Source organism: Geodermatophilus sp. SYSU D00691 (assembly GCF_054050275.1).
Genome location: NZ_JBJGYZ010000028.1, coordinates 1 through 57671, shown reverse-complemented (window position 1 = coordinate 57671; position 57671 = coordinate 1). Strand labels below are relative to the sequence as shown.

Annotated in this window: 50 protein-coding genes, 1 tRNA gene, 2 pseudogenes and 1 other annotated feature (1 of these 54 running past the window's edge); of the genes and pseudogenes, 23 read left to right on the top strand and 30 right to left on the bottom strand. The window is 70.0% G+C overall.

Going from position 1 to position 57671, the window contains the following annotated elements; genetic code table 11:
- A protein-coding gene (locus tag ACI797_RS19265; protein ID WP_456860424.1) for a hypothetical protein crosses the window boundary here: on the top strand, positions 1-803 show its 3' portion. 262 nt of this gene lie to the left of the window's left edge; the window shows 803 of its 1065 coding nt (coding positions 263-1065); its start codon lies beyond the left edge, outside the window; its stop codon occupies positions 801-803.
- A 19-nt stretch (positions 804-822) separates the two neighbouring features.
- Here ACI797_RS19265 and ACI797_RS19260 read toward each other — a convergent pair whose 3' ends face one another.
- The 4 genes from ACI797_RS19260 to ACI797_RS19245 are packed head-to-tail and all read right to left on the bottom strand — an operon-like array spanning position 823 to position 5085.
- A complete protein-coding gene (locus ACI797_RS19260; RefSeq protein WP_456860422.1) occupies positions 823-1629 on the bottom strand; it encodes a phosphocholine cytidylyltransferase family protein in 807 nt (268 codons plus the stop codon).
- A gap of 2 nt (positions 1630-1631) precedes the next feature.
- Complete coding sequence (locus tag ACI797_RS19255) at positions 1632-2747, bottom strand: CDP-glycerol glycerophosphotransferase family protein (RefSeq protein ID WP_456860421.1); 1116 nt, start codon at positions 2745-2747, stop codon at positions 1632-1634.
- Positions 2744-3508, bottom strand: coding sequence for an HAD family hydrolase (locus tag ACI797_RS19250; protein ID WP_456860419.1), 765 nt, complete (start codon positions 3506-3508; stop codon positions 2744-2746). Before ACI797_RS19250 ends, ACI797_RS19255 begins: the two co-directional genes overlap by 4 nt.
- A complete protein-coding gene (locus ACI797_RS19245; RefSeq protein ID WP_456860418.1) occupies positions 3505-5085 on the bottom strand; it encodes a mannitol dehydrogenase family protein in 1581 nt (526 codons plus the stop codon). Before ACI797_RS19245 ends, ACI797_RS19250 begins: the two co-directional genes overlap by 4 nt.
- Before the next feature lie 382 nt (positions 5086-5467).
- On the opposite strand from ACI797_RS19245, the gene ACI797_RS19240 reads away from it, so the two are divergent.
- The 4 genes from ACI797_RS19240 to ACI797_RS19225 all read left to right on the top strand — a co-directional run bounded on the left by ACI797_RS19240 (position 5468) and on the right by ACI797_RS19225 (position 7248).
- The gene (locus ACI797_RS19240; RefSeq protein WP_456860416.1) at positions 5468-6235 is read left to right on the top strand and encodes a M23 family metallopeptidase; all 768 of its coding nucleotides are present in this window, start codon (positions 5468-5470) and stop codon (positions 6233-6235) included.
- A 13-nt stretch (positions 6236-6248) separates the two neighbouring features.
- Positions 6249-6653, top strand: a complete 405-nt coding sequence (locus ACI797_RS19235) for a helix-turn-helix domain-containing protein (protein WP_456542882.1) — start codon at positions 6249-6251, stop codon at positions 6651-6653.
- Positions 6654-6682: 29 nt separating this feature from the next.
- Positions 6683-7090 carry a VOC family protein gene (locus ACI797_RS19230; RefSeq protein ID WP_456860414.1) on the top strand — a complete coding sequence of 136 codons (408 nt, stop codon included), beginning with the start codon at positions 6683-6685 and terminating at the stop codon, positions 7088-7090.
- An 85-nt stretch (positions 7091-7175) separates the two neighbouring features.
- Positions 7176-7248: transfer RNA gene (locus ACI797_RS19225), tRNA-Ala, on the top strand.
- 197 nt (positions 7249-7445) lie between these two features.
- On the opposite strand, the pseudogene ACI797_RS19220 reads toward ACI797_RS19225, so the two are convergent.
- The 4 genes and pseudogenes from ACI797_RS19220 to ACI797_RS19205 form a co-directional block, all read right to left on the bottom strand.
- Positions 7446-8471 (bottom strand): annotated as a pseudogene (locus ACI797_RS19220) (tyrosine-type recombinase/integrase); the annotation flags it as partial.
- 74 nt (positions 8472-8545) lie between these two features.
- A complete protein-coding gene (locus tag ACI797_RS19215; protein WP_456860412.1) occupies positions 8546-8788 on the bottom strand; it encodes a helix-turn-helix domain-containing protein in 243 nt (80 codons plus the stop codon).
- 172 nt (positions 8789-8960) lie between these two features.
- On the bottom strand, positions 8961-9170 hold the full coding sequence (locus ACI797_RS19210) for a hypothetical protein (protein WP_456860410.1): 210 nt from the start codon (positions 9168-9170) through the stop codon (positions 8961-8963).
- Positions 9158-10426 (bottom strand): ArdC family protein, encoded by a 1269-nt coding sequence (locus ACI797_RS19205; RefSeq protein WP_456860479.1) that lies wholly within the window; start codon positions 10424-10426, stop codon positions 9158-9160. The genes ACI797_RS19210 and ACI797_RS19205 overlap by 13 nt, the downstream gene beginning before the upstream one ends.
- A 285-nt stretch (positions 10427-10711) precedes the next feature.
- Between ACI797_RS19205 and ACI797_RS19200 the strand changes: the two genes are divergently transcribed.
- A complete protein-coding gene (locus tag ACI797_RS19200) occupies positions 10712-11572 on the top strand; it encodes a hypothetical protein (RefSeq protein WP_456860408.1) in 861 nt (286 codons plus the stop codon).
- Complete coding sequence (locus tag ACI797_RS19195) at positions 11569-12129, top strand: hypothetical protein (RefSeq protein WP_456860406.1); 561 nt, start codon at positions 11569-11571, stop codon at positions 12127-12129. Before ACI797_RS19200 ends, ACI797_RS19195 begins: the two co-directional genes overlap by 4 nt.
- Positions 12130-12185: 56 nt before the next feature.
- On the opposite strand, the gene ACI797_RS19190 is transcribed toward ACI797_RS19195, so the two are convergent.
- Positions 12186-12542, bottom strand: coding sequence for a hypothetical protein (locus ACI797_RS19190; protein ID WP_456860404.1), 357 nt, complete (start codon positions 12540-12542; stop codon positions 12186-12188).
- Positions 12490-13908 (bottom strand): hypothetical protein, encoded by a 1419-nt coding sequence (locus ACI797_RS19185; RefSeq protein WP_456860402.1) that lies wholly within the window; start codon positions 13906-13908, stop codon positions 12490-12492. The genes ACI797_RS19190 and ACI797_RS19185 overlap by 53 nt, the downstream gene beginning before the upstream one ends.
- A gap of 751 nt (positions 13909-14659) precedes the next feature.
- Here ACI797_RS19185 and ACI797_RS19180 point away from each other — a divergent pair.
- Positions 14660-15490: a TIGR02391 family protein gene (locus ACI797_RS19180; RefSeq protein ID WP_456860400.1), complete on the top strand. Its 831-nt coding sequence runs from the start codon at positions 14660-14662 to the stop codon at positions 15488-15490.
- A gap of 21 nt (positions 15491-15511) precedes the next feature.
- On the opposite strand, the gene ACI797_RS19175 is transcribed toward ACI797_RS19180, so the two are convergent.
- The 4 genes from ACI797_RS19175 to ACI797_RS19160 all read right to left on the bottom strand — a co-directional run bounded on the left by ACI797_RS19175 (position 15512) and on the right by ACI797_RS19160 (position 19648).
- Positions 15512-15772: a hypothetical protein gene (locus ACI797_RS19175; protein WP_456860398.1), complete on the bottom strand. Its 261-nt coding sequence runs from the start codon at positions 15770-15772 to the stop codon at positions 15512-15514.
- 880 nt (positions 15773-16652) lie between these two features.
- Complete coding sequence (locus ACI797_RS19170) at positions 16653-18311, bottom strand: hypothetical protein (protein ID WP_456860396.1); 1659 nt, start codon at positions 18309-18311, stop codon at positions 16653-16655.
- Between the two features lie 45 nt (positions 18312-18356).
- Entirely contained in the window at positions 18357-18509 is a 153-nt protein-coding gene (locus ACI797_RS19165; RefSeq protein ID WP_456860394.1) for a hypothetical protein, read from the bottom strand.
- 374 nt (positions 18510-18883) lie between these two features.
- Positions 18884-19648 carry an LAGLIDADG family homing endonuclease gene (locus tag ACI797_RS19160; protein WP_456860392.1) on the bottom strand — a complete coding sequence of 255 codons (765 nt, stop codon included), beginning with the start codon at positions 19646-19648 and terminating at the stop codon, positions 18884-18886.
- A 289-nt stretch (positions 19649-19937) separates the two neighbouring features.
- Between ACI797_RS19160 and ACI797_RS19155 the strand changes: the two genes are divergently transcribed.
- The gene (locus ACI797_RS19155) at positions 19938-20885 is read left to right on the top strand and encodes an IS481 family transposase (protein ID WP_456860390.1); all 948 of its coding nucleotides are present in this window, start codon (positions 19938-19940) and stop codon (positions 20883-20885) included.
- 6 nt (positions 20886-20891) lie between these two features.
- Here ACI797_RS19155 and ACI797_RS19150 read toward each other — a convergent pair whose 3' ends face one another.
- The gene (locus ACI797_RS19150) at positions 20892-22352 is read right to left on the bottom strand and encodes a hypothetical protein (protein ID WP_456860388.1); all 1461 of its coding nucleotides are present in this window, start codon (positions 22350-22352) and stop codon (positions 20892-20894) included.
- A gap of 782 nt (positions 22353-23134) precedes the next feature.
- Between ACI797_RS19150 and ACI797_RS19145 the strand changes: the two genes are divergently transcribed.
- From ACI797_RS19145 to ACI797_RS19135, 3 genes are all read left to right on the top strand, one after another.
- Positions 23135-23941: a phospholipid scramblase-related protein gene (locus ACI797_RS19145; protein WP_456860386.1), complete on the top strand. Its 807-nt coding sequence runs from the start codon at positions 23135-23137 to the stop codon at positions 23939-23941.
- A 364-nt stretch (positions 23942-24305) separates the two neighbouring features.
- Positions 24306-24632 carry a transposase gene (locus ACI797_RS19140; protein WP_456860384.1) on the top strand — a complete coding sequence of 109 codons (327 nt, stop codon included), beginning with the start codon at positions 24306-24308 and terminating at the stop codon, positions 24630-24632.
- Positions 24590-24718 (top strand) — a sequence feature (AL1L pseudoknot). It overlaps the preceding gene by 43 nt.
- Positions 24719-24728: 10 nt before the next feature.
- A complete protein-coding gene (locus ACI797_RS19135; RefSeq protein ID WP_456860382.1) occupies positions 24729-25241 on the top strand; it encodes a hypothetical protein in 513 nt (170 codons plus the stop codon).
- 7 nt (positions 25242-25248) lie between these two features.
- On the opposite strand, the gene ACI797_RS19130 is transcribed toward ACI797_RS19135, so the two are convergent.
- Positions 25249-25416, bottom strand: a complete 168-nt coding sequence (locus ACI797_RS19130; protein ID WP_456860380.1) for an Lsr2 family DNA-binding protein — start codon at positions 25414-25416, stop codon at positions 25249-25251.
- Positions 25417-26477: 1061 nt separating this feature from the next.
- Between ACI797_RS19130 and ACI797_RS19125 the strand changes: the two genes are divergently transcribed.
- Both ACI797_RS19125 and istB read left to right on the top strand, forming a co-directional pair.
- The gene (locus ACI797_RS19125) at positions 26478-27857 is read left to right on the top strand and encodes a Mu transposase domain-containing protein (RefSeq protein WP_456860378.1); all 1380 of its coding nucleotides are present in this window, start codon (positions 26478-26480) and stop codon (positions 27855-27857) included.
- The gene (gene istB / locus ACI797_RS19120; RefSeq protein ID WP_456860376.1) at positions 27854-28699 is read left to right on the top strand and encodes an IS21-like element helper ATPase IstB; all 846 of its coding nucleotides are present in this window, start codon (positions 27854-27856) and stop codon (positions 28697-28699) included. Before ACI797_RS19125 ends, istB begins: the two co-directional genes overlap by 4 nt.
- Positions 28700-28827: 128 nt before the next feature.
- Here istB and ACI797_RS19115 read toward each other — a convergent pair whose 3' ends face one another.
- The 4 genes and pseudogenes from ACI797_RS19115 to ACI797_RS19100 form a co-directional block, all read right to left on the bottom strand.
- On the bottom strand, positions 28828-29193 hold the full coding sequence (locus ACI797_RS19115; protein ID WP_456860374.1) for a histone-like nucleoid-structuring protein Lsr2: 366 nt from the start codon (positions 29191-29193) through the stop codon (positions 28828-28830).
- An 825-nt stretch (positions 29194-30018) separates the two neighbouring features.
- Positions 30019-30318, bottom strand: a complete 300-nt coding sequence (locus ACI797_RS19110; protein WP_456860372.1) for a hypothetical protein — start codon at positions 30316-30318, stop codon at positions 30019-30021.
- A 769-nt stretch (positions 30319-31087) separates the two neighbouring features.
- A pseudogene (locus tag ACI797_RS19105) lies at positions 31088-31561 on the bottom strand (transposase); the annotation flags it as partial.
- A 310-nt stretch (positions 31562-31871) separates the two neighbouring features.
- Positions 31872-32459 (bottom strand): DUF6642 family protein, encoded by a 588-nt coding sequence (locus ACI797_RS19100; RefSeq protein ID WP_456860370.1) that lies wholly within the window; start codon positions 32457-32459, stop codon positions 31872-31874.
- Between the two features lie 334 nt (positions 32460-32793).
- Here ACI797_RS19100 and ACI797_RS19095 point away from each other — a divergent pair, with 334 nt between their 5' ends.
- Entirely contained in the window at positions 32794-33822 is a 1029-nt protein-coding gene (locus tag ACI797_RS19095) for a hypothetical protein (protein ID WP_456860368.1), read from the top strand.
- Between the two features lie 470 nt (positions 33823-34292).
- Here the strand turns inward: ACI797_RS19095 and ACI797_RS19090 are convergent, their stop codons facing one another.
- Complete coding sequence (locus tag ACI797_RS19090) at positions 34293-35657, bottom strand: endonuclease domain-containing protein (RefSeq protein WP_456860366.1); 1365 nt, start codon at positions 35655-35657, stop codon at positions 34293-34295.
- Between the two features lie 779 nt (positions 35658-36436).
- Here ACI797_RS19090 and ACI797_RS19085 point away from each other — a divergent pair.
- Entirely contained in the window at positions 36437-37726 is a 1290-nt protein-coding gene (locus ACI797_RS19085; RefSeq protein WP_456860477.1) for a phosphoribosyltransferase-like protein, read from the top strand.
- A 185-nt stretch (positions 37727-37911) separates the two neighbouring features.
- On the top strand, positions 37912-39033 hold the full coding sequence (locus ACI797_RS19080) for a reverse transcriptase family protein (protein ID WP_456860364.1): 1122 nt from the start codon (positions 37912-37914) through the stop codon (positions 39031-39033).
- A 605-nt stretch (positions 39034-39638) separates the two neighbouring features.
- On the opposite strand, the gene ACI797_RS19075 is transcribed toward ACI797_RS19080, so the two are convergent.
- The 3 genes from ACI797_RS19075 to ACI797_RS19065 all read right to left on the bottom strand — a co-directional run bounded on the left by ACI797_RS19075 (position 39639) and on the right by ACI797_RS19065 (position 43246).
- Positions 39639-40961 (bottom strand): DUF2254 domain-containing protein, encoded by a 1323-nt coding sequence (locus ACI797_RS19075; protein WP_456860362.1) that lies wholly within the window; start codon positions 40959-40961, stop codon positions 39639-39641.
- A 177-nt stretch (positions 40962-41138) separates the two neighbouring features.
- Entirely contained in the window at positions 41139-42158 is a 1020-nt protein-coding gene (locus tag ACI797_RS19070) for a response regulator transcription factor (protein ID WP_456860360.1), read from the bottom strand.
- Between the two features lie 209 nt (positions 42159-42367).
- Positions 42368-43246 (bottom strand): type 1 glutamine amidotransferase domain-containing protein, encoded by an 879-nt coding sequence (locus ACI797_RS19065; protein WP_456860358.1) that lies wholly within the window; start codon positions 43244-43246, stop codon positions 42368-42370.
- 455 nt (positions 43247-43701) lie between these two features.
- Between ACI797_RS19065 and ACI797_RS19060 the strand changes: the two genes are divergently transcribed.
- The 4 genes from ACI797_RS19060 (at position 43702) to ACI797_RS19045 (ending at position 48150) form a co-directional block, all read left to right on the top strand.
- Positions 43702-44547 carry a glycerophosphodiester phosphodiesterase gene (locus ACI797_RS19060; RefSeq protein WP_456860356.1) on the top strand — a complete coding sequence of 282 codons (846 nt, stop codon included), beginning with the start codon at positions 43702-43704 and terminating at the stop codon, positions 44545-44547.
- Between the two features lie 936 nt (positions 44548-45483).
- Positions 45484-46593 carry a zinc-dependent alcohol dehydrogenase gene (locus ACI797_RS19055; protein WP_456860355.1) on the top strand — a complete coding sequence of 370 codons (1110 nt, stop codon included), beginning with the start codon at positions 45484-45486 and terminating at the stop codon, positions 46591-46593.
- A gap of 16 nt (positions 46594-46609) precedes the next feature.
- On the top strand, positions 46610-47212 hold the full coding sequence (locus tag ACI797_RS19050) for a hypothetical protein (protein WP_456860353.1): 603 nt from the start codon (positions 46610-46612) through the stop codon (positions 47210-47212).
- A gap of 89 nt (positions 47213-47301) precedes the next feature.
- Positions 47302-48150 carry an aldo/keto reductase gene (locus tag ACI797_RS19045; RefSeq protein WP_456860351.1) on the top strand — a complete coding sequence of 283 codons (849 nt, stop codon included), beginning with the start codon at positions 47302-47304 and terminating at the stop codon, positions 48148-48150.
- Positions 48151-48288: 138 nt separating this feature from the next.
- Here the strand turns inward: ACI797_RS19045 and ACI797_RS19040 are convergent, their stop codons facing one another.
- A complete protein-coding gene (locus tag ACI797_RS19040) occupies positions 48289-48573 on the bottom strand; it encodes a DUF2795 domain-containing protein (protein WP_456860349.1) in 285 nt (94 codons plus the stop codon).
- Positions 48574-48621: 48 nt separating this feature from the next.
- The gene (locus ACI797_RS19035) at positions 48622-49338 is read right to left on the bottom strand and encodes a 4a-hydroxytetrahydrobiopterin dehydratase (protein ID WP_456860347.1); all 717 of its coding nucleotides are present in this window, start codon (positions 49336-49338) and stop codon (positions 48622-48624) included.
- A 1091-nt stretch (positions 49339-50429) separates the two neighbouring features.
- Between ACI797_RS19035 and ACI797_RS19030 the strand changes: the two genes are divergently transcribed.
- The gene (locus ACI797_RS19030; protein ID WP_456860345.1) at positions 50430-51389 is read left to right on the top strand and encodes a LysR family transcriptional regulator; all 960 of its coding nucleotides are present in this window, start codon (positions 50430-50432) and stop codon (positions 51387-51389) included.
- Here the strand turns inward: ACI797_RS19030 and ACI797_RS19025 are convergent.
- The 4 genes from ACI797_RS19025 to ACI797_RS19010 all read right to left on the bottom strand — a co-directional run bounded on the left by ACI797_RS19025 (position 51379) and on the right by ACI797_RS19010 (position 54640).
- Positions 51379-52554, bottom strand: coding sequence for a zinc-dependent alcohol dehydrogenase (locus ACI797_RS19025; protein ID WP_456860343.1), 1176 nt, complete (start codon positions 52552-52554; stop codon positions 51379-51381). The genes ACI797_RS19030 and ACI797_RS19025 overlap by 11 nt on opposite strands.
- Positions 52551-53090: an SRPBCC family protein gene (locus ACI797_RS19020; RefSeq protein WP_456860341.1), complete on the bottom strand. Its 540-nt coding sequence runs from the start codon at positions 53088-53090 to the stop codon at positions 52551-52553. Before ACI797_RS19020 ends, ACI797_RS19025 begins: the two co-directional genes overlap by 4 nt.
- Positions 53091-53253: 163 nt before the next feature.
- Entirely contained in the window at positions 53254-54255 is a 1002-nt protein-coding gene (locus ACI797_RS19015) for a helix-turn-helix transcriptional regulator (RefSeq protein ID WP_456860339.1), read from the bottom strand.
- A gap of 118 nt (positions 54256-54373) precedes the next feature.
- Positions 54374-54640, bottom strand: coding sequence for an ANTAR domain-containing protein (locus tag ACI797_RS19010; protein ID WP_456860337.1), 267 nt, complete (start codon positions 54638-54640; stop codon positions 54374-54376).
- Between the two features lie 345 nt (positions 54641-54985).
- Here ACI797_RS19010 and ACI797_RS19005 point away from each other — a divergent pair, with 345 nt between their 5' ends.
- Positions 54986-57508, top strand: a complete 2523-nt coding sequence (locus ACI797_RS19005) for an ATP-dependent Clp protease ATP-binding subunit (RefSeq protein WP_456860335.1) — start codon at positions 54986-54988, stop codon at positions 57506-57508.
- Positions 57509-57671: the final 163 nt, after the last annotated feature.

The following is a 57671-nucleotide window of genomic DNA, read 5'->3' as shown; positions in this document are numbered from 1 at the left end:
GGCGCAACGCCAACAGCCCGGCGACCTACATCAACCTGGACCGCTTCGGGCGCGTGACGCTGCCGCGGAACGCCGACCCGTCGGCCGAGCCGGACTGGGAGCAGGTGTCGACGCAGCCGGAGTACGTCTGGCACGACCACCGCACCCACTGGATGAGCGAGGGGCAGCTGCCGCCGGCGGTCGCGGCCGACCCCACGCGCACGCACAGGGTGTTCCAGTGGGAGATCCCGATGGTCCACGGCGGCGACGAGGTCACCGTCGCCGGGGAGCTCACCTGGAGCCCGCCGCCCTCGCCGGCGGTGATCTGGCCGGTCTACGCGCTGCTCGCGCTGGCCGGGGTGCTCGCCGGGGCCCTGGGCCGTTCCCCGCGGCCGCTGGGCGGGCTGCTCGTCGTCGGGGCGGCCGCCGCGCTGTGGCACGCGGCGGCGACCCCCGCGCCGCCGGCGTCGCTGGGGACGCACACCGGGGCGGTCGTCTCCGCGCTGCTGCCGGTGGTCTTCGTGCTGGCGGTCGCCGTGCTCGGTGCGCGGGCGGCGCTGCGCGGCCACGGCGTCATGACCGGGCTCATGGCCGTGCTCATGGGCTGGCTGCTGCTCATCCAGGGCCTGCCGGACGTGGATGTCCTCTGGACGGCCAACGTTCTGTCGAACGGGCCGCAGTGGCTCGCCCGGTCCGCCGTGGCCGTCCTCGTCGCGCTCGGCGCCGGCCTCGTGGTGGGCGGTGTGGTCGCGGCCCGGCGCTACCGCGACCCGGCCCGCACCGACCCGCTGCCCGACGGCGCGGGTCCGCTGCCGGTCGGCTGACCGGCAGCGGCGGCGTCGGTCAGCCGGCGACGGCCGCGCCGTCGCCGGCCAGCGCGCGGGAGACGACGAGGGCGTTGGCCCGCTCGAGGTCGGTCTCGAAGTCGACCTCCACCGCGGGGGTGGCCGAGATGTCCAGCGGCCGGAACCGCAGGCCGCGCTCGGCGATCGCCGTCTCGATGCCCCGCTCGAAGTAGTCGTTCGCGGCGCAGGCGTCGAGGTGCTCGAGCAGGACGGGCTTGTCGTCGGCCGACACGTAGTTGATGCCCACGGCCTCGCCGAGGCCGCCGACGACGGTCTTCGACAGCTCGGCGATCGCGCCGTCCTCGTCGAGGGTGTACTTGACCTCCTCGTCCCCGACGACGGCGGTGTCGACGCAGACGAAGCTCTGGTCGGCCCGCAGGTGGTCCATCGCCTGCTCGAGGACGGCGGGCTCGAACACCACGTCCCCGTTCAGCCAGAGCACCCCGCCCTCGCGGGTGCGGGCGAGGCCGGTGAGCAGGCTCTTGGAGGTGTTGGTCTGCTCGAAGTCGGGGTTGTAGGCGAACCGGAGGTCGGGCGCGGCGGCCATGACGGTGGCGCACTCGTAGCCGACGACGACGGTGATGTCGGCGTCCCGGCCGAGCACCGCGCGCAGGTTGTCCACCTGGCGCTGCAGGATCGTCCGCCCGTCGTGCAGCGGGGTGAGCGGCTTGGGCGTCGAGCGCCCGAGGCGGGTGCCCATGCCGGCGGCCAGGATGACGACCTGGACCTGCGGCACGGTGGTGTTCGCCGGCGTCGGCTCGGCCGCCCGGGGGAGCGGGGTGAGGCGGCGGTCGGAGGTCCGCATGGTCATCTCCTGTCCTGTGCGGGCGCGGCGTGTGCGCGCGAGGGGTCGAGGGCGGGGGCGAGCAGGTCGAGGACGCGGTCGGTGGCGTGGCCGTCCTCGAGCAGGGAGAAGGTCTCCCGGAACCGGGCGTAGCGCTCGGCCGAGGCCGCGCGGACGGCGTCCAGGTCGGCGAGGGCGTCGACCAGCTCCGCGCTGGTGTGCACCAGGGGACCGGGCGCGACCTCCTCGAGGTCGAAGTAGAAGCCGCGCAGCTGGTCGCGGTAGCGGTCCAGGTCGTAGGTGAAGAACAGCATCGGCTTGCCGGTGATGGCGAAGTCGAACATGGTCGACGAGTAGTCGGTGACCATGACGTCGGCGGCCAGGTACAGGTCGGCGATGTCGGGGTGGCTGCACGCGTCGCGGACGGCGGAGCCCTCCACGACCTCCAGCCGGTCCATCACCATGTTGTGCAGCCGCAGCAGCAGCACGTGGTCGCGGCCGAGGCGTTCGGTGAAGGCGTCGATGTCGATCGGGAACTCGAAGTCCCGGTCGCCGGCCTTCTCGAACACCAGGTCGTCCCGCCAGGTGGGGGTGTAGAGCACCGCCGTCTGCCCGTCGGCGATGCCGAGGTCGGCCCGCACCTTCGCCCGGACCTCGTCCCGCCGCGGGCTGCTGAGCAGGTCGTTGCGGGGGTAGCCGGTCTCGTGCACCGGGCCGCGGTAGCCGAAGGCGCCGCGCAGCCGGGGGGTGCTGGCCGGGTTGGGCGAGAGCAGGTGGTCCCAGCGGGCGATGTCCTGGTCGAGGTAGGCCAGCCGGCCCTCCGGCGCCCAGAACACGTCGTTGTGGATCCGCTTGAGCGGGGTGCCGTGCCAGGTCTGCAGGTAGGTCGCCCCGGGCCGCTTCTCCCAGTCCAGCGGGATGTGGTCGTTGGAGACCACGAGGTCGGCGGCCTCCAGCGCGGCGATGCACTCGGGGCTGCCGAACTCCACGGTGCGGACGCCGTCGGGGAAGGTGCTCCGCGTGTGCGGCGCGGACAGCCAGGTGTGCGTGGCATCGGTGCCCCGCTCGAGGAGCGCCTCGTAGATCGCCCGGGGGCTGTCGGAGAAGTGGCCGCGGAAGGCGACGTGGACGATGTTCACCGGGCGGCTCCCAGCAGCTCGGGCTCGTCGGCGGCGGCCGGCAGCACCAGGGCCACGACCTCCGCCCACGAGCCGACGACGGCGAGCGCGCCGGCGTCGCGCAGGGCGGCGGCGCGCGCGGCCCGCTCGTCGGCCGGCACGAACAGCAGGTTGCCGACGACGGGGCAGCCGGCGGCGACCGCGGACCGCACGCCGGCCACCGAGTCCTCGACGGCCAGGCCGGCCTCGGGGGCGATGCCGAGGGCCTGGCAGGCGTGCACGTAGACGGCCGGGTCGGGCTTGCTGGTCGGGGTGGGCAGCGAGTCCTCGGCGCTGAATCGCACCGACGGCGGCAGGAGGTCGTCCAGCCCGGTGGCGGTGAAGCAGGCGTCGAGGCGGGACAGCGCGCTGGAGCTGACGACGGCCAGCCGCAGCCGGCCGGCCAGCGCCTGCAGCGCCGCGGTGGTGGCGGCGTGCGGGCGCAACGTCCGCGCGAGGTGGTCGGTGACCGCGCGCTTCTCCTCGGCGACCCACGGGGACAGGTCGACGTCCGCGCCCACCTCGGCGACCAGCCGGGCCGCCGTGGCCCGGAACGTCATGCCCGTGAACGCCCGCCGCAGCTCCTCCCCGGTGAAGCGCCGGGGGTCGCCGAGGTCGGCGAGCAGCCGGTTGGTCACCTCGGCCGAGGCGTCGAACGCCGGTTCCTCGGAGGGGAACAGGTTGCCGTCGGCGTCGCAGAGCACCACCTCGACGGGGTCGAGGCCGGGCGGGCGGGTGGTCACAGGGTGGTCTCCCCTCGATCGGTGGGCAGCAGGGCGGCGAGCGTCGCGCGGGCGCCGTCCCGCTGCAAACGGGTCAGCGCACCGGCGAGGTCCCGCACGAAGGCGGGCCGGTCGCCGAGGTCGCCGAAGACGCCCCGCTCGGACAACAGCGGCCGGGGATCGGCGCCGCCCGCGCGGGCCAGGTGCTGCAGCCGCTCGGCCATCGCGTCGTCGACGACCACCGGGCGCCCGTCGTCGTCCCGCCCCTGCAGGTAGCGGAACCAGGCGGCGACCGCCAGCGTGAGCAGCTCGGTCGGCCGCTCCTGGTCCAGCGCCTCGCGCAGCGAGGGCAGCAGGTGGTGCGGCATCTTCGTCGATCCCCGGCGGCAGAGCCGGGGGAGCCCGTCGGCGATCGCCGGGTTGGCGAAGCGGCGGCGCAGGGCGCGCTTGTAGTCGGTCAGGTCGATGCCGTCCGGCTGCGGCAGCAGCGGGGTGATCTCCCGGTCGAGCAGCCGCTCCAGGTAACGGCGGAAGAGCCGCTCGGCCATCAGCTCGTCCAGCCGGGTGTGGCCGGCCAGGGTGCCGAGATAGCCGAGCGCGCAGTGCCCGGCGTTGAGCAGCCGCGTCTTCATCAGCTCGTAGCTCGACACGTCCGCGACGAAGCGGACGCCGACCTCGTCCAGCGGGGGCCGGCCGTTGCAGAAGGTGTCCTCGATGACCCACTGGGAGAACGGCTCGGTGATCACCGGCCAGCGGTCGTCGACGCCGTACCGCTGCGCGACCGCGGCCCGCTCCTCCGGCGACGTGTGCGGCGTGATCCGGTCCACCATGCTGCTCGGGAAGGCGACGCGGTCGCCGATCCAGCGGGCGAGCACCTCGTCGCGCATCCGGGCGAAGCCGGTGATCATGGCCCGGGCGGCCTCGCCGTTGCGGTGCACGTTGTCGCAGGAGACGACGGTGAACGGCTCGGTGCCGGCACGGCGCCGGCGGTCGAGGGCCTCGACGAGGAAGCCCACGACCGTGCGCGGGCTCCCCGGCGTGCGCAGGTCGCCGAGGACGTCGGCGTCGTCGACGTCGAAGGCACCGGTCGAGGGGTCGAGCCGGTAGCCGGCGCCGGTGATGGTCATGCTCACCATGCGCGTGCGCGGATCGGTCAGCCGGCGCAGCACGCGCTCGGGGTCGTCGGGGGCGAACAGGTAGTCGGTCATGACGCCGACCACCCGGGCGCGCTCGCCGTCGGGGCTGCGCTCCACGACGGTGTAGAGGAAGTCCTGGGGGGCGAGCGCGTCGTGCATGCGGCGGTGGTGCAGCCCGACGCCGGTGACCCCCCACCCGGTGCTGATGCGCTGCTCGGCGAGCTCGTCGAAGTACAGCAGCTGGTGGGCGCGGTGGAACCCTCCGACGCTGATGTGCACGACGGAGGGCACGAGGGAGGAGCGGTCGTAGGTCGGCACCTGCAGACGGCCGTCGAACCGCCCGAGACCCTCCTCGGTCAGCGGTAGCGCCGTGGAGACGACGTTCCGGGGGGCGACGTCAGGGGAGGTCGTGACATCGGCGGAGGCTGGGGTGGGATCGAGCATGCGTCCGGCATGCGTCACGGCAACCTCCTCGAGCTCGGGTCGGCCCTGGGGAGGCGGCAGCTGCGACCGGTCGTGCCGGGGAGGCACGCCCGGCCGACGGCCATCCGCGATCAGGCCCGACACGGTGGTCCTGCATAGGTGGACCGGCAGGCGGCGCGGACGACTTCACGCCGGACGGCCTCTGTGCCCACCCTAGGGGCAGGGGAAACGGCAGGTGAACGGCAGGGGCTCGCCGAGAAATGCCATCGGTGGGATTCGTGAGACCGTTCACACGGCGTGTTCGGCTCGACACGCCGCACGGGGGGTTACGGATTGGTCACACGGTGTTTGTATGTGCACCGACCGAATCGGGCCCGTCACGGGCCGCTTCCTCCGAGACGGGGCAGGTGCACGGGCAGGCATGGGCACTCGGACCTTCGACGCCGACCTCCTCGAGAGGCCGGCCCGGACCTCGTCCCACCGCGTGCCCGCCGCCCCTCACCGCCGCCCGGGAGGGCGCCTGCCGCGCCGCCCGGTGCTGCTGCTCGCCGCGCTGATCGCCGGCGGCGTGGGCGCGGGCGTCGTCACCTTCCAGGGCTTCACGCCGGCCTCCGCCGACGCGACCTCGGTGGTGGATGCCCAGCAGGCGCTGCTGGCGACCGGCGAGGAGGACCTCGAGGTCATGCCGATGGCCTCGATCACCGAGGCCGAGGCGCAAGCGCGGCTGCAGGAGGTCGCCGCCTCGCGCGCCGCGCGCGCCGAGGCCGAGGCCGCCGCGATCGAGGCCGCCCGGCCCAAGGCGGTGCTGCCGGTCGACGGCGCCCGTCTCACCAGCGGGTTCGGCTCCCGGTGGGGGACCTTCCACTACGGCATCGACCTGGCCGCGCCCATGCGCACCCCCGAGTACGCGGCGATGGACGGCGTCGTGCTGCGGGCCGGCTCGGCCAGCGGGTTCGGGCTCGCCGTCTACATCCTCCACGAGAACGGCGACGTCACCGTCTACGGCCACATGGACTCGATCTCGGTCTCGGTCGGTGACTACGTGGAGGCCGGCCAGGAGATCGCCAAGCTGGGCAACCGCGGCCAGTCCACCGGCCCGCACCTGCACTTCGAGGTGCACCAGGGCGGCATCGAGGGCGAGCGGATCGACCCGATCGACTGGCTGGCCGAGCGCGGCGTCCACGTCTGATCGAATACCGCCCGTGAGCAGGGCGGCCGAGGAGCAGAACCGCCGGCTGCTGCGCGCCCGCGACGCCATGGACCGGGCGTACGCCGAGCCGCTCGACGTCCCCACGCTGGCGCGCATCGCGTGCGTCTCCGAGGCGCACTTCATCCGTACGTTCCGGGCCACGTTCGGCGAGACGCCGAACCGCTACCTGCAGCGCCGGAGGGTGGAGCGGGCCATGTGGCTGCTGCGCGCCACCGACAGGAGCGTCACCGACATCTGCATGGACGTCGGCTTCTCCAGCCTCGGCACGTTCAGCCGGGTGTTCCGCGACGTCGTGGGGGAGCCGCCGAGCGCGTACCGGGCGCGCGGGCCGCTGCCGCCGGTGCCGTCCTGCTTCGCGATGGCGTGGACCAGACCGAGCAGTTTTGGAGAAGCCTGAGGTCAGCCGCCGGTCCTAGCGTTCTGCGCATGTTGAACTCCCTCGGCACCTCGCAGATCTACGTCACCGACCAGGACAAGGCGCTGGACTTTTACGTCGGCAAGCTCGGCTTGGAGGTCCGGGAGGACGTCGACCTGGGCTTCATGCGCTGGCTCACCGTCCAGGTGCCCGGCGACGACCGCGGCATCCTGCTCGAGATCCCCGGCCCGCCCTCGATGAGCCAGGAGACCGCGGCGCAGGTGCGCGACCTCCTCAGCAAGGGCAGCACCGGCGGCCACCTCTTCTTCCGCTGCGACGACGCGCACAAGACCTACGCCGACCTCAAGGAGAAGGGCGTGGACGTCGCCGAGGAGCCGGTCGAGCAGCCCTACGGCATCGACTTCGGCCTGCGCGACCCGTTCGGCAACCACATCCGCATCGCGCAGATGAAGGGCTGACACCCGCTCGCCACCCCTGCGCCGGCCGGCCGACGCCGCCCTGTACAGTTGTCGACGGCCCGGAACGTACCGGACCGGGCCGTGCGGGGCTGTGGCGCAGCTGGTAGCGCACCACACTGGCAGTGTGGGGGTCAGGGGTTCGAGTCCCCTCAGCTCCACCCCTCCGACCAGGCCGTTCTCCCTCGGGAGGACGGCCTGAGTCGTCTCTGGTTGCAGTCGTGGTTGCAGTTGACGCCGGCCTCATGAGCGGGACGGAGCCCATGCGGTCGGCGGCCTTGCGGGCAAGGGCTGGCATGACGTGGCTGTAGATGTCCATCGTGGTGCGCATCTGGCTGTGGCCGAGCAGCTCCATGACGACCCGGGGGTGCACGTTCTCGCTCAGCAGCAGGGTGGCGGCGGTGTGCCGCCCGTCGTGCAGCCGGACGTGGCGGACGCCGGCCTGGTGCAGCAGACGCGTCCAGTCGTCGTAGTCGGTCTTCTTGTCGATCGGCCGGCCGTTGGGCTGGGCGAAGACCAGGTCCTCGTCGTGCCACTCGGAGCCGGCCAGCAACCGCTCGCCGAGCTGGGCGGCCTTGTGCCGGTGTAGCTCGGCGACCAGGGGGAGGGGCAGGGCGAGGGTCCGGTGGCTGCGCTTGCTCTTGGGCTGCTCGTAGATGAGCCCGCCGCCGCGGACGCGGTGGATGCTGCGCCGCACCGTGAGGGTGTTGGCGAGCAGGTCGACGTCCTTCCACTGCAGCGCCAGGGCCTCAGACTGGCGCAGGCCGAGGGCGAGGGCGACGGTCCAGCGGGCGGAGTTCCGGACGCGGGCTGCGGCTTCGAGGACGGCGCGGGCCTCGTCGATGTTCAGCGCGGTGGCGAGGTCGCTCGGGCGCTGGGCGGGTGGGTCGACGAGCGCAGCGACGTTGCGCGGGACGTGCCCGCGTTGAACGGCGACGGTGAGTGCCCGCGAGAGGATGCGGTGGTAGCGCAGGACGGAGGCGGGGGAGTAGCCGGCGTCGAGCAGGGCCGTGTACAGCTGGTCGAGGTGCTCGGGCCGCAGCCGGTCGATGCGGTGGCGCCCGATGCCGGGGATCAGGTGCCTCCGGATCGCGGACTCGTAGCTCTCGAGGGTGCGCTGACGCACGCGGCGCGGGGCAATGGTCGTCAGCCAGTGCTCCAGCCACTCGGCGACGGTCGGGGTCGACGTCTCGCCGACCGTCCCGGAGTCGCGCTTGCGCTCGAGCTCCCGGACCTTCGCGACCACGACTCCGCGGCTCTTGCTGCTGACGTGCCGGCGGTCGAGCCTGCCGTCGAGCGTGAACCCGACGGAGACATAGCCGTGCCAGCGCCCGTCGGCGCCCTTGTAGATCGTCGACTCGCCGTTCGACGCCCGTCCCGCCATCGGCTACCCCTCGGCGCTCATCCGAAGGGACAGTCTCGCGGAGCAGCCACGTAACGGGCAGGCGCGCTGTGGACTCACGCGGCGTCCGGCGAAGGATGTGGACGGGACGGGGAAGCCTCGAGCCGGCGGACGTAGCGGTCGAGTTCTGCCTGGGAGATCCGGCAGCTGCGGCCGATGTGCACGGGCCGCAGATCCCCGCACTTCATGAGCGCGTACACCGTCGTGCGACCGATGCGGAGGACCTCCGCCGCCTCCTCGGGCGTGAGGAGAAGCCGACCGGCGGCCATGACGTCGCGGAGCGGCTGCGGATCACCCATGTCGAGATCTCCTGGATCAATTACTGCCTATGGAGGTTGCAGTACGACGGTGGTGGAGCTGCCTGCCGAACGTCCCCAGTCCGTCTCCAGCCGAGGATGCGGCCGTTGCCGTGCGCGACTGGAGACTTGAGCGCGGCCTCGTGCCAACTGAAGAACTTCTGGAGCCTCAAGCTCAGCGGACGTCGAGGACGCCGGTGAGGTGGGCGCGTCTCCGGTATGCCTCCAGTACCGGCTGAAGTGCCCGCGCCAGGGCGGGCAGGTCCCGGTCGTAGACCCGCCCGTCGTTCAGCTGGTCGGCGAGCTCGACCAGCAGCCTGGGCCAGTCGCGGCGGGTGGGCGCCAGCGGCACCTGGACTTCGACGCGCCGCTCTACGAGCTCCACTGCAGACAGACCGGAGGCAGCGGCCCTGGCCTGCTCCCAAGCCCGGTGCCGGCAGGTTGCGGAGCACCACTTGGGGATCGGCCCCCGGCTGCGCGGAGTGACCGGCTCACCGCACCACCCGCAGGCCGTCGCCGCCGTCCGGCGGTCTCGTCCTTCGACGCCGGAGCTGGGCTCCGGCAATTGGGCCTTCTTCGTTGCCGTGCGCTGTGCCTGCTGGCGCCGTCGCTGCTCCCGCTTCTGGCGCCGAGCCCGGTACGGGCTTCCGCTGTTTCCCATGACGACGACCGTGCACAGCAGCCTGCAGTAACCCGCCACAACGAGTCCCGAGACCCGAGGTGCAAGAGGTGTGATCGGTTGCGATCTTGATAGGGCTGCGGGCGATGAGAACGGAGCGGACACTCCTGCTGCCGGGCGGCGGCGTCTTGACACATTCGTGTGTGAAGTCGATGGAGCTGTACGGCGCGGGGTCCTCGCGCGCTGGACTGTCGTTGCGAGCACGTGGGCCTGTCTCCGGTCCGAAGGCCCTTCGGTCGGGGCTCGACCTCACACCGGCCGCGGCAGGTGACGTACGAGAGCACATCGTCGACGTGGCCGAGCTCGGTGTGGGCGAGCTCGTGGGGCTGGGTCTTGAGGGCTTGCCTGTCACGGAGGTCCAACCGGACGGTCACCGTCCTCGTCTTCGGATCGGTCTCGCCGTTCGCCGCGGCGTTCGTGCGCCGCCCTCGCTTCAGCTCGTAGCCGGCCGCCCGCACCCGCTCACCCGTCGCCTCCCAGAGGCGGCTCACACCATGGCCCTCCAGAAAGACCGGCCGCACGTCCGGCAGCGGCTCGCCGTCGGTCTGGCTGACATCCCACACGTGCTCGACGGTGAAGCTGCGAACTTGGCGGCGTCGGTCGTCGGTCTCCGGCGTCGCCTCGCCGCGTTTCTCGTCGCCGCGGACGCCGTAGGTGACCGGTGCGAGGATCTGGATCCCTCGCTCTCCCCTCCTCACCTGCCGGCCGAACGCCTGCCAGGTCCGGTACCCGGCGACACGGGTCGCGTCCGGCCGCTGGGCGTGGATCAAGAGCACGTTGCGGAAGCTGTAGCGGTGGAAGCGGGCGGCCACCTCGAGCATCGCCCGCCACTGGTCTCCCTCGGTGAGCTCGGCGAGCTGTGCTGTGAACCGCTCGTGCAGGGCCGCGAGCCGTTCCCGCTTCGCCTCGCGACGCTGTCTGGTCTCGTCCTCGGTGAGCGGCCTCCGGCTCCTCGTCGTCATTGCCATGGTGGGCGTCCCTTCGGTCCCCGGTGGTGGCGGCGGGCCTCTCTGGCCCTGCCGCCTACGGGCGCGCCGGCCACCGCCGCGGAGGCTCGGGGTCCATGCCGTCGGGGCGGTGATGGTTCGCAGTGGAGCGGCCCGGAGGGAGCGAACGATCATCCGGGGGAGAGGGCTTGACGCCGAGGGCGGCGGTCCCAGCGTTCGGGGACCGGCCTGCGACGATGACGGCTCCCCATTGCAAGGAGGCGCTTCTGGATGACCGCGAGGACTACGCCCGGACCGCGTGTGTTCGTCTCCGCGCCCTACGACACCTCGCTCGGGCCGCTGTTGGACGGTTTGCGGCGGGCGGGCGTCGACGCGTACGTGACATCCGACACCGCGGTCCTCGGCGCCGACCTCATCGAGACCGTGCGGTCGGCGATTGATGCTGCGGACCTCGTGCTCGTCGTGCTGACGAGCCGGGCGTCCCTAACCCCCGTCTTTGAGGCCGGCATGGCGACAGCGCTCGGCAAGCAGGTGCTGATGGTCGCGGACCCTGACGTGGCCCTGCCCGTGGACCTTGGCAGCGTCGTCGTCGTCCAGACGCGGCTCGACGATCCGGAGCCCGTCGTCGCGGCTGTTCAGGAGGTGGCTCGACGCGAGCCACGCGGCGTTCACCCACGGCCGCCCGCGACAGGACGCGCGCTCGATGCGGGCACCGCCGAGCGCCTCGTCCACCGACTCGAATCAGAAGACCTGAGCGGGCGCGGCGCAGTGGAACTGCTCCTGGAGGCCATCAACGGCACGGGTGCAGTCGCTGTGGAAGCCGACTTGCATGACAGGGGCTGGGACATTGGCGTGTGGTCCGACGACCTGGCGTCGATCGGCGCGAACCCTCTGGTCGTCGAGATCAAACCCGGACTGGTCCAAGACGCCGTCCGCCAACTCCACGCCGCGCTCGCGGCCCAGCACAGTGCGCGTCTCGGACTGCTCGTCTACCTCACCGAGTCGTCGGCCGACGCCCTGCGAGGGGACACCGCAGCAGAGTGGTTTCCCGTCCTTGCGATTTCGCTTCGAGACCTGCTTGAGCAGTTGCAGTCCACGAGCTTCGCCGGCGTCATCCAACACTTGCGCAATCGTGCGGTCCACGGGTTGCCGGCTCGATGACGGCCATCGATCGCGGGCACGTCGCGGCCCTTCTCGCTGCGGGGGATGCGGCGACGACAACGACCGAGCGCGGCCGGGCGCTTGAAGAAGTCATCGTGCATGTCTTCGGCTCGGTGCCCGGTGTCGTCCTGTCGGCGCGCAACGTCCTCAATGCATTCCACTCGGAGGAGATCGACGTCGCCTTCTGGAACGACTGCGATCCGGCGGGCCTACGACTCTTCGATCACATCCTCCTCGTCGAGTGCAAGAACTGGCGCACCGCAGTCGGCAGCGACGAGCTCATGGTGTTCGACCGCAAGCTCATCAGCCGGGGACGTCCCATGGGGATCTTCGTAGCGGCGGCCGGGATCACGGGCGACCCGGAGAAGCGCCTCAATGCTCACCGCGTCCTTGCTGAGGCACTTGCGCAGAACCGGGAGATCATTGTCGTCACCCGTCGCGAGATCGAAGGTCTCGTCGACACCGACGAACTGGTGCTGTTGCTCAAAAGGAAGCGAGCTCAGCTTGTCGCCTCGCAGACCATATTCGAGGTGTCCGCGGAGGCCGGACGCGTGTAGCGGCTGGGGCACTGCGCGCGTAAGCGGGTGTGGACCTGCGGTCGTCCGTCCGCGCGTTACGCGCGCGCGCTCTCGTAGTCGCCCCTGGCGATCATGATCTGATCATCGATCCGGAACGCCTCGTCGAGGAGGTCTTCTCGGTCGGGAGGACGGCTGACATCCGCCACGTCGAGAAGCGTGTCGAGGACCTCGAGCACCTCTGCCGAATCCGGGCCGAAACGGTGACGCGTTTCCTCGAGCAACTGGCGCGTCCGTCGTTCCGCCTCAACTACTTTCCCGACCGTCACCTGAGCCTTGGCCCAGTTGAGGTGTGCTCTGAACCAGCCGTGCGCCCATGGCCGCAGCGACGAGCACGCCCGGCTAAAGAAACTCCTCAGCTTGCTCTGCGTAACCGCGATCAGGTACGCGTTCATGCTGGTCGCGGAGGAACATCGCGTAGTCGTTCATCACTTCGGCGTGAACCTGCTCGATTTCGCGGACGAGCCAGTCGAACTTCGCCTCAGCCTCGTCCCACTGGCCGTCTCGTTCCAGTGCATTCGCCTCGGCGAGGTGCGTTCCGATGAGAACCGGATCATCGCGGGCAAGCGTTCGCTTCCGTTCCTCGAGTGCGGCCGCGGTTAGTTCGACACGTTCAGCAGGACTCGCCACCGCCGACAAGTTGACGAGCGTCGCAGAGTACGTCTCCGGATCGGGGATATCCGCGAGTTGCAGCAGTCTCACCGCTCGACGTCCGAGGCGCGTTGATAGGTCCGAGTCCATCACCTTGAACCGCGCATACACGCTCGCGAGATTCGCAAGTTGTCCGATGGGGTCGAAATGCTTCTTGGGCCGTTCCTCCAGCTCGGCATCGTTGACGAGCGCGATGACGTGGGGAAGCAGCCAGGCCCACGTTCCCCACTCGGCCGGGTCCTCTGGCGACTCCGGCGCGACCCGCAGCAGCCAGCGCAGGCCTGAGAATCGTGACTGCGCGAGCTCCGTTGGGGCGAACAGGCTGTTCGCGAGAAGACGGACAGGCCCTCTCAGCTTCACGGTCCGCTCGTCGTAGTCGCGCCGCGTTTCGAGCATCCCCAGGGATTCGAGCGCGCGGGAGGCCTGCAGGATGGGTCTCCCGGTCTGGCGCACTGCCGCCCGCACGTCCGCCAGCAAGGGACCTCGGGTCTCCAGTGCCTCGAAGGCCGCCACCGGTACCGGCTCATCGGGCAGGCCGATCAGCTGCAGGAGGAGAGTCCGCTCGAGTGTGGGCTTCTGGAGCAGCGGACGCGCCCGCGCGAACGTGCTGGCAGCGGCGATGGCGGGGTCGTCAAGGTCGACCGTCGACGAGGCCGTCACGGCGGCGACGAGTGCTTCCACCGCGGCGTACGACGCGTGCGCCGGCGACACCTTGTACAAGCCCATGCGGTAGCGGATCTCGTCGATCGTGTCACCCCGGTCTTGGCGTCCGCTCGCGATAGGGACGTCGCGAAGCTTCGTACCGGTTGCCACGTAGGTCACCCAGTCATCGAGGGCGTCCTGCGAGGCCGGGTCCGTCGTCCGTGCCCTCACCTCCGCCACCGTCGCGACGAGCCAGTCGCGGACGGCTCGGCCCCGCTCCTCACCGGCGCGGCGCGTCGACATCGCGAGGAAGGCGGGTTCCTCAGCCAACTGCATCAGTGCTGCCCGGGCGGAGGGTCCCCGGCCTGTTGCCTTGTGGGCGGCGATGAGCGAGGGCTTGACGAGCCGGATCCAGTACTCCTCAACGGCGTGCGCGTCGCCCAGCTCATGCGTAACGGTCGCGGCCACATTCCCGCTGTACCCACTGCCATTCCCACTACTCGGCTGGTCGGCTGGGCGCAGCGTCGAGATGAGGGGACGGAGTCCATGGTCAAGGGAGCGGGTATGGCCGGACGAGGCTGCGTGCTCGTCGCGCTGGTAGCCAGCCTCCGCGAGTTGCCGACTGCGTTGGCCGTGGCCGGGCTTGCCGTGGTCTTGGTCGCCATCACGCTCAACGCTGTGGTGGCTTTCGCGCGTACGCCGGGCGGACGCTCGGTTTTCAAGGCGGTGGGGCGGCGCATCGCGCCGCCGCCGGCTGCCCGAGCCAGTGTGCGCCGCCGCACGAGGGCGTCTCGGCGACAGCGTCAGACCAACCGCTCCGCCCGGTAACCCGACACGGGGAGGTGACGGCCGAGACGACGACCGACGGCCTTGAGGGGAGCGGCCTCGACGGCGCCGCAGGCGTGTTCTGGATCGACGGGGGCCCCAGGGTGTGCCGAAGGCGCATCCCGGCAGGAACGCGGCAGCGCCCTTCCGGCGATCCGCTGCAGTCGACGCGCTGTTGCCGCCGGGATCGACACCACGACGAGGCGCGGTTGTCGGTCGCGGGGAGACTTGTAGCTGGCGCCGCTCTCCTCGGCGTCGCGTCGGTTCTTCGTCCAGGCCGATAAGTCGCGTCGATGCGGAGCTGTCGACGCCGCGAGCCGGTGGAGTCCCACCGGTTGGGGCGGCGCGTGAATGTCGCATCGGCCACCACGGCGGCCGTCCTTACGCTGGCGGGGTGGAGGCAGAACGGGACCCAAACTATCTGAAGGCTTTGGCCGAGGCGGTGACGGACTTCCGGGACGCGCTGTCCGACCTACTCGAGCTGTACACCGAGTTCGGCACGAGGACGGCCCGCGGCGTCGCGCCCTCCGTGGTCCCGCGGGAGGCATCCGACCCACAGGAGATCAAGCGGCGAAAGTCTCGCGTCTCGCGTGCCGCGGGCCGCGCCAGCGAGGCAACGAAGCTGACCAACGCGTTCATCCACGCCCACGGACACGGCCTGATCGACCCCATTGCGGCATGGCTGAACATGACGCAGCCGAAGCCGCTCCTGGAGCCCGACGACGTCTTTACTGCCTGCGATTCCATTCTGGGTCGGCTCGACGCGATGATGCTCCGCGCTCAGTCAGAAGCTCCGCCCCGCACTGGTCCTGCCGGGATGCACCCGTTGGTCTGGGGAGCTGCACGACGGCTGTGGCTCGACGGCCACATCCGTCAGGCCGTCACCGGCGCGTGCGAGGCGTTGATTGGCCAGGTGAAGGTGGTGACCGGTCGGAACGACGTGGCGGAGACGTCGCTATGGCAGCAGGTCTTCTCGAAAGACGCTCCCGAGCCCGGGAAGCCGCGCCTGCGCTGGCCAGGGCCGCCGACGGATCAGACCGTGAAGACGATGAACGACGGCCTGCGGCAGTACGCACCCGGCGTGCAGCTGTTGATTCGCAACCCGGCGGTCCACACGACCGTCGAGATGACCGAGCAGGAAGGGCTGGAGCAGTTGGCGGCACTCAGCCTGCTGGCCCGGTGGATGGAGAACTGCACACTGGACGAGGCGCCGGCATCAACTTGACTGTCGAATCGCCTCACACAGTCACGTCGATTGGGCGTCGACGCGGTCGAGTAGGGGCTGAACGTCGTCGTGTGTCACGGCGATGAACTCGGCAATGTGGTCCCAGCAGTGCAGGAACGAGACCAGGGCCAGATACGCCAGCCGGGCCGGGTATGTCGCGTCCCCAATCTCGAAGCGAGGGGCACCGGTCGCCGTGACCTCAGTCAGTTCCGCCAGCGCAGACGGAGTAGGGTGGCTGGCGTTGCTCAACCAATCGTGTGCGCCGCCGGCCTTCCAATGCACGCCGAAGGTCCTCTCATACGCAAGGGCCTGCTCGGAGGCCGGGGAGCCGCTGGCCGACGAACACCAACTCTCCGTTAGGAAGCTCCTCGATTTCGCTCGGGTAGAACTTGGCGGGCAGGGTGACTCGCGCAGCGTCCTAAGAGCGGCGCCCCACTTAGGGGCACTGTCGTAACCGAGGCTGAGTGACACGGGCTTCGTCCGAGTTACGTCCTCCACTTGCACCGCGCAACGCGCGCTGCCCGGATACGAACCGGCAACATTGCTTCTCGCCGGACGGTCGCTGGTGGCAGCGGCTCGAGCACCTAGGCGATACGGCAGCACGCCTCGAAGGAGGCGCGCACCAGCGGCGCCAACGGCGCGATGACGTGCCGGCTCAACAAGAGTCCCCGAACGCCTCCCAGGTACTGCGCGGCCAAACTTAGGAAGGGGCTCGAAATCGCGAGAGCCCTTGTCGCATCGCTTCCGTCCCATGGGCCTCCTGGCCCGTACCGGCGGCTCAGGAGTCGTTTCTCGTACTCGTACGGCGATCGCTCGGCCGGCCGCCAGCGGGTGTCCTCCATCCAAGACCAGAACGCATTCAAAGCGTCGTCAATAAGCTGCGCGTATGCATCTAGGACAGCGGCATCTCCAGGGTCCACATGGGGACCGGAGCGGGGACTGGCCATAGGAGATATGAGACCAGGGTGGGTGTACGTCTTCGGCCGCTGGACATAGTTCGCCGGACGGGACGGCGGCGCTGCCGGCGTTCGGAAGTTGCTCACGTCGAGTCTTGCGTCGGTGCCAATCGCTGCGTGAACCGTCACGCGTTGCTCGCGCCAATCGTTGTGTCTGCCGGAAGTTGCTCGTGCCACAGCAATGCCGTGGTGCAAGGGGTCGGGGATCAGCCCACGTCGAGGATGCGGTACTGCGGGCCGGGATCCTCGACCGCGCGGATCAGGAAAATGCCGGCGTCCTCCTGGCTGGCGAAGGTGGCGACCACCGCGGCGCCACCGTGAGCGGCGGCCTCGATCTCCGCGCGGTTGGTGAGGACGACGTTCGGCGCCCAGATGGCCAGCCCGGGGACGTCGTAGCGGACGCCGTCGAGCGTGACGGCGACAGCGTTCTCCGTGCCGTACAGGACGCCGGGCTGATCCGGGACCGAGCCGAGGAAGTCGCGGATGGCCCCGGGCTGGAGCTCGACGGCGAGCCCCGTGTACCGGAGTCGGGCGCGCTCCCCGGTGAGTGCTCGGGCGACGTCGATCAGGTCGCGGAACTCGTCGTCCGACAGGGGCTCGGCCGGGACGGGCACGAGGGTTCCTAGGTGGTCCTGCATGAGCTCGAGCGCGGCGACGATGTGGTGCAGGTACGCCATGCCCTCGGGTCCCCCTCCGTCGACGGTGAACGTCGCACGGGTGACCGGGCCGACGCGGAAGTGCAGGTTGTCTCCGGCCTGAAGGGTCCCGAGGAGCCGAACTGCGGGCAGCACCTCGTGAGGGTGCGCCCCGGCCGTCGGCTTGAGGTTCAGCGTGAGTCGGCCGCTGACATCGTCCTCGTTGGCCTCCATCTCGAACTGGCCTTCGAGGAGCCCGCTTGAGTCGACGCCGGTCAAGGTCTGGCCGTGCGACCCGCCGACGCGTGCGGTGAAGGTGAACGGCACGGACGGGCCGCCGTCCCGACCGGGTCGCTCGAGGACCAGGGAGCCGCGCATCGGCAGGCCGGAGGTGTCCGGGATGCTGATCAGCCGCAGGCGCGACACCTGCTGCACGGGCTCGCCGAGCAGACGCTGCGTAGCCTCGGAGGCGGCGGCGACCCGCACTGCCTCGATGAACCGCCCGGGTACCTCCACATCGCCGCCGAGCCGCAGAACTCGGTCGAGATGCTCGGACGTGCGCTGCGCGTCGGGGTCATCAGCCGGGAAGGAGAAGAGCGGCGTGAACTCCACCGGGTCCTCGCTGGCCGCCTCGGGCCGCTGCGGAGTGAGGATCTGGCCCGGTCCCCACGGGGTATCGCCGAAGTGCCACTTCCAGTACGGCGAGATGTCCTCCCCGAGCCGCAGCAGCCGGTCCATCCGCTGTGTCAGGTCGGCACCGGAGGTGAGCGCGGAGCGCTCCATCTCGTGGTGTCGTGCGCGACGGAGGAGCTTGTACTCGGGTCCCTCGACGTAGCCGATCAAGCTCTCCCGGCCGGCGACCTGCCCGTCGAGCCAGTCGCGGCCGTACCACTCCAGCTCGACGCCGGGGAACTTCCCGCGGAGACCCTCGAACCATGCGTACTCGGCCGGCGTGGGGTTGCGCGGGATGACGAGCACCCACTTTCGCGGGTTGTGCAGGTCCACGGCGCGCTGGCAGGACTGGGTGATCTGGCGCTTCTGGCTGCTGGTCAGCGGCTTGGTGAAGGACTTGACCTCGAAAATGGTCAGCCCCTCGGGGCTGTCGCGGCGCAGGTCCTGGGCGAGGTCACCGCCGCTGCCGTCGATGCTGGTCGCACCGCACGCGTCGCGCACGAGGATCTGCGCGACGCGCTCGACCTTGCCGGGATCCAGCCCCTCCCAATCCAGCACGTACCCAGTATCCGGGGGGGCGGTGACGACTCCGTCGTCAGGCGGTCACCACAGAAGCAGGGTGCCGTCGGCCTCCGACGGGCTGGCGGAGCCGATCGTCGCCACGAAGTTGTCCTCGACCCGCAGCGCGACGCACGCAGGCGGCAGCGCCGGGACGTCCCCTGTCGTCGGCGTCGCCAGCTCGCTGTCGCTCGGCACCGGGGCGTCGAGCGGGACCGGCAGGTCGCCGGACCATGCCGCGGGCTCTGGTCGCGTCCCGCCCGCACAACCTCTTCCCGGACGGGACCGGTGACCTCGACGTGGATCCCCCGCGTGCGCGCCCAGGCGCGCACCAGGGCCGGTGACGGCGTGGAGAATGCCCGCGCGTCGCACAACGGAACCAGGCCCCGCCCGGCGAGGAACTGGCCGTCGGCGTCGGCGAGCACGATCTCGCGCGTCGTCACCGGCCCGATCGCCTCCCCGCGGTGGACAAACTCGAGCCTGGAGCGGCGGCTGCGGTGCAGCCGCTGCCGGTCGTGCTTGCGGACGAGTCGGAACACGGGGGTCTGTGGCGGCGCCCAGAAGGACACCTTTCAGCAGGGTCCGTGGTCGACCCCGTTCAGCCGAGCGCGGGACGTGTGCATCCGGGCCTTCAGGCCGAGTGCCCGGGCCAGCTCGAGCGCGGCGTCGGCCAACGGCCGCAGCGTGGAGGCGAACATGGCCTGGCCCTCTCGGCTGATCGTGCCGTCGGTGTCCATCAGGCCCTGGAAGAGCGCGAGCCGCTGCTGGTGCGATCCGCGGAGATAGGCGGCCGGGACGCGCTTGTTGCCGAACAGGCCGTTCTCACGGAGCGGCCGGTGGAGGCCGTTCACGCCCCAGCGGTTGCCGCGCGGGTCCTTGCGCATCACCGTGGCGAACCCGGCCGCGTGGAACTGGCCGCGGATGAACTCGCGGTCATCGTCGCCGCTGGTCATGCCAGCCTGGCCGATGTCCCCGTCCCCGAGCCAGGCGCCGAGCACGTACGGCTCGATCGGCAGGTCCGCGTCCGGCAGCTGCAGCGGCTCGGTGATCGGCACGCAGTAGATCGGGCGCTCGTCGGCGCCCTCGGTGACCCTGCGGGCGAGAAACTCCGTGGTGAGCCGGCCGCCACGGCGGTCACCGCGTGCCCCCGTCGGCCACCACTGCCCGCGTCCCACGTCGAAGTGCTCGCCGGAGGCAAGGGTCACCAGGAAGCCTTCCACGTCGAACGGGGCAGACACGGCCGCCATGGTGACCGGCCGCCCGGTGGGGGTCAGCGGAGCGTCGCCGGCGCGCAGGTCGCCGAGGGTCGTCCAGCCCGTCGGGGTCGGCAGCAGCACGTCGGCAGCGAAGCACTCCCCACAGACAGCTCGCGCTCGTCAGCAGCCGGCTGCTACGGCACGGCAGCTTGGAGACGGACTGCGCCGGTAGCCGAGCGGCTCATCACGCGCGGGGGCTGTACCTCGGTTGCCTGCACTGACCCGGTACGAACAGGCTGCTCCCCAACAACGGACGCATGGGCTAGGTGTACTGACCACGGACGTTGGTGACGGCGTCCGGTGACATGAGGAAGACCTCCGGGTGAGGTGTGGAGCTGTCTAGGAACCGCTCCTCAGCCCGGAGGTCTTCGTGTCCCACGCTAATGCCACCCTGACCCCGCGTGGCCGGCTTCTGCTGGCCCGCTGCGTCGTCGAGCAGGGCTGGACCCTCCGGCGGGCAGCCGAGCGGTTCCAAGCCTCGGCGACCACCGCCGCGCGCTGGGCGGGTCGGTACCGCCAGGACGGGGCGGCGGGGATGCGCGACCGATCGAGCCGGCCGCACCGCACTCCGCGGCGCACGCCGACCCGGCTGGAACGGCGGATCATCAAGGTCAGGGTGATCCGGCGGTGGGGTCCCGCGCGCATCGGCTTCCTGCTCGGGGTGCACCCCTCGACGGTGTACCGGGTGCTCTCCCGCTACGGCCTGGCCCGGCTGACCTGGTTGGACCGGGCAACCGGGCGGGTGGTGCGCCGCTATGAGCACCCCCGGCCCGGGGACCTGGTGCACGTCGACGTCAAGAAGCTCGGCCGCATCCCTGACGGTGGCGGCTGGCACGTCCACGGCCGTGCTGCCCGCCCCGGTCGCAAGCGCGGGCAGGGCTACTCCTACCTGCACACCGCCATCGACGATCACTCCCGGCTGGCCTACTCCGAACTGCTGACCGACGAGCGCAAGGACACCGCCGCAGCCTTCTGGACCCGGGCCCACGCCTACTTCGCCAGTTGCGGCATCACCGTCCGCCGCGTCCTGACCGACAACGGCAGCTGCTACCGATCGAGCGCCTTCGCCGCAGCGCTGGGCGACATCGGGCACAAGCGCACCCGCCCCTACCGGCCGGCCACCAACGGCAAGGTCGAACGCTTCCACCGGACGCTGCTCGAGGAATGGGCCTACGCGCGGCCCTACGTGAGCAACTCACAACGCGAAGCGGCCTACCCCGAATGGCTGCACCGCTATAACCATCACCGCGGCCACACCGCACTCGGAGGCCAACCCCCAGCCAGCCGCGTCACCAACCTGACAGGGCAGTACAGCTAGGCCGCCTCACCTGTGTCGACGCCACCAGCGGGGCGTGCGGTCTACCGATTGCGTCGCAGGGGTGATCGGTTCGCCATCCGGTGTGTCACCAAGGGGAGGATCTTCACTGAAGATCGCGTTGCGAATTGCGTCGTAGTCACCCTGGCGCCAGGCATGAAATAGGTCAAGCGTTGTCAGCACCGGGATGGAAAGAGTCCTAACGAACTCCGAGCGTGAGTAGGCCGAAGTGGACCGGTCGAGCGGATGAGTGCTTGTTTGGTGGTTGATGACGAGCAGAATCCCGTCCACAACGATATCCGGTCTCAAAGCAGGCCAAGTGGCGAGGTGCTTCTTCGCCGAATCCACCAATCGTTCTGAAGGATTCCCACCAGCGCTCTTCACTTCGATCATGCGGACGCGGTTGGCGTAGGCGACCAGTAGGTCGGCACTTGCTGGGCGGCCAAGCACCTCATCGAGCGAAGATACGCTAATCCCAGCGTCTGCAAGGGCCCGCGATACGGCAGCCTCGAGTTGCTTCCCCGAGCCGAACAACAGGTCGTGTCGCAGGGCGTCGGCCGATGCGCGGGCCTCACGCAGATCATTCTCAAGCTCTCCGCGCCGAGCCTTGTATTCCTCGTCCAACTGGATTAGCGCAGCGTGCGCTGATGCTTCTGCCACGGTTTGCAGATCAGGTTCATCGCCGATCCTGGCGTGGAGGCGTCGCGAAGCGGAGGGAATGAACTCGGGGATCGCCCGCTTGGCAAGCCAGTCCAAGACTGGGATCCAGGCAGGAAGCCACGGAATGATGTAGTGGCGGACAGTCTGGTCCGGTGATGTCCAGACGGCGGCGACAATCTCGCCAGCTGCACTTACCAAGAGTGGTCGCAACGACCCGGTCGGGCTAACAATCTGGCTAGCCGCTCGACCGCCATAATGAACCTCGTTACCGCGGAGATGTAGCGACCACCATGGCAGGGAAGGGTCGCGGATACTCCCTAGCCGAAGGGCCAGGTCGCGGTCGGCTGGCCCCAAATCCTCGGCGGGTGCGGGGGCTACCGCAAGAGCAAGACGAGGACCGCCCACACTGATAAGGCTCATAGCGGCCGCTGGCAAAGAGATGGACGCTGACGGTCCAAAGGGGGAAATGACCTGAGGTTCCTCTGGCGTCCCTATCATCGAGAGCGCCAGCGCGACCTCACCACGCTTCGCTGCTCCTGCGGTGAAACGGTGCCACTCCTCGGCTCCGCGGTTCGCGAACAGGCCTGGCTCGATTGCAGCTATTGCGCCGCTGCTGTCTTCTCCGATCCACCGAGGGGTCAGCTCCAACGACTCCCACGAGATGGTCTCGGACGTGATGGGCGGCCTCTGCTCATGGCCGCCGACGACGCGGCGCGCATGCTCGCCCAGTTGATCCAGCTCGTCCCATCGGTGAGGTGGCAGGTGGCCGATGTGCACGTCCCACGACGACACGCCTGCCGCACTGCCCATACGCGAAGGATAGTGAGCTGCTGTCGCGGATGACGCGAGTCACCTTCGTGCACGAACCGTCATGCCCGGCCGGCGGCGTGGATAGTTACAGCCGTTGCAGTCGGGTCTCGGGTAATCATCACCCGGATACGCCGTCCTTCTCCGCCGTCGTGATCTACAGCAGGGCAGCAGCCGAACGCCTCGGCGTTCCGCACGAGAAGATCGTTAGGCGGATCGCCGCGCGGCATCACCTTTGATACCCCGACCGAAGACGGACCGCGGTGACCAGCACGGTGAAGTGGCAGCGTGACCTATCCGTAGTCACGGTCGGCGCGACGGGGGCCCGTTCAGCGCCCCTGACCTAGGCCGACCCACGCTCATGGTGTGACCTATTCATGACCTATCCATCGGAAAACAGGGGTCATGAGGGGTCAGAATCGGGGCTTTCAGAGAGTCCTCCAGGACTCCTCCAGTATGCCTAACAGGCCGTCCGACCTGGGGCTTTGCATGGAGCGGGTGACCGGGATCGAACCGGCATGGCCAGCTTGGAAGGCTTGGGCGCGCAGCCTCCATAATCGCTGGTCACAGACGAGTTGGCTCGGCGCCGTGCCTTGAGCGTGCCTTTCCCGAGCAATTTCTTGCCGCGCGTAGGAAGGCGGTGCCGTGGCGGCGCATTCTGCTCGGCCCGACGGTCCGACCACCACGCGCCCGAAAGGCAGCGCCCGATGCGTCGATCGAGCTTGCCGGAGTCTGTGCGTCAGCGCTGTTAGCCTCCCGCGGATGACTGGGCAGCCTACGGCCACTTGGTACCCGACCCGTCGGGCCGCCATGAACTCCGTTTCTGGGACGGCGGCCAGTGGACTCAGCACGTCACATCCCAGGGACATCCGGGCATCGACCTACTGGTCAGCGGCCCGGCGGTGCCCACCGCCGACAAGACGAGCAAGAAGGTCCTGCGAGAGGTGCGCAGAGCCGGTGTCGCCGCCGGTGGTCAGATAGGTGGCGGGACTCTGTTCACCGAACCGGTCCTAGTCGTCAGCCAAAAGGCGAAGCTCCTCGAAATCAATGCCGAGTACGCCGTCTACGACCAGCGCGGCCGGCAGATCGGCGCCGTGAGGGAGGTCGGCCAGAGCTTCATGAAGAAGGCACTCGCCGTCCGACCTGAAGGACAGAGGACGCACCGTCTGCAGGTGGTCGACATGGACGGCCGCGTCGTCATCGCCCTCACCCGGCCAGCGAGGATCGTCAGATCCAAGGTGATCGTCCGCGACGGCGAGGGTGTCCAGATCGGTGAGATTGCGCAGAAGAGCTTCGGCATCATGGGCAAGATCCGCTTCGTCCTGGAAGCCGGGGGCCGAACGGTGGGCTCGATCAATGCCGAGAGCTCGAAGGCGTGGGACTTCAACATCGAGGACACGGCTGGGGACGAAATCGCCAGGATCACCAAGACCTGGGCAGGGCTGGCAAAGGAAATGTTCACCAGGGGCGACAACTACGTCGTGCAGATCCACCGACCTCTGGATGAGCCGCTGCGCTCCCTCGTCATCTCGGCCGCGCTCGCCGTCGACACCGTGCTCGAGCAGGGCGGCGCTCGGCACGGCCGGCTCTGACCGTGACCAGGCGGGAGGGCACCACTTCTCACCAAGTGACCACGACACCTGCTCGGTGGCCCGCGAAGGCGTTTCATGAGCTGGAAATCCAGACATGCCCGAACTGACCTACCTCCCCTGTCGCGGCGGCTTCGAGGTCCGACTGGATGTCGGGCACTACGAGCTCATCGCGCGCGGGACCGGCCCCGACGACGCACATCCGGAGGTGCTCGGCACTCAGGAAACTGGCGAACAACGTCACCCTGGTGGCGCTGGTGCTCGGATACGCCGCAAACGAACTCGGCTTCCGGCGGTCACGGTCCCCCGAGAAGAGTGAACCGCCCCGGGATTGATGGAGGCTTCCAACCCCCGAAGGATGGAAGTCATGGCGGCACCGAGGAAGTACCCCGAGGAGCTGCGTGGGCGGGCGATCCGCTTCGCGGTGGATCTGGTGGAGGGACCGGAGAAGCTGAGCGTCAACGCCGCGTGCAAGCGGGTCGGTGAGCAGCTGGGGATCGTGCCGGACTCGCTGCGGAACTGGGTGCAGCAGGCGCGGATCGACGCCGGCACCGTGCCGGGCCTGAGCACCGATGAGCGGGCGCGGCTGGCCGAGCTGGAACGGGAGAACCGTGAGCTGCGCCGGGCGAACGCGATCCTGAAGAGCGCGTCGGCTTTCTTCGCGGCCGAGCTCGACCGGCCATCCCCGCGCTGATCGGCTACATCGACCAGTATCGCCAGGAGTTCGGAGTCGAGCCGATCTGCCGCGCGCTCACCGAAGCGGGCGCGAAGATCGCTCCGAGCCCCGGCCGTGATCGGCAAGGGTGAGCAGGACCGGCCGCGGCGTCGCCGTCGGCGGGCCACCTACAAGCGACCGCACGGAGTGCGGCACCTGCTCGCCGGCTACGACCTGTCCACCGATCGGCTCTACGGCCACGTCAAGACCCGCAAGGGCCGCACCGAGTTCCTCGCCTTCTGCCACTACCTGCGCTCGCTGTACCCGGCCGAGGTGCGGATCGCGATCGTGCTGGACAACTTCAGTCCGCACCTGTCGACCCAGACCGACGCCCGGGTCGGCGTGGGCGGCGGCGAACAACGTCGAGCTGGCTATGTGCCGTTCTACGGCTCCTGGCTCAACCGGATCGAGGCCCAGTTCACCGCGCTGCGTTACTTCGCTCTCGACGGCACCGACCACGAATCCCACCGCGAGCAGGCCAGCATGATCCGCCGCTACATCGCCTGGCGGAACCGGCACGTCACCGACCCCTGCCTCCGAAAGGTCATACGCCGAGCCGAGACCATCAAGAGGGCGAAGGTTGCCTGACCCGGCACTAGTTCCCTGCTGCGCGAAACAGGTCGACGACGCTCTGAGGAATGCGGCCACGCGGGGAGAGCTCGATCTTCTTAGACTTCGCCCACTCACGGACGGCACGCGGGTCGACATCCGTCTTCGTCCGCGACCGCGAACGGCTGCGCGTCGAGGACTGCCGGGCCGACATGGGGCTGTAGGCAGTCAGGCTTCGACTGCGTTCAGCGGGAACTTGAGTCGATGCTATGCCGAATCATTGCACCGACGTCGTCGGCGATAGAAGTTCCGAAATCGACTGGCTTCAACTCTGTGTAGTGCATCTTTCGACGCGACGTCGCAATGTCGAGCATCCGTTGACTCGTGAAGTAGCCCACCGACTCTTTCGGGTTGTCAGTGGCTAGCATGCCATCCGGCCACAAGTAGAGATTCCGCGACTCCGTAGCCAGTCCGCCGTCGCGGTTGTTGACGCTGACCAAGTAAGAGCCGATTATGAAGGCGGGGATTCCATACGTGACGTCGTACTCTCCGGCCTTCCACCATTGCCCGCGGCCCAGTGACTGAGAGCTGACTAGGGCGCAGCCTCGATGCCGATGCTGAGGACATGGTGCCCCGACCGGCGGCGTACCGCGATGGTTCATCCGGACGACGTGGGACTTGTGCGCAGCCGGCTTCTTGGTCCGCAGAACATGCTCAACATGGTCAAGGGCTTTCGCGAACGACGACTTCTCTTTCTGAGCCCTGTTATGAGTTTCTAGCATCGCGCAGTTTGTGCAGCGCCCCGTCTGCTGTTCGAACTGGGGACCGCTAACCATCTCCATGTGGGTGTAGCACATGGGCTTCTTGCACTCAGAACACTTCCAGTCAGTTCGGTTGGTGCATTGAGCGCAGACGTAGTCGGTTACCTCTGCAGGAACGTCGGCGAAGCAGCCGGGACAGACTATTTCGTTGGCCTCCTTCTGGTGTGACCTACAGATCGGACGCTCGCACGTAGCGCACCGGCGCTCCGCGATCACAGCGCATGGCGCTCCCTGGACTTCGACTGTGCACTCGGCCGGCATGGGCCGCAGTATGTCCGAGCCCCCACGCTCGTCGTAGTACTTGCCGTGCGCGTGCCTGATGGCGCTCAGCTGAACTTCCCCAGACCTGCTCACTGAAAGTCCCCACCCGTGGAGCTCCGCCAGAGACGGCGGGGGCCCCTTCGAGGATGGCGGTCTCTGACCACCGCACCACCTCGAAGGAGCCCTGCCTCTCATGCTCACACGGGGGGACGACATCGACGTACCCGCGCTACGTCGCCAGGGCTGGACGATCTCGGCGATCGCCCGGCACCTGGGCCATGACCGCAAGACCATCCGCGCCTACCTGGGCGGCCGCCAGGCCGGCGTCCGGGCCCCGGCCGGCCCGGACGGGTTCGCCCCGTTCGTCGACTACTGCCGCGCCCGGCTGACCGAGGACCCGCACCTGTGGGTGATGACCCTGTTCGACGAGGTCACCGCGCTGGGCTACGACCGCGCCTACTCCACCTTCACCCGCCAGCTGCGGGCCCGGAACCTGCGCCCGGGGTGCGAGCCGTGCGCCCCGGCCAGAGGCCGCCCGGTCGGGGTGATCGAGCACCCGGCCGGTGAGGAGACCCAGTTCGACTGGATCGAGCTGCCCGACCCGCCGCCCGGCTGGGCCGCGGCCGGCTACGGCGCCAAGGCGTTCCTGCTGGTCGGGGCGCTGGCCCACTCCGGCCGCTGGCGCGGTGTGCTCTGCTCCAGCATGGAGCAGTCGGTTCTGATCGACGCCCTCCACCGGGTCTGCGCCGCCCTGGGCGGGCTGACCTGGGTCTGGCGGTTCGACCGGATGCCCACGGTCTACCATCCCGCCTCTGGGCGGGTGACCGCGTCGTTCGCCGCGGTCGCCAAGCACTACGGCGTGCAGCTGGCGATCTGCCCGCCGCGGCGCGGTAACCGCAAGGGCGTGGTGGAGAAGGCCAACCACACCGCCGCCCAGCGGTGGTGGCGCACCCTGCCCGACGAGATCACGCCCGAGGCCGCGCAGGCCGCCCTCGACGAGTTCTGCGCCACCCGCGGCGATGCCCGGCTGCGCACCCTCGGCGGGCGGCGGGGCACCGTCGCCAGCTTCCTGGCCGCCGAGCGGCTCGCCGCGCTGCCGGCGCCGTTCCCGGCGGTGCTCACCGCCGAACGCAAGGTCTCCGCGCAGGCACTGGTGGCCTTTTGTGGCAACTTCTACTCGGTGCCCCCGGAGCTGACCGGGGCGACGGTGACGGTGACCCACCGGCTCGGCGCCACCAGCATCGACATCGCCACCGGCCCTGCCGACACAGGCAGCAGCCGGCCGCCGACCGTGGTCGCCCGGCACCGGCTGGCCGGCGACGGGGCCGGGGTGATGATCCGCGACCACGGCCACGTGACCGCCCTAGAGACCGCCGCCCTGGCCGCGTTCTCCACGGCCCCGCCGTACCGGCGCAAGCAGCGCATCCCACCCGGCCCGGCCGCCCGGGCCGCGGCCGCCGCCCTCCGCCAGACCACCCCGACCACTGCGGCGCCCGCCGCTCAGGACGGCCAGGTCGTGATCGATCTGGCCGCCTACGACCGCGCCGCCCGAGGAAGGAACACCCTCCGATGACCACCCCAGGCCCGGCCGAGCCGAGCACGCCCGCGCCGCAGACCGTGACGCAGCCCAGCGTCTACCAGCAGCTACGCGGGCATCTGGCCACGCTCAAGCTGCACACCGCCGCCGAGCAGCTGCCCGCCGTGCTCGACGCCGCCCGCACCAACGGCCTCAGCCTCACCGCCGCGCTGGAGCGGCTGCTGGCCCTCGAGGTCGACGCGACCGAGGCCCGCCGGCTGGCCGGCCGGCTGCGCTTCGCCTCCCTGCCCTCGGCGGCGAGCCTGGACGACTTTGACTACGACGCGGCCCCCGGCCTGGACCGCGCGCTCATCGCCGAGTTGGCGACCTGCCGCTACCTGGAGACCGCCACCAACGTGCTGCTCATCGGCCCACCCGGAGTCGGCAAGACCCACCTGGCCGTCGGCCTGGCCCGCGCCTCGGCCCAAGCCGGCTACCGCACCTACTTCACCACCGCCGCCGACCTGGCCGCCCGCTGCCACCGCGCCGCGATCGAGGGCCGCTGGGCCACCACCATGCGCTTCTACGCCGGCCCCACCCTGCTCGTCGTCGACGAACTGGGCTACCTCCCATTGCCCGGCGAGGCCGCCTCGGCGCTGTTCCAGGTCGTCTCCCAGCGCTACGGCAAGACCTCGATCGTGCTCACCACCAACCGCGGAGTCGCCTCCTGGGGCGAGGTCCTCGGCGACACCACCGTCGCCGCCGCCATGCTCGACCGCCTCCTGCACCGCTCGGTCGTGCTCAACCTCGACGGCGACAGCTACCGGCTACGCGACCACCACGCCCGCACCGACACCCTCCGCCGCGCCACCACCGGCACCCGACGACCGCTAACCTGACCCCGCTCTCAGGTGGGGACTTTCGAGGAGCACCCCTGGGGAGATTCGGTGGCGCCATCATGCCAGCTCGGTGGCACTGAGCTGGTGCACGACTCAGCTCAATGCCACCGGGTTCGGGCGGCCCCGGGCTAGTTGCCAGCGGCCTTGAACTGGTCGATCACCGACTGCGGGATGCGACCGCGCTCAGACAGTTGCACCTTGTTGGACTTCGCCCAGGCGCGCACGGCCTTCGGGTCGACGTCGGACTTGGAACGCGACCGTGAAGGAGCAGCCGCAGTTGTGCGGGTACGCGGCGATGACTGCCGGCCACCGACATTCCGAGCCGCCTTGATGTAGCGATCGAAGGTCGCCCGCAGCTCGTCGGCGTTCTCGTTGGTCAGGTCGAGCTCGTAGGACTTGCCGTCGAGGGAGAAGCTGACGGTCTGGCCGCCGCCGTCCTCGATATCCGTGCCGTCCAGGTCGTCGACCAGCTTGGTGATAGTCCTCTGAGCCATGTCGCCGACATTAGCGCGAAATGTCAATAGGCAGTAGGTATTCTGCTAAAACGGGTGACGCCGCACACAGAGCCGCTGTAAGGGGCTTTCCGGACCGCGCAGGCTCTTAGTCGCTCTCGGCGCCCTTGTAGCCGTCCACGGCGCTGTACGAAAGCCTGGCGATAGTTTTATCAGCCAACCGCGGGGCGTATCGGGCGGCACGTAGGGCCTCGATGAGTGCTCGACCAGGATGACCCTCGCGTTCACCTTCTCGGCGTAGTCGAGCGGGCACTGGCGGGCCGACGTGACCACACGACCGAGCCAGGCAGCCAGTACATGCGGCTCTTGCCTGAGCACCGGTCCGCAGGCTTGGCAGCTAGAACGTCGCACAATCTACATTCGCGGACATAGCTAACAGGGGTCGCGTGGGGATTGTGCGCCAAACGGCCTTGTCAAGGGCTTCGCCACAGCCCGTCGACCTCTGTCGCGGCCGCCTATTATGCCATAACGCGCGAGACATGTTGTACTAGTGGAGTCGCGCGACCGACAACTCCCGTGAACTATCGCTGCCGGTCTCGTTTGTATAGTAACTCGATGCGATCTACGTCCTTTGCTGCATCGACATGAACGTTGGCGCGGTCGAACAGTTCCCAGCCTTGCCGCCCCAACTCATTTGATACATGAACGATCCAGTTGGCGCCCTGATTCAGCCGCTCGTCTACCCGGCCGTCTGGCAGAACTATGGTCACAGTCCAAGTCCATCGCCTCTCGAAAAGAGTGCCGACCTTAACCTCGTGGGACACTTCCCGACCTTCGACAAGAAGATACTCCCAATTGGTCGCCATGTCAGAGCAGAAGCAATAGGTTTATAGCGCTGCTGTCATCTTCTTCATCGTCTTCGCCCTGATCCTCGTCGACCTGTTGCCAAGGCTGGCTGGCTGGTGACTGGTACGACGGCGGCTGTGTCATGGTCATGAACTCGTCGAAGCGCATGGCCATGCCTTCACCCAGGTTGACCCAACCACCACCAGCGACATCCATCTCACGGATGCGTCCGCCAGTCGCGGGGTCGATCAGGTCACCGATAGGGTCCCGCCGGTCCCAATCGGGAGGGATCATCCCGCCCTCGTAGCCGTCACGCCGCATGGGTCCTCCACTGGTTTGTGAAGCGCACCCTAGCGTCAGGACTGGTCTGACGGCCCTACCTGAACGGCTGGCCGCCCGGCCTTCAAGATCTGGTCAGTAGCCCCGAAGACCTGGCGGCTCGAGGCGCTCACGGTCTCGGCACGCGCTGCTCTGTGGTGCGGAGCCGTAGCCGCGAGCGGCGGACAATGCACGGGGGGTCAACAAGATGGTGTCGCGGGAAGGGGGTCGAGGGCACGCGCGCTCGGGCGGCGCGGTCCTCGCCAGCGGTAACGAAATCCGAAGTGCCGCCGTGCCGGAACACTGGTCGTCAAGCTCGAGCAGGGCGCCCACAGGGCTTGAGTGTCCCGGCTGAGTTCCTCATACGCCCGGCGTCGCTCACGCCCAGCCTGTGGGTCAGGTCCACCAAGAGAGCTCGCTCCGCTTCGACGGCCCGCAACACGAGCGTGTCCCGGCCCGCTGGCAGCAGTGCGGAGACGTACGGCGGCGACGCCAGCGGCAAGGTCGATCAACCTCGTGGCCAAGTCGCGTGGGGCGATCTGGACTTGTTGACCGGCCGCCTGGAAGGCGGCTACGTGTAGCTCGATGCATCTCATGAACCGACGCCTCTGACTAGCGACAGGCGTAGCTGTCGCATACTCCTAAGTGACACCACGGTGGCGGAGGACACATGGACGGCTGGCGCTGGCGTTGGACATGGACGCGAACCCGGCCATGGGCTCAGTTGTCACTTGGGACTGCTGCAGCTTCGGTTGACGGTGGTTGGGACTGATCATGCCGCCACGGCGGCCTGGGCGGTGAAGGCCAGTTCGTACTCGACCGGGGTCAGCTTGCCCAGGGCGCGCTGCCGGCGTCGGCGGTTGTAGGTGTGCTCGATCCAGAACACGACGGCGGCGTGGAGTTCGTCGCGGGTTCGCCAGCGGCGGCGGTCCAGGACGTTCTTCTGCAGCAGTGCGTGCCAGGACTCCATCGCGGCGTTGTCGCCCGCGGAGGCGACGCGGCCCATCGATCCCTGCAGCCCGGCGGCGGTCAGGATCGCGCGGAAGGATCGTGCTCGGAACTGCGACCCGCGGTCGCTGTGCACGACCACCACACCCGTGGGCCGGCGGCGGGCCACGGCCGTGCGCACGGCGGTGACTGCCAAGTGGGCGGTCATCCGCTCGTCGAGGGCGTGGCCGACGATGCGGTTGCTGAACAGGTCCTTGATCGCGCAGCAGTACAACTTGCCCTCGGCGGTGGGGTGCTCATGGCGGCGGCCGCGATCACCCGGCTCGACGAGCTCAGCTGTGACCGCGTGGGCCTGGACCGGGCCAACAGCGGCGAGCCCCTTCGGCGGGCGAAGGACGGCGTGGTGAGTGCCTGGGCAGCGCTGGCCGAGGCCCAGCGCGCGCACGGCCTGGGAATCCAGGGGCCATCCTCACTGGCGAGGGCCATGTCACCCGGATGCCGTGGGTGCCGCGTGACCCAGCGCCCGTTTGCAAGTTGAGTGCCGCAGTGTGGTCGCCTCGGCTGCGTCGGGCGGCCGACACGGCCGGAGTGCCGCGGCCGAGACCGCGTCAGCTCGCCGCGCGACGCGTAGGGGAGGCCCAGTCCGCCGTGGCGAGGCGCAGTCCCAGCGTGTCGACGAAGTACGGATGGCGCTTGCACAGACGGGCGTACAGCTTCTTGACGTCAACGCTGTCCAGCAGCTCCGGGAGCAGGGTGAAATCGAAGGCCGCCGACTCGGCCCAGTCCACCGTCCGCGTGTACCCGGCGATCGCCCATACGCCGGTCCGGGCGGCGAAGTTACGCAACTCCTCGTCGGGCGCGGCCAGGGTGCCGCAGGCACCGAAATAGATGGCCCGGCCAACAAGCTGGCGAGGGGTCAGCTCCGCCAGCTGGGCCAGCGTCACCTCATCGCGCCCGAGCTCCAGCCGGCCCCTTCTCCCGTGGTACGCCAGATAGGCAACCGGAAAGCTGTCGTAGCGGCTCCCCGCCCACTGGCCGAAGTAGTGCGCGAACTCGTCCCGGGTGGCGGCGTTGCGGTGAATGAGCCGCGCGCCTCGCATGGTCGTGAACATGTCGAGCCCAGGTCGAACGCTGAGCCGGTCGGTGAGCGAGTCGCTCCAGTCGCCCTCTAGGCAGAAGATCCCCGGTGCTCCCATGCCTTCAGCATCACGCACCGGCTGGGTCGAGCCCTTCCGGGGTCGCCCGCTTCCAGTCTGATGCACCCCAGGCCGAGCGGTACATCGCCCAGGCCCCCGTTGCCTGAAGACGCTGTTCCGCGCAAGGTCTGATCGAGGCTCTCACTCGCCGGGAAGGATGAGAGTCAAGGCGGCACGGCGAAGCGCCCGATGTCAACGATGTCGCGAGAAACCTGTGAACGGTTTTCCGCGACGCCGCGGGTGAGCGGGTGACGGGAATCGAACCCGCACAGTCAGCTTGGAAGGCTAGCCGTGCTAGCTGGCCCGAGTCGAAGGCGACATGTAGGTGATGAGCATGGCCGTAATAGCGATCTTCGAGCTGCCCGTGCACATTTGGATGACGTGCGACGCGCTGGGTGCCACCTACCCCACCGGCTACGGCGACCTTCGGTTCAACGTCGTGATGCCCCAAGCCCGGCCACCCGTTGGCGATCCCCCTGACCTGCCGGGCATGCCGCCACAGGAATCGGCGGGCGGGCAGGTCGTCTGGGCGCAGGAGTACGGCGCGTTCATTCCCGAGTCACTTCGGCCAGCCACCGCCCTTCATCGCGTAGTCCTGACCGAGGTCGAGGGCCCAAGCTATGACGACCACAGGTCGTGGTTCACCCCAGAGCATCAGCTCGCCGAGTACGTCAACCGATGGTTCGACGACGTGCGCACATGGGCTGAGGTTCTCACCGGGCAGGACCTCGATCCCAATCACCGTGTCTACGACGCAGAGTCGGTCGGCACCGGGCTCACCTTCGTCGAGCCGCCCCACGATGGCGCTCTGGGCCTCCAGATAACGACGCCTAGGGTCCTTCCACTGCGTGCACAGGAATGGGCCGCCATCCTCGGCTTCGTCCGGGACGGCGAGGAGCCGCCCCTCGAAGAGGTGCTGAGCCGTGACGCACGAGCTGCACAGAGACGCAACGCCAACCGGCGCGCGATCATCGAGGCCGCCACCGCGCTCGAGATCGTCCTGGGCCGACACATCCGTGCCCTGGCTGACGAGCTGCCAGATACCCAGCGAGGACGCATCAACGAGCGGACAGCTCTCGGCACTTACGTCGCGATCGCCGAGCATTCCCGCCTTCAGCTCGCTGTTCCGGTCGACCGGCTGCGCTGGCTGAAGCAGCTGCGCAACGACGCCGCTCACCGCGGCGCGGCACCAAGCCCTTGGGAAGCTGCCGATGCCGTGCAGGTGATGATCGACTTCCTCGGCGTTCACGGACAAATCCGCCGGACGCGCGAAAGCGAGCCTGACGGTGGGGAGTTCACATTGATTAACCGGGAGAGCGCCGACATGGATGATGACTCTCCGTCTAGAAGACCGGAGCGTTGAGACGGCGTACAGCGCCGAAATCAGCACCGGAGTATGCCTTCCTGAGGCCGCCCTCAAGGTCCTCAGAGCTCCTCATGCCCTCGGTCTGGACGGGGCCATGAAGTGGTTGCAGTTGTGGTTGCAGTTGACCTCGTCCGCCGAAGCGCTCTGACGGTCGCCACAGTACGAATGAGCACGTCAACTGGCTTACGGAACATCTGCGAACCTCTGCGAACGCGATCATGACGGCCTGGCAGTGGGGAGTGCAGCTCGACCGAGCTGTGAGCGCTGTCGGATTCCACCGGGGGCGGCGACTGCTATGACGTCGTCACGAGCGGCGGTGGGCATCTGAGGGTCACGTGACTCGGTCGTCGTAACAACGGTTTGTGAGCGCCGCGGGCGGCTGGGGCACGGGCGACATGCGCACCGGGGGCGAACGATGTCCTGAAGGCGGCCTTACGGACACTGCGGGCGCTCGGCGGCTCGGTGCGTCACCGGCGTGGCTGTGCGTAGAACTGCCAGCCGTACGGAGCGGCGGGCGGTTCGGCGACATACGTGCTCCACACGTCGCCCTGGAAGCCGGCTTCCCACGGCTCGCGGACCGTGTTGCAGTAGGCACACAGCAACCCTCGCACCAGGCCAGTGTCGTGATAGTGGTCCACGTGCGCAGGCACGGCGAGCAGACCTTCAGGCACGGCGCTTCCGTAGACGCGCTCCCAGTGATAGCGCCGGATGGAACACATGGCGCAGCGTCCCGCCTGACGGGCGAGGAGGACCTCCCACACGACCGGGCGCGGTGGTCTGGAACCCGCCTGCCACGCGGAGGTGTCGGTCGTGACCGGCTGCCGCTGCAGGGAGGGGTGCACCCACCGCCAGCCGCCGTCCGCGGGCACAGCCGGCTGCAGCGGATCAGCGTCGATCACTGCCGGCACGGCCAGGCTAACCCACGTCGCCCATGCATCCTCGTCTGCCGCGGCGCTGTCCCATGCCCGCCGCAGACGCGGCAAGGTCAGATCCGGGGCCAGAGACGCGCCGGCGAAGGTTGTGCGCACGGCGGCGGGAATGCCGGGGTCCGCCACGCTGTACCCGCAGACGCCGAACCCGGCGGTGTTCAGGCGCGGGAAGGCCGCCAGCCCGTCGGCCAGGAGGTTCCGGACGAAGTCGGCCTCCGACCACGCCTTGAGCGCGGCGGTACGGACACGGCGCTCGAGCATGAAGCGCTGCGGCTCGGGCCAGCCTTGCGCCTGGGCGATCTCGAGCTCGGCGCGTTGGTACCACTTCCGCGGCGGGATCGAGGGTGAGGTGCGCGGCTGTACGGGCTCCAGTGGCTGGTTGGACCAGGTGGAGGCCCCACTCGCTACCGGGAAGAACGATTCGATCACCCGGTGAGCAGTTGCGTCAGTCGGAGACTGCGACCTCAGCAGGACGGCAAGAGCATCTTCGGCTAGGGCACCCCCCCACCCGCGCTTCTCGGAGGCCCTGTAGATGACCTGCAGCCTGCTGCAATCGTCCAGGGTGAGCAGGCCGTGGTCGCGGAGGATGGCCAGCGTCACCATGTACCAGTCCAGCCCTTCCAGGCTGAACCGCCAGGTGTTGCGAATCCGCTCGGTGAGCATGAGGACGCGCAGGCCGCAGCTGGAGCACAGCAGGTCGGTGTCCCGGTGCGGGCAGATCGTGCAGGCCACTGCGGTGACCATCGCGCACAGCATCGGATCCACGCATTCGATGTAGGACGGGTAGCACTCCCCGCAGCAAGCGTGCAGTGCCGGGGTGACCGCCTCCGGTGGCCGCGCCGGATCGGCGAGGTCACCCACCCACACCCGCTGCTGAGGTTGGAGGGCGCCGGCGCCGCTCACAGCGCCGCTCCGTCACGCGACCAACTGGATCTCAGGAGGAGCCGTACGCGGCGACTGGGGGACCGTAGACCGACCAGAGTGGTCGCGAGGTAGTGCCCACCTGCCGGCCCCCGTTGGGCTTCCTCCCGTTCATTGGTATCCACGGCTCGAAAAGCTAGCCGCGCAGTACGACAAGATCGGGCGGTACCGAGCAGCGCCGCCCGCTTCGGCTCCGGCTCCGGCTACCGACAAGTCTGGAGGTGTATAGCTGACGGGGTACTTCGCTTCAGCCACTTCGTGGGGCCAACAGGCGGCCAGCAAAGGGAGCGCGTGACCCAGTCGGGTCACGGACCGGTCCGGCGCGCCCGAAGGGCTCGTCACCAGGCTGTCTTCGCCCGAGCGCGTGACCTATACATGACCCCACGCAGCGGAAAACAGAGGTCTAAAGGGGTCAAGAAACGGACCCGCTAGGCGGGCTCCACTACTTCTCCAGACAACAAGAAGGCGGCTTGACCAGCCCTTTCGTGTGGAGCGGGCGACCGGGATCGAACCGGCATGGCCAGCTTGGAAGGCGGGACCGACCGAATCATCGCTGCAGGTCAGACGCTTGACGTGTCCGACTGCAGCGCCCGCGTGACCCATGCTTGACCCATGCGCGACCGTGACTGCTACTCGGGCCGCTCCGGGGCGTCGTCCGACGACGCGGTGGCACCGCCCAGCATGGCGCCGCGGACGTGAGCGGCGATGGCGGCGGCGCAGATCCGCGGACCCCGGGAGATGATGCGCAGGTGTCCCACGTGATGCCGAGCCAGACCACCCGGGGACGGGACTGGCTAACGAACTTCGCCGACACCGAACGGACCCCGATGGCATTGCTGCTCGACAGCTTGCAGATCGTCAGCCCGACAGCAGTCAACTTCGGTCTTAAGACGCAGATCGAGTCTCTTGCGCCGGAGCTGCGGCGCGGCGGCACCGGTCTCCTGGTACCTGTCCTGTCACTCAGGGACATTGACCGAGCCCTCGAGCAAACCCGTCGCCGAGACGAAGAGACGGAGGCCCTGCCGTCTCCGGTAGAAGTGCCTCCGAGTCACCGCACGCACACAGCGTGGGGCACCTACCAGCCCGGCATGCCTATCTCTGCGACGCCTGGGAGTGAAGGCCCGGTCGGCAACCTTGTCCGCGACCTGACCGGCGAGCGTCCGGGCGAAGAGCCATCTCACTGGCTGCATCCCGCCAGCGATGTCGACGCATTGCGTGACCGCAAGTGTCGCCTACTCGTGCTGGTTACTGACTACTCAGGTTCTGGTACGCAGGTTACCCGCTTTGCTCGGACCTTCGTACGCAATGAGCGCATCCGGAGTTGGCGGTCGTTCGGCTGGCTCAAGGTAGTCGTCGTCGCCTATGCGATGGCCATGGACGCCCGTAGGGCTTGCACTGCTTCCAAGTATGTCGATCGCATCACCGCTGCAATGCCGGCTCGCTCCTTCGAAGATGCAGATTGGACGCCGTCGGAACAGGAAGAAATCCGACGGATCTGCCGCCACTATGTGCCGCGTAGACAGCGCCGCGCAGCATTGGGCTTTGGAGGTAGCGCCGGTCTCTTTCTGACTCACACGTCCGTGCCGAACAACATCCCAATGGTTCTCCGCCGCCAGCCACCTGGCTGGCAACCCTTCTTGGTGGGTTCCGACGGGCGAACGGTGCCTCAAGACCTCATCTCCGAGTTGAAGGACTATCGGCCACCAGAGCGGAATCTCGTTGCGGTCGCCGAAGCGTCGGACCAGTTGCGCCTGGCCCGAGCCATCGAGTCTGGCCGCCTGCGAACCCCCGCCGATCGGCTCGTTGCCTTGCTCGCCCTGGTTGCCCATCAGACCTCCGACGTGCCCACCGTGTCGCACCGCTTGGGTCGACCGGAGGCCGAAATCCAGGCGATGCTCGCCTTCCTGCAGCACGTCGGCTTGGTCGCCGAGGACTTGTCCGTCACCGCGCGGGGCCGCGCCGAACTGCATCACTCCAGGCGTCTTGACCGCACCGCTACAGCCAACCTCGTCGGCTCGGACGAGCCCTACTACCCTCACGCCTTAAGGTGAGGGGGCGGATGGCGAACCTAGCGAAGCCGGTGCCTTGCACTGGCCGATCGAGCCGGTTGGCTCGGGGATCACGCCATGGCGTGATCGACGGACGAGCATCCGCTACGCGTGGCTGGGCAACCACACCCAACCTACGACGACTGGCGGTGTGCTTGCCCATCCCTTCGGGAGTACACCAAAGGTAGATGAGCCAGCCGCCCCCTCACCGATACCTCGCCGGCGGAAAGGCCAACGGGGCATCCGAAACCGTTCTACGGACTGCCCTCGCCCGCATTGCCGAGACCGATGCCCACGACGCGGAGCCAATTCTAAGTCTGGGTCATTTGGCCCATCTCAGCGGCGCCCCTTATCTGTACCTCCGGCAGATCGCTCAGCGGACTATCGACCCATATGTCGATATCACCAGAGCCAAGAAGGCCGGTGGCGCGCGACCCATCTCGGCACCTGAACCGGTCCTGATGGATGTTCAACGGATTATTCTGCAACGTGCGCTGGAAGGCCTGCCCCAACACCCGGCCAGCTTTGCCTACCGCAAGCGGCGCTCGATCGTCATGTGCGCCCAACGCCACGTCGGCGCCCGTTGGCTGTTGAAGTTTGACCTGCACGACTTCTTCGGGCGGATCTCGGAGCGACGGGTGTATGAGGTATTTCGCTCCCGTGGCTATTCAAGTCTCGTCTCATTAGAGCTTGCCCGTCTTTGTACCCGCTCATTCCTCGCGAGTGGCTGGCGAAGACATGGGCGTCGCTACACGGCCGTACCGTCGTATGACGTCGACAGAATCGGCTATCTGCCGCAGGGTGGGCCTACGAGTGGAGCCCTCGCCAATGCCGTCGCCACGCCACTGGACGAGTCTCTCCATCGCTTGTCCTCCCAAGCGGGCTTCACCTATACGCGCTACTCGGATGACCTTGTACTCTCCTCTGCGGAGCCGTTCAATCGAGCAGTCGCTGGTTCGGTGATCGGGGCTGTCCGAAAGACCGTCGCGGACCACAACTTCCGCCTGCATGCCAAGAAAACGCGTGTCGTCCCTCCTGGCACGCGGCACATAATTCTTGGCTTGCTAGTAAGTGACGATGACGTGCGGCTGACCCCCGAGTTTCGACGAAAGATTCAGGTCCACGTTCGGGGGGTTAATAAGTTCGGACTGATGGCACATGCCGACTACCGCAGTTTCCGATCGGTTCTAGCCTTCATTAGCCACGTGGAAGGGTGCCTCGCGTTCGCTGCATCAGTCGAGCCGGACTGGGCTGATCGAACGAGGAATGAATGGCATTCAGTCCTACGCAACCAACATTATCCGATATAGCTCCCGAACTCGTGGACGGTGAGGGTGAATGGCCGGACATGGCCTGGGGTGATGACACACGCATGTGACCAATCATCGGTCGGTCGGGGGCCCCTCCAGCGTCGAGGGCTTCTCCAAGGCCCGCCGCCGGCACAGCCTGCTGGACAACCTCAGCCCGGCGGCTTACGAACAGCTCCTCACGGAGCGACCGACACGGAACGAGGCGTCCGCCTAGCCGGCACATGCATGAGCCGCGCGTCCACATTATCGCCAGCCGCGGACAACTCTCTGCGCTCCCAGCACGCGAGGTCATGGTCGCCGTGGTTGCAGTTCTGGTTGCAGTTGGCTCCATTCGCGGTCGAACGTGGAAGTTCGCGGCGGTTCGAAGTCGCAGGTCAATCGGCATACGGAACGGCGGCGAACCGCCCCGAACGCGATCATGACGGCCTGGCAGTGTGGGGGTCAGGGGTTCGAGTCCCCTCAGCTCCACCCCTCCGACCAGGCCGTTCTCCCTCGGGAGGACGGCCTGAGTCGTCTCTGGTGCCACCGTGGTCGCCACTCGCGGCGATGACGAGCCGGGGCACGCCCGCGCCTCGACGAGTGGGGCTGGCAGAGGTGCGGTCCGCTCAGTACGGTCCCTGCACCGACCGAGGCGCTGGCGCGGCGGTGACGTCCGCACCCGACCCGATGCCCTCGGTGTCCGGGGTGAGCGCCGCGAGGACGTCCTCCTCGTCGTCGTGGGCGCGTCGGACGGCGGCGGTCAGCAGCCGGAGCTGGCGGTCCAGCGGTTCCTGCCGGTCGGGCGCGGCCACGCTCTTGAGGTCGGCCAGGGCCGCGCACATCTTCCGGGTCACCTGCGGCTCGGACGCCCCGGCCAGGCGGATCTCGTCGAACGCCAGCCGCACGTAGCCGTCCCAGCTGACGGTCCGCTCCACCAGGCGCACCACCCCGTCCTCGTCGCGGTGTTCTCCGCAGGGGAGAGGGCGCCCGGCGATCTGGCGCAGCAGGTCGTGCAGCCGGTGCAGGGCCTGGACCGCCGTCGTGGGGTCGTTGAACGGCTGTGCGATCGACCGCACGGCGATGTCGACGAGCTTGCGGAAGCCGTAGGCGAGGTCCTCCGTGTGCACGCGCTCCGGGCCGAGCAGGACGTGGCGGGTGGCGTCGGTGGCCCGCAGTCGACCGGCCGGGCCCCCGTCCGCGCTCACCGGCGACCGGGTGCCCGGATGCACCCGGAACAGCGGCGCGCCGCCGACGACGAAGTCCCCGACGACGGGGACCAGCTCCAGGACGCAGTCCGCCTGTCGGGCCGCGGCGACCAGTGCCGGCCGGTCGACGCGGACCACGTTGCCGGGCTCGGCGGCGACCATCTCGTCCGGGCCACCGGTGTCGACGGGCCGCTCCCCGTGCTCGCGGACGATGAACGCGCGGCTGCGGTCGCCGACGAGGTCGATGAGCCCGGCGACCCGCAGGCCCTGGCCGGCGTGGTGCACGAACAGGACGAGCACCACGATGCTGGCCAGCATCAGGACGTAGCAGAGCAGCATCGCCAGCCCAGGCACCGTGCCGGTGTCGGAGCCGCGGATCTCGCGGAGGGTCAGCACCGCGACCAGGAAGGTCGCGCCGAACAGCCCGATCGCCAGCTGGCTGAACCGGTCGTTGAGCAGCGCCCCCACGATGCGGGGCGAGAACTGCCCCATCGCCAGCTGGACCGCGACCAGGGTGACCGTCAGGACGAGGGAGGTCAGCGACACCATGGCGGTCGCGAAGGAGGACAGGATCGTCTGGGCGTCGGACGGCGTCCCGGTCAGGCTCTGCGGAACCAGCCCGTAGCCCGTCGCCCGGTCCACGGCGAGCGTGCCGACGGCGAGGAGGGCGCCCGCGACCAGGCAGCCGATCGGCAGCAGCCACAGGCTGCTGCGGACGAAGTGCTGGACCCGCAACCCGCTCATGCGCCGGAGGCCGGCGGCCCCGCCGCCTCGATGGACGACTCGTACCCGATCATGGTCTCCCCTCCGTGTGGACGGATGCGCTCCTGCGGACACGGCTGACCCGGCGACCTCGCGGAGCGCCCGGACCTCTCATGGAACCGATGCCGAGGGGGCAGCTCCATCGGCAGAACGCCCTATTCAGGCCCGGCAGGGCGACGGCAACTGGGGCACGTAGAGGCCGGTGCGCTCGGCCCGCACCGCGGCGAGCGTCCTCGTGGGCGCATCGAGCTTGGCGAGGATGTGCTCGAGGTGGGCAGCGACGGTTCGGGGGGCCACGACCAGCGCGCGGGCGATCTGCTGGTTGGAGCACCCCTCGATCAGCAACCCGAGCACCTCGAGCTCGCGGGGCGTCAGCGCCCGCAGGTCGGTCACGGGCGCGGGCGAGAGGACGACCGCCCCGAGCAGGCTTGCTGGCCCCTGCCCGGGACTGGCCAGGACGGTCACGCGGACGTGCCCGTCCGGGGCGTGGCGGCCTCCGCGCGGCCAGAGGAAGGACGTGAAGACCTGGCCGTCGTCGATGGACCAGCGGGCGATCGTGACGACGGGCGATCCTTCGGCGAGCAGTGCGTCACCGTGGAGGCCGGGCAGTGGCTGGGTGGGGCTGTGGCGGCACAGCACCGCACCGGCGGTCGCCCCCCGCACCACCCGCGCTGCCGCGGCCAGCGAGCGCAACGGGTCGGACCCGCGCGCCAGGACGGGGGTGAGTTGGTGCAGCCGACGCCGGATGGCCAGGGGCGGCGGCTCCTTGCTGCTGAAGAGCAGCGCCAGGTGTCCGACGTGGCGCCGCCCTCTGTCGAACAGGGCGACGCCCAAGGCCTCGTGGAAGCCGGCGGGCATGAAGCACTCGGCCCATGTCGGCAGGTCTGCGGCCGGGTAGGGCAGGTCCGACGGGCTCAGCGGCGGGCGCGCGGGATCGGTATGGGTCGCCTCGATGTCGTGCGCCACGGTGGGACCGCTCAGGTAGTGCAGCGTCCTCTCGTCGAGTTCGGCGCTGGCCACGGATGTGTAGCTGCTGCGCATCGGGTCGGCCAGGGCCAGCCACGCAGCGTCGAACGGCACGAGGCGGCGGAGCAGCTCCAGCATCTCTTGCGAGCGTTCGAGGAGGGGACTGGCCGAGTCGGCGATCTCGGCCAGTTCGAGTTTCGCGGTCTCCGTCATCAGGCGCTCCCGGGACCGCAGACTCGGCAGACCCGCTGGCTGTTCAACGGTGCCGACATCTGACCCCCGTGCCCCGTTACCGCCGAGCGGGACTGAGTAGTCCCGTTCCGGATGACGAAAAGCTCGCAGTGGTCTGAGGTACCGGCTAACGGCGCCACCCACGCGAGTGGCTCCCAGCCGCCGCGATCGCGGGCATCACCCGGCACGACCTACCGCCCGGGTCTCCGGCTCTGCGCAGCCGGGCTACTCAGGGCCCGCTGGGCGGCAGCGGCCAAGCCGATGCCCACCACGGCGGCGGCCGACGGCTTCGGCGACCAACGCAGCGCGCCGATGGCCCAGCCGACGGGTGCGTCGAGTTGCCGATCGGACTCACGACGCGGGGCTGTCGTCGCCGGCTCCGGCGACGTCCTCGTGAAGGCGTCGATCATCCCGGGGACGAAAGCGGCCATGTCCTGGGGCCCTCTGCTCGTGGTGAGGTTCCCGTCCCGGACGAGCTCCTGATCGAGCCAGGTGGCACCGGCGTTCACCAGGTCGTCGCGGATCCCGGGCCAGGAGGTGAGGGTCCGTCCGTCCACGAGTCCCGCCGATGCGAGCACCCACGGTCCATGGCAGAGGGTGGCGATGGGCTTGTCACTCGCGGCGAACGCGTGGACGAACTCCCGTGCCGGGGCGGACTGCCGGAGGAGGTCGGGATTGATGAACCCCCCGGGCAACAGCAGGCCGTCGTAGTCGCCGGGATCGGCTTCCTCGATCGTCTTGTCCACGCGGACCCGGCTGGCCGGCATGTGCAGGTTCACCCCGCGGATCCGTCCGCGCCGCAGGGACACGACGTCCACCTCGGCGCCGGCCGCCTTCAGGGCGCGCAGCGGAACGACCAGCTCGACCTTCTCGAAGCCGTCGGCCGCGAGGGCCGCGATCGTGCGGCCCTTGAGCCGGCGTCTCGTGGGCATGTCGTCTCCGTGTCGCTCGTAGGCGCAGAGCTGACGGGACTTCTCTGGCATCGGAAGCTCGTCAGGGCGCCAGGGACTGTTCTCACCTGGCCGGCTGCTCAGCGCTGCACGGGGTACCCGCACCCGACGGTCGGACACCTACCTGGGCCGAACTGACGCGTGACCGGACGGTCGGCCGGCTCCCGGACCGTGGACGTCGGCCCGCGGCCCGGGCGCGACACGGGCCGTCATGACACCGCTCTGGCCGCCCCGTCGAGCGGCAGGCATCACCGATGTATCCACGAGCGGCCGCGCGCAGCTGGCCACGGGCACCCGATCTCGCGCGCCGGGGTCGCGGCCGCGCCGGGAGACTCCCCGCCCCGCTCGGGCCCGAAGATGGGCAGTTGTGCCGACGGTGCCCGGGCACCGGTCAGAGGATCCTGGAGGAGGGGCTGCCTGGAGGCACGGGCGAACCTGGAGCACCTCCCCACCGGCAGGCCGTGCCACGCACGTCCGCGGGTCGGGACCACGCCACGAGGGGGAGGTGACCGCGTGTTCCGTCCCGCGTCACGGGGCCTGAGCACCTGCCGTCGGAGCCTCGCGGGCTGCGGACGGTGAGCCGTCCGGACGAGACGTTGCACCTGCCTCCACCTCAGGGTGGACCCGTGACGACGGCCGGCGGAGCAGGACCCCGACACCGGGACGTCTTCGGGAGCGGGCCTGCCGTCATCGGGCACCGCGGGCTCGGCTGCGGCGTCGTCGCCGGCCACCAGCAGAACACCCTCAGCTCCTTCGGCGCGGCCGTGCGCAGCGGGGCGAAGTGGGTGGAGGCCGATGTCCGGCGTCTGGGCGATGACGTCCTGGTGGTGGCCCACGACGCCGTGTACCCGGACGGCACTCGGCTCGAGCACATCACGGGAACGGAGGCCGACCGTCGCGGCACGCTGCGCCTCAGCGCTCTGCTGGACGAACTCCCTGCCCAGGTGGGGCTCAACCTGGACCTCAAGTCCTCGATGGACGACGGTCTGCGGTCACCCGGGCAGACCACCGCCGGCCTCCTCGCGCCGGTCGTGGCGGCGGAAGCGACCCGGCGGCCCCTGATCGTCTCCTCGTTCGACCCGGCAGCCCTGGGCCTTCTGCGTGCGACGGCGCCGCGGGTGCCCCTCGGACTGCTGACCTGGTACCGGTTTCCCCTGGAGATGGCCGTGGCGGCCTGCGTCCACATGGACGTCGAGGTGCTGGGGCTCCACGTCGGCTCACTGCGGGAGGGAACGGCCGCGGGCCAGATCGACTCGGGTCTCCTGGCCCGTCTGCTGGCACTGCTCCACCGCGGCGGCCGGCAATTGCTCGTCTGGTGCCCGCAGATCGCGTTGGCCCGGTCCCTGGTGTCCGCGGGCACGGACGCCGTGGTCGTGGACGACCTGCCGGAGGCGCTGGTCGCACTGAGCCCGTCCCCGTAGCGGGGGACCAGCCGCTCCCAGCCCTGCCCTCCTGGGCCGACGCGCAGCAGGGGGGAGCGCCGACCGCCGGGATCGGTCGATCTGCCGGGTGTGCCCCGGGCTGCCGAGGGGATCCTTGGTGCACACGCCGCTCCGTCAATCACGACCGGGGACGGTGCCAGCGAGGCCGGTCAGGAGGTCCAGGACTCCACGAGGGAGGTCGTCCGAGCCCCGGGCGGGCGCCGCCGGACCCCCGCTGCCCATGACACCGCCCTCGGCGACGTGACTGCGTTCCGCCGAGGCAGCCGGTGACCGGTAGGTCGGTCGACGACGGACCACGAGCCCCGCCCCCGAGCATCCCGCCCCTCGACCGCCCGTCCTGCGGCGCCTATCCCCGAGGAACGGCCGCAGCCGGTCGGTCCTCACCACCGCCCGACCTGGATGGTGACCATCGGAGGTCGTGGTGTTCTCCCGTGACGCCGCGCACACCCGGGACGCTCAGCTGGCCGATCGGGTGATCGACGCCCGCCGGGGCCGGTGCGACGCCGTCAACGAGGAGATCGCCGGGCTCGACGTCCTCGTCCTCAGCGGCGGCGGCCTGCTTCAGGGACAGACGGACCTCGCGGGCGCCCCGGCCGTGTCGGTGCGGGGATGCAGGGCCTTCGACCGCGGCGACTGGGCCGCGGCACCACGGCCCAGCCGGTCGGGTCCGGTCAGCTGCCGGTCGACGGGCCAGGCCTCGGCGGGCATCGGTAGATCTGCCGATCTTCCCGCGGCGCCCCGCGGTGAGCCCGGATGTGGGGTGGCCGCGCTGGGGGAGCCGGCGCAGAGTCAGGGGGCCGGTGAGCAGAGCCGGCCGGTGGACGCCCCGTTGTGCTCGCACGAGCCTCGGGGACCCGCGCCCCAGGAGGCGGTCAGTTGCGAGCGATGGTGTACCGAGGTCCCTACAAGGTCAGGATGGAGGAGAAGGAGCGGCCGAGGATCGAGCACCCCAACGACGCCATCGTCCGGGTGCAGCTGGCCGCGATCTGCGGCTCCGACCTGCACCTCTACCACGGCATGATGCCGGACACCCGGATCGGTCACACCTTCGGCCACGAGTTCATCGGCGTCGTCGACGAGGTGGGCTCGTCCGTGCAGAACCTGCAGGTCGGCGACCGGGTGATGGTGCCGTTCAACATCTTCTGCGGCACCTGCTGGTACTGCGCGCGGGGTCTGTACTCCAACTGCCACAACGTCAACCCGAACGCCACCGCCGTAGGCGGCATCTACGGCTACTCGCACACCACCGGGGGCTACGACGGCGGCCAGTCCGAGTACGTGCGGGTGCCCTTCGCCGACGTCGGCCCGTCGAAGATCCCGGACTGGATGGCCGACGAGGACGCGGTCCTGCTGACCGACATGACGGCCACCGGCTACTTCGGGGCGCAACTCGGCGACATCGTCGAGGGCGATGTCGTCGTCGTCTTCGGCGCCGGGCCCGTGGGTCTGGTGGCGGCCAAGTCGGCGTGGCTGATGGGAGCCGGCCGGGTCATCGTCATCGACCACCTGGACTACCGGCTCGAGAAGGCGCGCACCTTCGCGCACGCCGAGACCTACAACTTCACCCAGTACGGCGACATCGTCCTGGAGATGAAGAAGGCCACCGACTACCTCGGCGCCGACGTCGCCATCGACTGCGTGGGCGCCGAGGCGGACGGCAACTTCATCCAGCACGTCACCTCGTCCAAGCTCAAGCTGCAGGGTGGCTCCCCGGTCGCGCTGAACTGGGCGATCGACTCGGTCCGCAAGGGCGCGACCATCTCGGTGATGGGCGCCTACGGCCCGCTCTTCAGCGCCGTCAAGTTCGGCGACGCGATGAACAAGGGGCTGACGATCCACACCAACCAGTGCCCGGTCAAACGGCAGTGGCCCCGGCTGTTCGAGCACGTGCGCAACGGCTACCTCAAGCCCAGCGAGCTGGCCACCCACCGGGTGCCGCTCGAGGACATCGCTGAGGGCTACCACATCTTCTCGGCCAAGCTCGACGGCATCATCAAGCCCCTCGTCGTCCCGACCGCGGCGTGAGCGACAGGAGACCCCGATGACCTACACACCGCACAAGCCGCCGATCGCCGAGTCGTCCGACGAGCTGAGGAAGCGGATCCCGGGCTGGGGCGTCGACCTGGACCCCAAGGACCGGCCGTCGGTCCCGAAGCTGCAGTTCCAGGAGGACTTCACCGGCGCGCACTGGGAGTTCCCCGAGCGGCAGCCCGAGAAGTATCCGCGGGAGCGCTCGGTGGAGCACGGGATGCTCCCCCCGGTCTTCGGCACCGCCCAGCCGCCGTCGGGCGTCTCGGGTGCCATCCGTCGCTACGCCTACCGCTACAGCGAGGGCCGCACGGCGCACTGGCTGCTGCTCATCGTCGCCGACCGGGTGGATGCGTGGGAGCACCACCTGAAGTCGTTCCTCACGCTCCACCCGGACAACCCGATCACCGAGACCGGGGTGAAGGCCGAGTTCACCCACCACGGCCTGCGGTCGCGGGTCGGGCAGCACCGCACGGACCTCAAGCACCAGCCGCTCGACCCGGTGATCGTCGCGGGTCCCTGGGTCGCCGCGGCCGGGGCCGTCTACGCCGGCGCCCGGAGCGTGGCGAAGTCGCTGACGCACGCCGGGTCCAACGGACAGCGGCCGGTGCACTGAGGCGGTGATGGTGGCCTCCCCGGACCCCTCGCGACGCGGGGTGGACCCGGGGAGGCACGACGGGGCCTGCCCCATGGAGGAGCGCCCGCATGACCTCGTCCACGACGCGCACCGTGACCCTGACCGACGGCACCGCCGCCCCGGCCCTCGGCATGGGCACCTGGTACCTGGGTGAGGACCCCGGCAGGATCGATCTCCAGCTGGACGCCCTGCGGACCGGCATCGACATCGGTCTGACGCTGGTCGACACCGCCGAGATGTACGGCGACGGCGCCGCCGAGGAGCTCGTCGGCCGGGTGATCGCCGGCCGGCGGTCCGACGTCTTCCTGGTCAGCAAGGTGCTGCCGCACCACGCCACGTACCAGGGCACGGTGGACGCCTGCCAGCGGAGCCTGCGCCGACTGGGCACCGACCATCTGGACCTGTACCTGCTGCACTGGCGCGGCCGGGTCCCGGTCGAGGAGACCGTCGCCGCCTTCGAGTCGCTGGTCTCCCGCGGGCTCATCCGGTCCTGGGGCGTGAGCAACTTCGACGTCCCCGACCTCGACCGTCTGGTCGGGCTTCCCGGCGGCAACCGGGTCCAGACCGACCAGGTGCTCTACAACCTCGCCCGGCGCGGCCCCGAGTACGACCTGATCCCCTGGTGCCGCGGCAGGCGCATGCCCCTGATGGTGTACTCGCCCGTCGACCACGGCCGGCTCCTCGAGCACCGGGCCGTCCGCGACCTGGCCGCGGAGAAGGGGGTCACCTCGGCCCAGCTGGCCATCGCGTGGGTGCTGCGGCTGCCCGACGTGTTCGCCGTCGCCAAGGCCTCGACCCGCGAGCACGTCATCGAGAACCACGCGGCGCTGGAGATCGGGTTCAGCCAGGCGGAGCTGGACCTGCTCGACCGGCTCTTCCCGCCGCCGTTCCGCAAGGTCCCGCTCGACGTCCTGTAGGACTGGCCGCGAGCCCGACCACGCGCCTGACCACGAGCCGCAGCCCGCCGGGGCTGAGTCCCCGCATCTGCGGGTCCTGCACGCGACCCAGGGGAGACCGCGTCGCGTACCGCGGTGAGCACGGCGACAGCGCTGGTCCTACCGGGGCTCGCGCATGTGCTCGGCGACCCCACTGGGGGCACGGGTGCGGGCCTGCTCGGCCTCCCGGCTCGCCGGTCGGCCGGCTCCGGGGTCGACGGCCACCGACCGCACCACCTCCGCACGGCTGCGGTAGTCGACAGGTGGGATGGCGCGAAGGCTGCGGACCACCCCCTCGGGGGCGCCCGACCGCTCGGCGGCGGCGACCAGCGCCTCCTTGCCGGCCGGGTAGTCGACGTCCTGCAGGTACTGCAGGACATCGTCGGGGGTGAGCGGCTCGGTCACGGTGGTGGCCTTCCAGGTCGTGGTGTCGGTGTCCGGCGTACTCGGGTGTCAGCCGGAGGACCCGACCGCGGCCACAGCCGCGTCGATCCGCCGGGCGAGCTCGACGTCCATGTCGGTCACGCGGTCGAGCGAATGCGTCCAGACCTCGAAGGTGACCGTGTCCTGCAGTTGCTCGACGCGCGCGTGGTGGGTCAGGTCCTGCTCGGCGCGGGCGACGGCGTCGCGCAGGGGGCGCTGGCGCTCGGGCGGGAGCACGACCGTGCGCCGCAGGCGGTGTTCGTCGCCCTCCCAGCCCTCCAGGGCGGCGAGCGCGCGGTCGATCTCGTCCTGCTCGAGCAGTCGCGGGCTCAGCCCGATCGGCACCCCCGAACCGCGGGGCGGAACCCCCTGGTCGATCGGTGAGAACAGCTCCTCACCGTCCGGCAGTCGTCGGGCGAGGACGTCGGCGACCTCCGGCTCGGACTCGGCCAGCGTCGAGAGGACCGCCTGGGTGTAGAAGCGGGCCCGCTCGCCCGGGCATCCGGACCTGGCGGTCACCGCGGAGACCAGGGCGGCGCCGCTGTCGGGGTGCACACCCGGGCCCCGGATCTCGGCGGCACCCCGGAGGGAGCCGGGCAGGACCGCGGCCAGCCGGTCGCGGTCGGGCTCCTCCAGCGAGGCGGCCACGGCGGCGATGACCGCCTCCACCGCCCGCCGGGCCTCCCCGGTGTCGGCCGCGCCGGCCTGCGCTCCCGCGGCCTCGATCAACGTCGAGTACTGGATCACCGGACTCCTCCCCGGTCGTCGGCCGCCGTGGTCCGCGTGATCGTCGCGTAGTCCATGTCCGCTCCCGAAGGCGCCGTCCGGCGCGGTCGTAGGGGTTCCGTCGTTCGAACCCGGCTCCGACGCTAGGACCGGTCACAGCGCGTGGACATTGGTCGATCGACCGATCCCGCCTCCGGCCCTCGGCCAGGAGGGGCCGGCACCACGAGGTCCTGCGGCGTCCGCCCGTGGAAGCCGGCCGCTGGGAACGGCAGGACCACGGGATCGGGGTCTGTGCCGTGCACGGGCACCGTGGCGAGCCCCGGGTCGCGGGCCGCGGCGGTTGCTCCACTTCGACGGGTTCGCCGTGCCGGGACCGCTGCGGGGACCGCGGCATCCGGTCAGCCGCTAGCCATCTGCGCCCGGCGAGCTGCCCTCCGTGCTCGAGGGCCCAGGTTCCCCTCCCGAGCGCCCGGGGCCGACGGCCGGGGCCGCGCCGCCGAGTTCCTTGCTCACCGTCGGATCGGCGTCGTCGGGCTGGGGCACTCGCGGGTCGTCCGGGAGCCGGACATCGACCTCGTCGGCAGTCGCCGACGCGGGCGCGTCGTCCTGGGGAGGGATGGGTTCGCCGTCCATGCCGTCGGGTTTACCCCGACCCGCCGTCGGAACCGGAGCCGCCGGCCGAGATCGGCGGACCTCGCGATGCCCGTCGGTCGCCGGGCGGATCGGAACCGGGCCTCGCCACTCCCCGGTACGGCGCGTCGAGCGCGCAATGGGTTCAGCGCAGCCAGCGCTGTCCACGAGGCGTCGAAGGGGATGTGGCGACCCAGCTCGTGTAGCAGCGCCTGGGCGCGTTCAGGGAGCAGTCCCGGGGCGGCGGCGATCTCGGCGAGGTGCACAACTGCTGCCTCGGTCGTGTCGCTTCACCGATCCAGGGGGTGCGCCGACCGATGCAGCCGTCGGACGCGTCCTGGACCAGGCGACTGCCGGTCGTGCAGGTACCGCACCAACCGGGGGGCAACCCATGTTCCCCGGACCGGAAAAGTTGGTCGTATGAGGCGGTTCGTACGCCACCATGGCCCGCGGACGGCTCAGTTTCCGCAGTAGCCTGCGGCGTGGAGTTGCGTCAACTGCGCTACTTCCTGGCGGTGGCCGAGGAGGGGCGCTTCAGCCGTGCCGCGCAACGGCTCCACATAGCTGCTCCGTCGCTCTCGCAGCAGATCCGTGCGCTGGAGCGGGAGCTCCGGGTCCCGCTGTTCGAGCGCACCCCGCAGGCGGCCCGGCTGACCTCTGCCGGCGTCGTCCTGGTCGAGCGGGCCCGGATCATCCTGGCAGAGGTGGACCGGGCGCTGGCGGACGTGCGCGTCGCCGGGACGGACTCCCGGGAGCAACTGACCCTGCGCGTGGCCACCATGGCCGACCTCGCCCTCGCCGGCCCGCTGCGGCGCGCCGCGCTGGCGATCGACGGGGTCGAGGTGTCGGTGAGTTCTGCCCGCGGGGACGACGCCCTCGAGGCCGTCCGCCAGGGCAGGGCGGACGTGGCGATCGTGTGGAGCCGGTCCCGTCCGCAGCGGGACCTCGACGGCGTGGTGCTGGGGTCGGTCGTCTTCGGCGTCGTGCTTCCCCTCGGGCATGCCTTGAGCGGCGGGGTCACGGTGCCGGTGGCCGCGCTCGCCGGCGAGGTGCTCGTCATGTTCCCGCGCGAGCCGTTCGCCGGGATCTGGGACCGCGTCGTAGACCACCTGTTCCCCGCTGGAGCCGCACACGACCAGGTCGTCGTCGAGCCCGACCTGCTGAACGCGCCCGACGGGGTGCTCCGCGCCGTCGCCGGTGGCGCGGGCATCGCCGTCTGCATCCTCGGGACCGCCGATCACCTGCGGATCGAGGGGATCCTGGTCCGGCCTCTCGATCCGGCGATGACGTGGGACCTGGAGGCGGTCTGGCGGGCGCCGGCCACCCCCGCCGTCGGCAGGGTCGTCGACTTCCTGGTGGGATCGGCGCGGGACCCGGAGACGCTCATCGAGCCGGTCCGCCGTCCCGGCGACGGCCACCGCAAGGTCACGGTCAGGGCTTGAGGACCACCTTCTCGCAACCGTCCTGCTTGTGCTTGAAGATGTCGTAGCCGTGCGGTGCCTCGGCCAGCGGCAGGCGGTGGGTGATCACCCGGGTGGAATCGATCTCGCCGCGCTCGATGCGGTCGAGGAGCGGGCGCATGTACCGCTGGACGTGGCACTGACCGGTCTTCAGGGTCAGGGAGCGGTTCATCCAGGAGCCGGCCGGGAACTTGTCGATGAACCCCCCGTACACGCCGATGACCGACACGATGCCTCCGCTGCGGCAGGACGTGATGGCCTGGCGCAGGACGTGCGGCCGGTCGGTCTCGGACCGCACGGCCTGCTTGGCCCGGTCGTAGAGCTGCACGTGGGCGGCGCCGTGGGTGGCCTCCATGCCGACGGCGTCGATGCACTTGTCGGGCCCCCGGCCGCCGGTCAGCTCGAGCAGGGCCGAGCGTACGTCGGTGTCGGAGTAGTCGATGGTCTCGTAGCCCTGCGAGGCGGCCATCTCCAGCCGGTAGGGGACGTCGTCGATGGCGATCACCTTCGCCGCGCCGAGCACCCGTGCGCTGTCCATCGCGAACTGCCCGACCGGCCCGGCGCCCCAGACGGCGACGACGTCGCCGTCGGTGATCTCGCACATCTCGGCGCCCATGTAGCCGGTGGGCAGGATGTCGGAGAGGAAGAGCACCTGCTCGTCGGCCAGGTCCGACTCGATCTTGAGCGGGTTGACGTCGGCGAGCACGACCCGGGCGTACTCGGCCTGGCCGCCGGCGAAGCCGCCGGTGAGGTGCGAGTAGCCGTAGATGCCGGCGACCGGGTGGCCGAACATCTTCTCGGCCGCGCCGGCGTTGGGGTTGGTGTTCTCGCAGCAGGACCACAGCTGGTTCTGGCAGGCGGCGCAGGCGCCGCAGCCGATGGGGAAGGGGACGACGACGCGGTCGCCGACCCGGAGCCTGTCGCGGTCCACGCCGGGGCCGACCTCGACCACCTCGCCCATGAACTCGTGGCCCATGACGTCGCCCTTCTGCATCGTCGGCACGTAGCCGTCGAGCAGGTGCAGGTCGGAGCCGCAGATCGCCGTCGAGGTGATCCTCACGATCGCGTCACGGCTGTTGAGGATCTTCGGGTCGGGGACGTCCTGCACCTCGACCTTGTTCGGGCTGACCCAGCAGTTCGCCTTCACGCCATGACCTCCTCGAGCTCCTCGTCGGTCAGCGGGCGGGCAGGGTGTTGCGGGAACTCCTCCCTGGCCTGCTTTCCCCCCGGTGCGCCGTCGGAGCGGATCACCTCGCCGGTCTCCAGGACCTGCTTGAACCGGCGCAGGTCGTCGTCGAGCTGCTGGGAGGGCTCCTCGCCGAAGTACTTCGCCGCGGCCTTGCCCAACGCCCCACCGGACATCTCGTAGCTCAGGGTCACGTGCACCTCGGTGCCCCGCCCGCCGGGTGCGGGCAGGAAGCGGACCTCGCCGGTGTTGGGGACGTCGGCACCGTCGAGGGAGCGCCAGGCGATGCGCTGCCCGGGAACCTCGTCGGTCGTCTCGGCGTCCCACTCGACCGACCGGCCGAACGGCGCGCTCGCCTTCCAGTGGCTGCGCCGCTCGCCCGTGGCGCGCACCTCGTCGAGGTGCGCCATGAACGAGGGGAGCCGGTCGAGCTGGCGCCAGAAGGCGTACACCTCCTCCGGTGGCCTGGTCACGGTCGTGGTCGAGGTCAGTTCCATCGCGGTCCGGCGTTCCCTTCGTGTGGGCCTGGTGACGCCTGCGCAGGGGCCGACGGCGGTGATGACGACGCGGCCGGTCACGGTGAGGGGAGTCCAGCAGACCCGTCGATCGGGGGCCGCGCCATCGGCAGAACGACCGATTCCCGGCCGGCTCCGGACGGGCTCAGGTCGCTGCCGTTACCCCGGGCGGGATGCGCAGCCCACTGCGCAGGGCGCGCACCGCGGCGGCCGTGAGGTCGCTGGTCCGCAGGGCGACCAGGCTTCGCCCCAGGCAGTCGGCCACCGCCTCCGTGGCCACGTGGAGCGATCGGGCGAGGGCGGCGACGTCGGTGACGCCCTCGGCCAGGAGGCCCAGGACCCGGAGGTCCAGAGGGGTGAGGCCGTGCAGGTCGCCCGGTGGGGACAGGAGCACCGCGGCGGAGAGGTGGTCGAGGTCCGGGCGGGCGCAGTCGAGCGCGACGACCCGGATCAGCTGCGCACCGCCGGTGCCGGGCGTAGGGGCGAGGAACGAGATGTGCGCACCGCTCTCGGCCAACTCGGCAGCGGCGACCCCGAGGATCGGTGAGCCCGGCGTCAGCAGGCGGTCGTCGGGCAGACCCGGCAGGGGCAGGACGTCGCCTCCGCGGGTGAGCACGACCCCGGCGCTGGCGTTCCCGACGATCCGGCCGGTCTCCGCGATGTCCCGGGTCCGATCGAGCTGGTCGGCGATCACCGTGGTGACGGCCGCGACGACCCGCCGGTCGGCCGGGCTCGGCCGCGACGGATCGGCGGAGAGCAGGCTGAGGAAGCCGACGTGCCGCCCGCTCGTCGTGTACAGCCCGACCGCCAGACCCTGGCGGAAACCCGCCGGGAGCAGGTGGTCGGCCCACGCGCGGACCTCAGGGAGGGGGCTCGGGACCTCGCTGGCCAGCATCGGCGGACGCCGCCGGTTGAGGCCGAGCTGGTCCACCTCTTCGTCGGCCTCCGGACGGCCGAAGTAGGCGACGAGCGGCTCGGCCGGACCGGTGGTGGCCAACGGGACGTGCCGGTGCCGCTCGGGGTCCCGTACGGCGAGCCAGCCGGCGTCGAACGACAGGAGCCGCTCGAGAGACCGCAGGATCGCGGCGGCCCGCTCCTCCACGGTCGCGGATGACGCGACGGCATCGGCGAACTCCGGCCGCGTCACGGGGAGCTCCGGTTCTCTCCCACTCATCACGAGCAACCCTCCCGCACGCGTGGACGGACGGACACCTGCACGCTCGGGCGCAGGAACGTCGGCGGCCACGGTCCTGTGCCCGGGCGTCTCACAGCCTCCCCGTGTAGATCACCGTCTCCGCCAGCTCGCGCACCTTGATGTTGCGGTGCTGACTACGTGTCTTCAGCATCGCGATGGCCTGCTCCTCCGTGAGCTGGTGCTGGCACATCAGGATGCCGACCGCCATGCCGATCCGCCGGTTGCTGGTGACCGCGCGCTCCAAGCCGGCCGCCCTGTCCTCCGCGAACCGGAGCCGTGCCTGCAGCTGGTCGAGCAGGGGGCGGACGTCGGACCGCTGCGCCGGAACGGCAGGCACCTCCGCTGGCAAGCAGACGGTCATCGTGTCCTGGCCCTCCTGTTCCCGTGCGCCCGGTGCGCCGTCGCCGCCGGTCTGCCGGGACCGTCCCCTGCGACGGACACCAAGGGTGGGGGCGCGTTCCGGCGTCCGGTATCGGCAGGGCGACCGATCCTCCGGTCAGCCGGAAAGGGGCTCTGCCAGCACGCCGCCACGGCGCCCGGCGTCGGAGGGACGGGCCGACACGGCCCGGAGCCGGGCGGTCCGTCCCCCAGGACGGTCGTCTCGGCAGGATGACCGATGGAGATCCCGACCCAGGACGAGTAGCCCAGTAGGGGACCACGCCACTCCCGGGACGGACGACCGATGACCAGCGGATACTTCCCAGGCCCATACGGCAGCCCCTTCGACGACTTCTTCGCCCGCTACATGGGCGGCGCTCGCCAGCCCCGCCAGCGCGTCGACATCACCCAGTTCCTCAGCGAGCACGCCCGGGAACTGGTGAACGCGGCCGCGCGCCGGGCCGCCGAGACGGGCAGCCGGGACCTCGACACCGACCACCTGCTGTGGGCGATGACCGAGGAGGATGCCACCCGGCAGCTGATCGGCCGCGCCGGCGCCGACCCGGCGCAGCTGCGTGCCGAGCTCGACGGCCTGCCGCGTCACGGCGAGCCGCGCGCCGAGACGCCGGCCCTCACCCCTGCGGCCAAGCGTGCCCTCCTCGACGCCCACCAGATCTCCCGGGCGCTGGGCTCCACCTACATCGGTCCCGAACACCTGCTCTTCGCGCTGGCGGTCAACCCGGACTCGCCGGGCGGGCGGCTCCTGCGCCAGCGGGGCGTCACTCCGGAGGCCCTGCAGCAGGCGGTCAGCGGCGCAGGCGGCGGGCAGGGCGGACCCGGCCGCCCTCCGTCGAGCACCCCGACGCTGGACGAGTACGGCCGCGACCTGACCGCGATGGCCCGCAACGGGGAGATCGACCCCGTGATCGGCCGGGAGCAGGAGATCGAGCAGACCGTCGAGGTGCTGTCCCGGCGGCGCAAGAACAACCCCGTGCTCATCGGGGAGGCCGGCGTCGGGAAGACCGCGATCGTCGAGGGCATCGCCGCCCAGATCGTCGAGGGCGACGTCCCGGAGACCCTGCGCGGCCGCCGGGTCGTGGAGCTCGACCTCACCGGACTCGTCGCCGGCACCCGCTACCGCGGCGACTTCGAGGAGCGGCTCAAGAAGATCATCGACGAGATCCGCGAGAACTCCGACGAGGTGATCGCCTTCATCGACGAGCTGCACACCGTCGTGGGAGCGGGCGCGAGCGAGGGCTCCAGTGGCGCCGGCAACATGCTCAAGCCGGCACTGGCCCGCGGGGAGCTGCACATCATCGGCGCCACGACCCTGGACGAGTACCGCCGCAACATCGAGAAGGACGCCGCGCTGGAGCGCCGCTTCCAGCCCATCCTGGTGGCCGAGCCGAGCGTCGAGGACACGGTGCAGATCCTGTGCGGCCTGCGCGACCGCTACGAGGCCCACCACCAGGTCCGGTTCACCGACGAGGCCGTCGTCGCGGCCGTGGAGCTCTCCGACCGCTACATCACCGACCGGCACCTGCCGGACAAGGCGATCGACCTCATCGACCAGGCAGGTGCGCGGGTCCGCCGCCGGGTGAAGACGCCCCCGACCGACCTGCGCGGCCTGGAGCAGGAGGTGGAGCGGCTGCAGCGGGAGAAGGACCAGGCGGTCGCGGCCGAGCAGTACGAGCGGGCCTCCCAGCTGCGGGACCAGGTCGCCGAGGCCCAGCGGCGGCTCGAGCAGGCGAGGGACGGCGGCGGCGAGGGTCCGGGCGTCCCCGAGGTCGGGGTCGAGGACATCGCCGAGGTGGTGTCCCGGGCGACCGGCATCCCGGTCAGCCAGCTCACCCAGGAAGAGATGGAGCGGCTGCTCGGCCTCGAGCAGCGCCTGCACGAACGGGTGGTCGGGCAGGACGAGGCGGTCGAGGTCGTCGCCGAGGCGGTGCGCCGCTCCCGTGTGGGCCTCGGCGACCCCGACCGGCCGATCGGCAGCTTCCTCTTCCTGGGGCCGACCGGCGTCGGCAAGACCGAGTTGGCGCGGGCCCTCGCCGAGGCGCTCTTCGGCGACGAGGACCGGATGATCCGGTTGGACATGAGCGAGTTCCAGGAACGGCACACGGTCAGCAGGCTGGTCGGGTCCCCACCCGGCTACGTCGGCTACGAGGACGCCGGGCAGCTGACCGAGGCGGTGCGCCGTCGGCCGTACTCGGTGGTGCTGCTCGACGAGATCGAGAAGGCCCACCCCGACGTCTTCAACACGCTGCTGCAGCTGCTGGACGACGGCCGGCTCACCGACTCGCAGGGGCGGACGGTCGACTTCACCAACACCGTGGTGATCATGACCAGCAACCTGGGATCGGAGGCGATCGTCAACGCCGGCCGCGGCCCGCTCGGCTTCGCCGGCGGCAGCACCGCCGGCGACGACCTGCGCAGCCAGGTCATGCGCCGGTTGCGGGAGTCCTTCCGGCCGGAGTTCCTCAACCGGATCGACGAGATCGTGGTGTTCCAGCAGCTGGACAACACCCAGCTGGAGCGGATCACGGACCTGATGCTCGAGGAGACCCGCAGGCGGCTGCGGGCCCAGGGCATCGACGTCGAGTTCACCCCGGAGGCGGTCAGCTGGCTCGCCGAACGGGGCTACGAGCCCCAGTTCGGCGCCCGCCCGCTGCGCCGGGCGATCCAGCGGGAGGTGGACAACCGGCTCTCCCGGCTGATGCTCGACGGCCGGCTGCGCAGTGGCCAGCGGGTCCGTGTCGTGGCCCGGGACGGCGACCTGGACCTGGAGGTCGAGGACGCGCGGGAGGCCGCGACGGCGCAGGCGTGAGCGGTCGGTCCCCGGCGCTCAGCACGGCGTCGGGGGGGCCCGGCCCCGGGGGGGGGGGGGGGGGGGGGGCGGCCGCGGGCGGCGCCGGCGGCGGCGGGGGGGGGGGGGGGGGGGCGGGGGGGGGGGGGGGGGGGGGGTGGGGGGCGGGGGGGCCCCTCGCCGC

What these genes read in the sequence shown, in the direction of transcription:
- ACI797_RS19260 (WP_456860422.1), bottom strand. Translation starts at nt 1,629, where the DNA reads ATGCGGACCTCCGACCGCCGCCTCACCCCGCTCCCCCGGGCGGCCGAG.
- ACI797_RS19240 (WP_456860416.1), top strand. Translation starts at nt 5,468, where the DNA reads ATGGGCACTCGGACCTTCGACGCCGACCTCCTCGAGAGGCCGGCCCGG.
- ACI797_RS19230 (WP_456860414.1), top strand. Translation starts at nt 6,683, where the DNA reads ATGTTGAACTCCCTCGGCACCTCGCAGATCTACGTCACCGACCAGGAC.
- ACI797_RS19215 (WP_456860412.1), bottom strand. Translation starts at nt 8,788, where the DNA reads ATGGGTGATCCGCAGCCGCTCCGCGACGTCATGGCCGCCGGTCGGCTT.
- ACI797_RS19205 (WP_456860479.1), bottom strand. Translation starts at nt 10,426, where the DNA reads ATGACGACGAGGAGCCGGAGGCCGCTCACCGAGGACGAGACCAGACAG.
- ACI797_RS19195 (WP_456860406.1), top strand. Translation starts at nt 11,569, where the DNA reads ATGACGGCCATCGATCGCGGGCACGTCGCGGCCCTTCTCGCTGCGGGG.
- ACI797_RS19190 (WP_456860404.1), bottom strand. Translation starts at nt 12,542, where the DNA reads ATGAACGCGTACCTGATCGCGGTTACGCAGAGCAAGCTGAGGAGTTTC.
- ACI797_RS19150 (WP_456860388.1), bottom strand. Translation starts at nt 22,352, where the DNA reads ATGGGCAGTGCGGCAGGCGTGTCGTCGTGGGACGTGCACATCGGCCAC.
- ACI797_RS19140 (WP_456860384.1), top strand. Translation starts at nt 24,306, where the DNA reads ATGGCGGCACCGAGGAAGTACCCCGAGGAGCTGCGTGGGCGGGCGATC.
- ACI797_RS19130 (WP_456860380.1), bottom strand. Translation starts at nt 25,416, where the DNA reads ATGTCGGCCCGGCAGTCCTCGACGCGCAGCCGTTCGCGGTCGCGGACG.
- ACI797_RS19125 (WP_456860378.1), top strand. Translation starts at nt 26,478, where the DNA reads ATGCTCACACGGGGGGACGACATCGACGTACCCGCGCTACGTCGCCAG.
- istB (WP_456860376.1), top strand. Translation starts at nt 27,854, where the DNA reads ATGACCACCCCAGGCCCGGCCGAGCCGAGCACGCCCGCGCCGCAGACC.
- ACI797_RS19115 (WP_456860374.1), bottom strand. Translation starts at nt 29,193, where the DNA reads ATGGCTCAGAGGACTATCACCAAGCTGGTCGACGACCTGGACGGCACG.
- ACI797_RS19110 (WP_456860372.1), bottom strand. Translation starts at nt 30,318, where the DNA reads ATGCGGCGTGACGGCTACGAGGGCGGGATGATCCCTCCCGATTGGGAC.
- ACI797_RS19100 (WP_456860370.1), bottom strand. Translation starts at nt 32,459, where the DNA reads ATGGGAGCACCGGGGATCTTCTGCCTAGAGGGCGACTGGAGCGACTCG.
- ACI797_RS19095 (WP_456860368.1), top strand. Translation starts at nt 32,794, where the DNA reads ATGGCCGTAATAGCGATCTTCGAGCTGCCCGTGCACATTTGGATGACG.
- ACI797_RS19085 (WP_456860477.1), top strand. Translation starts at nt 36,437, where the DNA reads ATGCCGAGCCAGACCACCCGGGGACGGGACTGGCTAACGAACTTCGCC.
- ACI797_RS19080 (WP_456860364.1), top strand. Translation starts at nt 37,912, where the DNA reads ATGAGCCAGCCGCCCCCTCACCGATACCTCGCCGGCGGAAAGGCCAAC.
- ACI797_RS19075 (WP_456860362.1), bottom strand. Translation starts at nt 40,961, where the DNA reads ATGAGCGGGTTGCGGGTCCAGCACTTCGTCCGCAGCAGCCTGTGGCTG.
- ACI797_RS19070 (WP_456860360.1), bottom strand. Translation starts at nt 42,158, where the DNA reads ATGACGGAGACCGCGAAACTCGAACTGGCCGAGATCGCCGACTCGGCC.
- ACI797_RS19055 (WP_456860355.1), top strand. Translation starts at nt 45,484, where the DNA reads ATGGAGGAGAAGGAGCGGCCGAGGATCGAGCACCCCAACGACGCCATC.
- ACI797_RS19050 (WP_456860353.1), top strand. Translation starts at nt 46,610, where the DNA reads ATGACCTACACACCGCACAAGCCGCCGATCGCCGAGTCGTCCGACGAG.
- ACI797_RS19045 (WP_456860351.1), top strand. Translation starts at nt 47,302, where the DNA reads ATGACCTCGTCCACGACGCGCACCGTGACCCTGACCGACGGCACCGCC.
- ACI797_RS19020 (WP_456860341.1), bottom strand. Translation starts at nt 53,090, where the DNA reads ATGGAACTGACCTCGACCACGACCGTGACCAGGCCACCGGAGGAGGTG.
- ACI797_RS19005 (WP_456860335.1), top strand. Translation starts at nt 54,986, where the DNA reads ATGACCAGCGGATACTTCCCAGGCCCATACGGCAGCCCCTTCGACGAC.